Origin of the sequence: Halomonas sp. SIMBA_159, assembly GCF_046536035.1 — a bacterium.
GTDB classification, from domain to species: Bacteria; Pseudomonadota; Gammaproteobacteria; order Pseudomonadales; family Halomonadaceae; genus Vreelandella; species Vreelandella venusta_A.
The window spans coordinates 1-57,671 of record NZ_JAWJBT010000005.1; the positions used below are offsets into that span (position 1 = coordinate 1).

The following is a 57,671-nucleotide window of genomic DNA, read 5'->3' on the forward strand; positions in this document are numbered from 1 at the left end:
TGTTAGGCCTGCCGCCAGCGTTCAATCTGAGCCATGATCAAACTCTTCAGTTTAAAATCATTGTGATCCTTACGTGTTACTCGAAAGCAACAAAAGCGGATCAAACTTGGCTCAAGGTTCAAACGAATTCGAAAGATTCAAAAATCTCTCTTGTGCGCTTGCCTTGATATTTGGTGATTTATCACCCTCATCGGCAAGCGCCCACATGAATTACCTGATCAAATTGTTAAAGAGCTGTTTCGCTGTGCTGGCTCGATGACCTGAACCGTGCTGCCTCAGCGAGGAAGGCATATTCTACGCATTTCCTGGTGTTTGTCAACCGCTGTTTTCAGCGAGTGAAGCGAGCGACTTAAACTATAACAAGACGGCTCTAACTTCCTGACAAACCAGAGGTTTTTCAACCTCATTCACCGCTGGTAACGCTTGGCGTCCCCGGCAGCGGATGCGTACTTTACGGATTCGCGGCCGGGTTGGCAAGAGCTAATATGAAAAAGTTTTCAAAAAGTTCAGGACTTAGGTTTTGCCTTACGCATAACCGCTAGCACCGGGCCTGAGCATACATAAGCAGCAAATAGCAGCAGCAGCATAACGGAGGGCTCTACTGAGATCATGACGAACCCTAGAACAACCGCCAGTAGCACCACAAAAGGTACCGGCTTCTTAAAGTCCAAATCCTTAAAGCTGTAGTAGCGGATATTGCTCACCATTAGGATACCGGCTGCACCTACCACCACTAGCATCAGCAGTTTGAAACCTAACGCATCAGCGTCGAAGCTATGGAATGTCCACACACTAGCGGCTACCAGGGCCGCTGCAGATGGGCTGGGCAGACCGATAAACCACTTTTTATCAACGCTGCCGATCTGCACGTTAAAGCGTGCAAGACGAAGCGCGGCACAGGCAACATAGAGAAACGCGACTACCCACCCGGTTTTACCGATGTCTTGCAAAATCCAGGTAAAGGCAACCAGTGCAGGCGCCATACCAAACGAGATCATATCGGCGAGGCTGTCGTATTCAGCACCAAACTCGCTTTGAGTATTGGTCATCCGGGCAACTCGACCATCCAAGCCGTCTAGCACCATGGCAATGAAAATGGCGACCGCTGCGGAAGTGAACTCACCGTTAATCCCAGCCACAACCGCAAAGAAGCCAGAGAAGAGTGCGGAGGTCGTAAATAGGTTGGGCAAGAGATAGATACCTTTACGACGAATCTTCTTGCCATCCTCAACGGCCTCTTCCACGACTTCCGTTTCGCGCAGAAAAGCGGCCGCCAAGTCTTCATTGCCGACGGGCTCATCACTACTTGATGCTTGCTGAGATGATTCGCCGTGGGTGGAAACATCAGCCGGTGGCGTTTTTTCGTGCTCTTGGTCGCGAGCATCCTGGGTCATAAGTGTCATCCATTTGAAGTGAAGTCACACGAAAAGTGATCTCTTCTCATTCTACACGGTGACGCCCAGGCAGCCAGCCAATTGCCGTAGACAACGAAAAACGCCCCGAGACAGAGCCTCGGGGCGTTAGCAAATCAGTGAATCGATTAGTTCTTGGACTTATCGACCAACTGGTTGGCAGCAATCCACGGCATCATACCGCGCAGCTTGGCGCCTACCAGCTCAATCTCATGCTCAGCGTTCAGACGACGACGCGCTGTCATGGACGGATAATTGGTATTGCCTTCCTGGATGAACATCTTAGCGTATTCACCCGTTTGGATACGCTTGAGTGCGTTGCGCATGGCAGCACGCGACTCATCATTGATGACTTCAGGGCCGGTCACGTACTCGCCATACTCTGCGTTATTAGAGATGGAGTAGTTCATGTTGGCGATGCCGCCTTCGTACATCAGGTCGACAATCAGCTTGAGCTCATGCAGACACTCGAAGTAAGCCATTTCCGGTGCGTAGCCAGCTTCTGTCAGCGTCTCAAAGCCCGCTTTTACCAGCTCAACCGCGCCACCGCACAGTACCGCTTGCTCACCGAACAGATCGGTTTCGGTTTCGTCTTTGAAGGTGGTTTCGATAATACCGCTGCGACCACCGCCAACACCGGCAGCGTAGGAGAGTGCCAGCTCTTTAGCACTGCCAGACGCATCTTGGTGAATCGCGATCAGGTCAGGAATACCGCCGCCTTTGACGAACTCAGAGCGAACGGTATGGCCCGGAGCTTTCGGCGCGATCATGATCACGTCGAGGTCTTTGCGCGGTTCAATCTGGTTGTAGTGAATGTTGAAGCCGTGGGCGAATGCCAGCGTCGCGCCTTCTTTCAGGTTCGGCTCAACTTCCTGCTCGTAGATAGCTTTTTGGTTTTCGTCCGGCGCCAGGATCATCACCACGTCAGCGGTTTTGCACGCTTCCGGTACGCTCGCCACTTTTAAACCAGCCGCTTCTGCTTTCGCTGCGGAAGAGGAGCCTTTACGCAGAGCGACGGTCACGTCGACACCAGACTCTTTCAAGTTGTTGGCATGAGCATGCCCTTGAGAGCCGTAACCAACGATGGTGACTTTCTTGGCTTGGATCAGGGACAGGTCGCAATCTTTATCGTAATAAACGTGCATGGCGAGACTCCAGAAGTCGGTGTTATCAAATTTTTATAGCGTATAAGTCAGCGTTGATGGCCACCTGTGCCGTCTTTTGCAGCACTAGGATTCGGCGTTGAGGTCACTCTACGACAGCACGACCGTTGCGTAAAACGCTATGTTTGCAACATACTATTTCATATTATGAAATTACGCCTAGGATGTCGGCCTTTATGGATTTTCGCCTACTCAAGCACGTGGTCACTTTGGCCGACACACTGCACTTTGGCCGCGCCAGCGAGCTTTGTCACATTAGCCCCTCGACGCTCAGCCGCTCTATTCAGCAGGTGGAAACCGAGCTGGGCACCCGCCTGTTTGAACGCGACAACCGCCACGTGACGCTGACCCCTCAAGGGATCACGTTCCAGCACTACGCCCGAGAGACGCTAGAGCAGTGGGAAACGCAAAAGCGCACTCTGGCCGCTACCACGGCGCAGCTCAGCGGCGAGATCAGCATTTACTGTTCGGTTACGGCCAGCTACAGCTTTCTGTATGAATTATTAAGCGATGTGCGCACACGCCATCCCGGTATTGAATTAAAACTGCATACCGGCGACCCCGCCGACGCAATGTCGAGAGTACTGGAAGGCGCAGACGATATGGCGATTACTCCTCGCCCGCGTATTCCGCCTAGCGCGCTGGCTTTCAAATCCTTAACCCGCTCGCCGCTGCTGTTTATTGCCCCCACTGAGTTTCATGCATGGCTGCCGCCACAGCCAGAGAGCTCTACCGCCGAGCAGTGGCAGCACGTGCCGATGATTTTGTCGGAAGCGGGGCTTTCCAGGGAGTATGCCAATACGTGGTTTAAAGCCATGGGCATTTCGCCACGCATTTACGCCCAGGTGGCAGGCCATGAAGCTATTGTCAGCATGGTGGGGCTAGGCTTTGGTGTGGGCGTGGTGCCCAAAATTGTGCTTGATAACAGCCCATTAGCCGAGCGGGTACAGGTGCTGAACGTTAAGCCTGAACTACCGCATTACGATGTAGGGCTTTGCGTACTCAACCGGCGGCTAAAAAACCCGATGATTGACGCTTTTTGGGCAGCGGTGAATGCGCGCTAACGGACTTAAATAGCGAGGCATCACACATGAAAAAGCCGCCCAACAAGGGGCGGCTTTTCACTGGTGCAACAAACAATGACAGCAGTAACGCGTCGCTTACAGCGACAGCACTTTATCGCCACGGGCAATACCGGACACCCCGGTACGCGCCACTTCCAGAATACCTACTGGCGCCATGGCCTGTAAGAAGGCATCTAGCTTTGAAGCGTCGCCGGTAATCTGCACGGTGTAGAGGCTGGGTGTCACGTCGACGATCTGCGCACGGAAGATATCCACCGTACGCTTCACTTCATCGCGGGCAGCGCCAAGCGCTTTCACTTTCACCAGCATCAGCTCACGTTCAATGTGGTTACCTTCGGTGAGATCCACCAGCTTGACCACATCAATCAGCTTGTTGAGGTGCTTGGTGATCTGCTCAATGACGCGGTCATCGCCGACGGTGGTAACCGTTAGGCGTGACAGTGACGGATCTTCCGTCGGTGCCACGTTCAGCGTTTCGATGTTGAAGTTACGCTGGGAGAACAGCCCGACCACACGTGACAGCGCACCCGGTTCGTTTTCCATCAGAATCGAGATGATATGACGCATCAGGTACGCTCCGTTTTGGACAGCAGCATGTCACGCATAGCACCCAGCGGTACCTGCATCGGATAGACGTGCTCATGGGGGTCGACCTTCACATCCAGGAAGACCAGCTCATGTTTGTTGGCAAAGGCACGCTCTAGCGCCGGCTCCAACTCGTCTAGCGTCTTCACGGTGATCGCGGTGAACCCGTACGCCTCAATCAGCATATGGAAGTCAGGCAGCGACTCCATGTAAGAGTGCGCATGGCGAGATTTGTAGTTCAAATCCTGCCACTGGCGCACCATGCCGAGCGAAGCGTTGTTCAGGTTGACGATTTTGACGCCCACACCGTACTGCTTACAGGTAGAGAGCTCCTGCATCATCATCTGGAAGCTGCCCTCACCGGTGACACACACCACATCGTCTTCCGGGAAGTTTTGTTTGATGCCCATAGCGGCCGGGAAACCGAAGCCCATAGTGCCTAGCCCGCCCGAGGTGATCAGACGATTCGGCTTATCGAACTTGTAGTACTGCGCCGCAAACATTTGATGCTGGCCAACGTCCGTGGTGACGTACGCTTCGCCACGGGTGACTCGGCACAGCGCCTCGATCACTTCTTGTGGCTTGAGTACTTCGCCCGGCTTGGAAGGCTCGTAGAGTTTGCCTTCACGCTCGGCGCGCCAGCCGTCAATTTTTTGCCACCAATCGGTGAGCGCTTCAGGATGCGTGATGGTCTGACCCTGCACCAAGCTAATCATTTCATTAATGACGCTAGAAGCTGGCCCTACAATCGGCACATCGGCGCGCACGGTTTTAGACACCGAGCTTGGGTCCACATCCACGTGAATAATCTTCGCCGTTGGGCAGAACTTCGACGTGTTGTTGGTCACCCGGTCATCAAAGCGCGCGCCAATCGCGATAATCAAGTCGGCGTGATGCATGGCCATATTAGATTCATATGAGCCGTGCATCCCCAGCCAGCCTAAGCACTGACGGTCGCTTTGTGGATACGAGCCAATGCCCATCAGCGTGGTGGTAATCGGGAAGCCCAACTGCTTCACTAAGTCGGTCAAACCTTCGCTGGCTTTGCCTGTCACGACCCCGCCACCGGTATAGAACACCGGGCGCTTGGCCTTTAGCATCATTTCGACAGCTTTTTTAATTTGCCCCGTATGACCACGGGTAACCGGATTGTACGAACGTAGTTTGACCTTTTTCGGATAAACGTATTCGTAACGCTCGGTGGGGGCGGTCATATCCTTAGGAATATCCACCACGACCGGGCCAGGGCGGCCGGTTGAAGCGAGATAGAAGGCTTTTTTCAGCACTTCTGGAATTTCAGAGGGGTGACGAATCGAAAAGCTGTGCTTCACGATCGGACGTGTCACGCCCACAATATCGGTTTCCTGGAAGGCATCATCGCCAATCAGGTGGCTCATGACCTGGCCACATAGCACTACCATGGGAATAGAATCCATGTAGGCAGTGGCGATCCCGGTCACCGCATTGGTGGCACCGGGCCCAGACGTCACCAGCACAACGCCAGGCTTGCCAGAAGCACGGGCATAGCCGTCGGCGGCGTGGGTGGCTGCCTGTTCATGACGCACGAGAATGTGCTTCACCTTGTCTTGGCGGAACAACGCATCGTAAATGTGCAGCGCCGCGCCGCCAGGATAACCATAGATGTACTCAACGCCCTCATCTTGCAAGAAGCGGGCGATCATATCTGCGCCGGAAAGCAGTTCCACTGTGTTTCTCCCCTGGAGGTCTCGAGTGCGAGCCGCAGGACATCCTGCGGTGTCGAGTGCGGCGGTATGCCGCTGCCGGCCCATGCCGGCACCTGATGCCAAACCCTGGCAATATGGCCCGGTTAGGGCCTGCACTCTCATCGGGAACGCCCATTAATGGAAGCATTAATGAACATTTCCCTTACACGGCGGTTTGCCGTGTCGGGGCGTTGGCCAGGTCAGGCGGTTAGCCCAAGCCCGGAAGTCCTTCGGCGGGTAAAGGCATTTGCCTACCCTTCGCGCGGTGATGAGGGGTTGCCCGTTGATTCCGCGCCCGCAAATCAGGAACCCACAAGATTCCATTAGCGCCCTTAGCCTGTCAACCTCCGATCTGGTCAAACGCAACAAAGGTCGCAGTCAGCGCAAAAAAATGCCCTGCCAGCGGTGCTGACAGGGCATTTGCCCTATTTCATTGCGCAATTACTGCCCTGGCGCAACAGGTTAGGCGGGCCAGGGCGATTAGCCAAACACGAGCTTGCCCTCGCTGGCACTAATATGAATCGTATCGCCGGGCGCATACTTGCCCGCCAACAGATCTTGCGCCAACGGGTTTTCAATACGGCTTTGAATCGCCCGTTTCAGTGGCCGCGCACCAAATACGGGGTCGAAGCCCACTACCGCCAGCTGCGCCATGGCATCGTCACTGATCTCCAGACGCAGGTCGTGTTCAGCGAGCCGCCCTTTCAAACGCTCTAACTGAATACCGGCAATGGCCTGAATCTGCTCTTGGCCAAGTGCGTGGAATACGACCACTTCATCAATGCGGTTGATCAATTCCGGGCGGAAGTGATTGCCCACGACCTCCATCACCGCATTTTTCATCAGCTCGTAGTCGTTATCATCCCCGCCCATGCGCTGAATAATGTCTGAGCCCATGTTGGAGGTCATCACAATCACCGTGTTACGGAAGTCGACGGTACGACCCTGGCCATCGGTCAAGCGGCCATCTTCCAGCACCTGCAGCAGGATATTGAACACATCTGGGTGTGCTTTCTCCACCTCATCCAGCAACAGCACCGAGTAGGGCTTGCGGCGCACGGCTTCCGTTAAGTAACCGCCCTCTTCATAGCCCACATAACCGGGAGGGGCGCCGATCAGGCGAGCCACGGAGTGCTTCTCCATAAACTCCGACATATCGATACGCACCATGGCTTCTTCCGTATCAAACAGGAAATTGGCCAGCGACTTACACAGCTCGGTTTTGCCCACCCCGGTCGGGCCGAGGAACAGGAACGAACCATTGGGGCGGTTGGGGTCGGCAAGGCCAGCACGAGAGCGGCGCACCGCGTTAGCCACCGCCTCTACCGCTTCATGCTGGCCAATAACACGCTCATGCAGCGCATCTTCCATGCGTAGCAGCTTGTCCCGCTCGCCTTCTAGCATTTTAGAGACAGGAATGCCGGTCCAGCGGGAAACCACTTCCGCAATCTCTTCTTCCGTGACGTTCGAGCGCAGCAGCTGATGGCTGGCGGTATCCGCTTCACCCTCGCCTGCCTCGCTGATTTTTTTCTCCAGCGCGGGAATTTTGCCGTACTGAATTTCCGACATGCGGCCTAAATCGCCCTGGCGGCGAGCCTGCTCAAGATCAATACGCGCTTGTTCAAGCTCTGCCTTAAACTGCGCCGCGCCTTGGATACTGGCTTTTTCCGCTTTCCAGATCTCATCCAGGTTGGCGTATTCGCGCTCTAAGTCATGAATTTGTTGATTCAGCGCTTCCAAGCGTTTTTTGGTGGCTTCGTCGGTCTCTTTCTTGAGCGCTTCACGCTCCATTTTGAGCTGGATCAAACGGCGATCAAGGCGATCCATCTCTTCAGGCTTGGAATCCAGCTCCATACGAATCCGCGAGGCTGCCTCATCAATGAGGTCGATGGCCTTATCCGGCAACTGGCGGTCGGTGATGTAACGCGTTGAGAGCTTGGCAGCGGCAATAATCGCTGAATCGGTAATATCAACGCCGTGGTGGACCTCGTAACGCTCTTTCAAGCCACGCAGGATTGCGACGGTATCCGCTTCAGAGGGCTCATCCACCAGCACTTTTTGGAAGCGGCGTTCAAGCGCGGCATCTTTTTCAATGTACTTGCGGTACTCATCCAATGTGGTGGCGCCCACACAGTGCAGCTCGCCACGGGCAAGGGCGGGTTTGAGCATATTGCCTGCATCCATCGCGCCTTCGGCCTTACCGGCACCCACCATGGTATGCAGTTCATCAATAAACAGGATTACCCGGCCCTCTTCTTGCGAGAGCTCTTTAAGCACGGCTTTTAGGCGCTCTTCAAACTCACCACGGAACTTGGCACCCGCTAAGAGCGAACCCATGTCCAGAGAAAGCACGCGCTTCTCTTTTAAACCCTCGGGTACTTCGCCGTTGACAATACGCTGGGCCAAGCCTTCGACAATCGCGGTTTTACCCACGCCAGGCTCACCAATTAATACCGGGTTATTTTTAGTGCGGCGCTGCAATACCTGAATGGTACGGCGAATTTCGTCGTCGCGGCCAATCACCGGATCGAGCTTGCCATCCAACGCGCGCTGGGTCAGATCCATGGTGTATTTCGTCAGCGCTTCCCGCTGCTCTTCCGCGTTGGGATCATCTACCTTAGCGCCACCGCGCAGGCTGTTAATCGCCGCCTCTAGGCTTTTTCGGCTCAGCCCCGCTTCCTTCATCACCTTGGTCAGGGCACTGTTCATTTCCAATGCGGCCAGCAGCACTAGCTCGGAGGCAATGAACTGGTCACCGCGCTTTTGCGCTTCACGGTCGGTTAAATTCATCAGCTTGACGAAGTCACGGGAGGGTTGCACCTCGCCATCAAACTGACTCACTTTAGGAAAGTCATCTAACTGGCGCTGCAGGCCATCGCGTAGGCGCGAACTGCTGCCTTCAGCTTTTTCTATCAGCGCTTTAATGCCGGTGTCTTTGGTATCCAGCAGGGCCAATAAGAGATGGGCAGGGTCAAGCTGGTTGTGACCACGACCTACTGCAAGTGACTGTGCTTCCGCCACAGCGGCCTGTAATTTGGCAGTGAATTTATCAAATCGCATGGAGTGCCTCCTGGGGGAGCCGTGCGTTTGGACCCACGGCGCTTCCCGATAACCTGTCGTTGAACGTGCTAAAAACGATTAGCTTGACAAGTTAAATGGCGTCAGATCTGCGCATTTCAAGAGGCGTATCTTATAAGCTGGGCCCCATCATGCCTTTACTTGATCCAGATCACGCTGGCCATGCGACCCGTGCTGCCATTGTCACGGCGATAAGAGTAAAAGCGCGACTCGCAGGCGGTACAGAAATGCCCGCCGCTAATGTTATGAATCCCCAAAGCTTCTAACCGAAAACGCGCCAACCGATACAAATCGGCCATATAGTGGCCAAGCCGGTAAGGGCTATGGTCAAACGCTTCAGCGGTATCGGGGTGCACGGCAACAAACGCACCGTACACCTCGGGCCCCACTTCAAACTGTGCATTAGAAATAGCGGGGCCTAACCACACAAGAATATCGTTAGGGTCGCAGTTCATTGCAGCGACTGTGGCTTCCAGAACGCCGCCTGCCAGCCCCCGCCAGCCCGCATGGGCCACGGCCACTTGTGTGCCCTGGCGATTGCAGAACAGTACCGGCAAACAATCCGCCGTGAGTACCACACAGGCATACTCGTTGCTGTTCGCCACGGCCGCATCGGCATCAGGCGCGTCGCCCTGATACTCCTGCTGCACTCTCGCTCCATGGGTTTGATTGAGCCACAGGAGCGGGCGCTCATCGCCGATCTCTTTTTGCAGCATACGCCTACACAGCGCTACATGGTCGGCATTGTCACCCACGTGAGCCGCAGGATTAAACGCAGCAAAATCGTTTTGGCTTGGCCCTGCTTCCCGCGTGGTGACGAAGGCCCGCACGCTGGCTGGGGCGGGCCAATCCGGTAGCAGCAGTGTGGGCCGAAGATTGATGGCATCGCTCATCGCATGGTCTCGTTATCTTCGCGCAGGTAATCCAACAACATCAGCAGGTCGTCAGGCAGATCTACTTGAAAGGTCAGCGTCTCGCCACTGACGGGATGTACAAAGCTCAGCTTGCGGGCGTGCAGCGCCTGGCGCGGAAACTCACGCAGAATTTCTTTTAACGGGCCGGCAGCCCCCGGCGGCAGCTTGGCACGACCGCTGTAGAGCGGGTCGCCAATCAGCGGGTAGCGCGCATGGGCCATGTGCACACGAATCTGATGGGTACGCCCGGTTTCAAGCGTACAGCGCACGTGCGTATGGGCACGAAAGCGCTCCACCACACGAAAGTGCGTGACCGCAGGTTTACCAGAGACAGTGACGGCTTGGCGCTTACGATCCTTGGGGTGGCGTCCAATCGGTGCGTTAATGGTGCTACCAGCAACGGGCTTGCCCATCACTACCGCATCGTACTGGCGAGACACGCTGCGTGCCTGTAACTGCTCAACTAACGCTGTTTGCGCGGGCAGCGTTTTGGCCACCATCATCAATCCCGTGGTGTCTTTATCTAAGCGATGCACGATACCCGCTCGTGGCACCTCAGCAAGACGCGGGTGGTGATGCAACAGCGCATTAAGCAGCGTGCCGTCGGGGTTGCCGGCGGCGGGGTGGACCACCATACCCGCCGCTTTATTGATGACGATGACGTCTTCATCTTCATAAACAATATCGAGCGCGATGTCCTGCGGCTCAAAGCGCGTGTCTTCTTCAATGGTGGCGTTCAGCACCAGCATTTCGTGGCCATGCAGCTTGGCTTTTGGTTTTAACTGGGTACCATCGACGGTGAGCTCACCGGCGTTGATCCACGCTTTCAAGCGCTCGCGGGAGTACTCACTGAACAACTCCGCCGCCACTTGGTCAAAGCGTGCACCGGCTAATGACGCGGGTACCCGCTGCGTGGCTTCAACTGTACGAGACATGAATTACCTCTCTAAGACGCAAACAGCCCCACCTAGGCATTGCGCAGCAAATAGAACTTGCGATACCAAAGTGTCGCTAAGCCTGCGTTTTACGTCTAGGTGATTTATAGTGGGCTAACTGCGACCTATTCTACCATTTCTACTTATGGCCATCGTCGCTTTTCGGTGATTGAGGCTTGTTTGCAACGAGGATGATGATGCGCGTTTTTTCCGCTGCCCACCGCTTTGGCGCCCTAGCCTTGAGCCTTGCCCTGCTAGCAGGCTGCGCCAGCAATGACACCACCCCGGAAGAAGAGGATGAGTTCGCGGGTGTCCAAGAGCGCGAGCTTTATGAGCTGGCACGCACCGCGCTCGATAGCAACCGCTTCCCGATTGCTATCGAGCGCCTTGAAGCTCTTGATACCCGCTACCCGTTTGGCCCTCACGCCGAACAGGCCCAGCTAGAGCTGGTTTACGCCTATTACGAGAACAGTAATTGGGAAGAAGCGCGCGCGGCGGCCAGCCGCTTTATTCGCCTGCACCCCGACCACCCGCAGGTGGATTACGCCTATTACCTACGCGGGCTTTCCGCCTGGCAAGCGGGGCGCTTCAGCTTGGAGCGTCTGCGTTTGATCGATATTTCCAAGCGTGACTTGGGTGCCTCGCGGGATGCGTATAACGACTTCCGTGAGCTGATCCAGCGCTTCCCGCAAAGCCAGTATGCACCAGACGCTCAGCAGCGCATTGTGTATTTGCGTGAGCTATTAGCACGCCACGAACTTCACGTTGCCGACTACTACCTGCGTCGCGGCGCCTTTCTGGCAGCCGTTGAGCGTGGCCGTTGGGTGATTGAAAACTACCCGGAGTCCAATGCCACCCGCGATGCCCTGGCCATTATGGTCGAAGGCTATCAGGGCCTAGGCATGAGCGACCGTTCCAATGAGGTGCTCGCAGTACTGCGTGAAAATGCGCCAGATCATGAGCAGCTTGATAACGGCCGTTTTAGGCCAAAGCATGGCAGCAGCGACTAACCGTTGAATCAGACGGCTAGCGGCGATCACGCCGAAGCTGTACAGTATTTTGACTCATAAGACCACGCTTCGGCGTGGTTTTTTCGTTCAAGCCTAATAAAAACTTACTTAACAAAAACTTAACAAAGCCCAAAAACACCAATAATCATACATATGTTGTACAAAATTTATATCCGACGCTATTATCCCTCTACCGAACATAATAAAGCGCCTTCACGGCGCCTAAGGAGCTTCCCTGAATGCTGTCCCTTATGAAACGACTTTCTGGAACGAAAATAAGCACCCGCCTTACGACCGGTTTTTCTATCTTGCTGGCACTGCTCGTGCTGCTTACCGTCGCGGGGGTGTTACAGGTCAATCAAATTGACCGTGGCCTGAGTGAGATTAACGATGTGAACGGGGCTAAACAGCGTTTCGCAGTCAATATGCGCGGCAGTGTCCATGACCGCGCTATCGTATTGCGGGATATTGTTATCACCTCTGGCGACGGTAACCTCGCAGCACTGCAAGATGAGATCACCCGCTTACGTAGCGATTACGATACTGCTGTTAGCGAGATGCAGGCGCTCAACCGGCAATACCCGCCAACCTCACAAGAGCAAACACTGCTAGACCGGATCAGCGAACAATCTGCTGTGACCATTGATCTCTCCCAGCAGGTGATTGATGCACGAGATGCTGACGACTACGAACGCGCGCAAACAATTATGCTGCAGCAGGCAGGTCCGGCTTACAGCGAGTGGCTAAGCCGAGTCAACCAATTCATTGATCTGCAAGAGCAAATCAACAATGTCACCACTAATGACGCGCGATCAATTGCCTCTGGCTTCCAAATCCAGATGCTTGGGCTTACGCTGTTTGCTCTGCTGATTGGCGGGCTTATTGCTATCTTCCTATCTCGCCAGCTCTTACGTGAATTAGGGGCAGAACCCTATGAAGTAAAAGCCTTTGCTCAAGCCATCGGCCAAGGCAAACTTGCCACTAAGGGACGCCTTAAAAAAGGCGATACCAACAGCATCATGGCTTACCAGGTGGAAATGGCGAAGCATCTACAAGATATCGTGACGCAAGTGCGTGCTTCAGCGGAAGCGGTTGCTTCCAACAGCGAGCAAATCGCAGAAGGCAATAACGACCTTTCCTCACGCACAGAGCAGCAAGCCAGCGCCTTAGCCGAAACCGCCTCCGCTATGGAAGAGTTAAACAGTACGGTGAAGCAGAACGCGGACAACTCCGAGCAGGCGAGTCAAGAAGCCGCCAGCGCCTCGAAAATCGCTACGCGTGGCGGTGATGCGGTAGACCAAGTCGTAGCCACCATGAACGATCTCAATAAAAGCTCCCAAGAGATCGCGGGCATCATTTCCACCATTGATTCGATTGCCTTCCAAACCAATATCCTGGCGCTGAACGCCTCGGTGGAAGCCGCTCGGGCAGGTGAGCATGGCCGCGGCTTTGCCGTTGTAGCAGAAGAAGTGCGCAAGCTGGCCCAGCGTAGTGCCGACGCCGCGCGAGAAATCAACAATCTGATCAGCAGCAATCTTGAGCGCGTCAACCATGGCAATGAGCGCGCTGAGGAAGCCAGCAAATCCACCGAAGAGATCGTCGAAGCGATCCAGCGCGTGACCACCATCATGCAGGAAATTAGTAACGCCAGTGCCGAACAGAGCGCCGGTGTACAAGAAGTCGGCCAAGCAGTTACTGAAATGGATCAGGCCACGCAACAGAACGCGTCACTCGTGCATGAAAGCGCCACGGCGGCCAATAACCTGCGCCAAAATGCTCATCAGTTGCTGCACGCCATGGAGGCATTCAAGCTACCCAATACGTCGACAACGAGCGCTAACCGCCGCACGCATTCTGCCACCACACTCCAGCGCCCTAAGGCCTCAACAGCGCCTGCGCTGCCCGCCGCTAAATCTAACGCGGCTGAACCTGAATGGGAAAGCTTCTAAATAAAACGTCTCATCTGCCGTTAACTATTTAGATAGGCCGTGGTGTTGAACACCACGGCCCACTGTTTTCCCTTGAGGTTACTATGAAACCTTCGCAAAGCCTGTTCATGGTGTTTCTTTTACCGATCTTGATGGTGATCCTGCCTATACTGCTTCTGCTGGGGCTGGCCACACAGGTATTCAAAGAGCAGTCGCTACAAAATTATCAATTACAATCCAACGATCTGGACACATTGGTTCAGATGGCAACGTTTGACCGCCAGTTGGGAGATCTGCACCAGCGTATGACTGAGGTATTCAGCCGCGCTGAAGCGACCGACCTAGGTGCTATGCAGCGCTACTCTGAATACGGTCTGATCAACCAAGAGCTGTCGCGCATTGGTGAAAGTATTGATCAGTTAGCTGCCTCCCCGCTTATTTTTGATTTAAGCCAAGAGAGCGCCGATACGCTGCAGCGGGCATTTCGCCAATATCGACGCTTCGTCAGTATGGCAAATGAGGCCGCGACGCTAAATCAAGGCGATCCGGGTTTTTTCCTTCAAGAAGCCCAGCGCCACTTCACGACGTTTAACCTGTTCTCTCAGCAGATTTTTGAGGCGCTCACGCAGCGTGCCAGCGACCGCCACCGTGAGTCTTACGCCGACCTTACCCAATCGCGCAACTCCACCCTATGGATGGGGCTTGGGCTGTTGGCGCTGCTGATTAGCGCGGCGTTTCTTGCCGCCTGGCGTATCAACCAGCGATTAATGACGGTAGGAGACGCCATTTTAGCGCTTTCTGATAGCCGCCAAGAGTTGCCCGACATGCAGGCGGTGGAGCATTTAAGCCAGCAGCATAGTGGCCCACTTCAGCGCATTGCGCTGTCGCTGCTCTCTTTTCGCGATACCGAGCAGCAGCGTCGCGACGCTGAGCAACAGATTCATCAGTTAGCCTACTACGATACGCTGACCGACTTGCCTAACTGGCGATTAATGAAGGAGCACTTACAGCACTCGCTGGAAACCAACAGCCAAACAGACACCTTTGGGGCGCTAATTTACATAGATGTAGATGAGTTCAAGCGTATCAATGATGGCATCGGCCACCGGGCAGGCGACGACCTACTCAAACAGATGGCAACTCGGCTGAAAGCGCTGGAGCAGCAAGGCTGTACGATTGGTCGTTTAAGCGGCGATGAGTTCGTGCTGATTATTGACGGGCTGGACAACGATAAACTGAAGGCCGCCGAGAAAGCGGAGTTCTTTGCCCAACAGGTAAATCATACCTTAACGCAATCGTACTGCCTCAATGGCCACCATCAATACCTCAACGTCAGCCAAGGGCTGGTGCTGTTCAAAGGTGTCGATGACAGCGTCGATAATCTTTTCCAGTACGCCAACTCTGCCGTTCACATCGCAAAGCGGGATGGGCAAAATAACATCCGCTTTTATGATCCAGCCGTACAAGCACAGCTTGAAAGCCGCACAGAGCTTGAGCGAGATCTGCGCTTAGCCATTGAGAAAGAAGAGTTTGTCCTGGTGTACCAAATGCAGGTGGATAGCCAGGGGCGCGCCATTGGGGCAGAAGCGCTGATCCGCTGGCAGCATGCCACCCGCGGGTTTGTCTCTCCGGGCATGTTTATACCGCTTGCAGAGGAGACGGGGTTGATTGTGCCTATTGGCACCTGGGTACTGCATGCTGCCTGTGAACAGCTGGTCATGTGGCAAACAGCAGAGCACACCAAAGACTTGGTACTGGCCGTCAATGTCAGTGCGAAACAGTTCCAACAACCGAACTTCGTTGAAGAGGTGGCCAACGCCCTGGAGCTAAGCGGTGCTTCGCCCCATAAGCTGAAGCTTGAGTTAACCGAAAGCACGGTGATCGGCAAAGTGGAAGATACGATCGCCCGGATGCATCAGTTGAAGGCGCTGGGGATCAGTTTTGCGATGGACGACTTTGGAACCGGCTACTCATCGCTGCAGTACCTAAAGCGCCTGCCGTTGGATCAGATCAAAATTGATCAATCCTTTGTGCGTGACCTTCACCAGGATGAGGATGATATGGCCATCGTCGAAACGATCATCGCCATGGGGCGCTCACTGGGCCTTAACGTGATTGCCGAAGGGGTGGAAACCATGGAGCACTGGCGCTACCTAAACGATCACCAGTGCCACGCTTATCAGGGTTACTACTTCTGCAAGCCGGTGGCAGCGGAAGAGATGGCCAAACACTGTCTGGCCCCTCCTCCGATACTGACTTAAGCCGATGAGCGCTTGAGCCATTAGTCCCCAGGCTGCCAACCGTTCACGATGGGGTAGCGACGGTCCCGCCCGAAACCACGCGGCGTGACCCGCACCCCAACGGGGGCTTGGCGGCGCTTGTATTCACAGCGATCCACCAGTTTGACCACCTTGTAGACATCCTCTTCATCAAAGCCAGCGGCAATAATCGCCTCAGCACTCATATCCCCTTCAATGTAGCTAACCAAAATGGCATCCAGCACATCGTAGTCGGGGAGTGAGTCGCTATCCTGCTGATCGGGAGCAAGCTCTGCACTAGGCGGGCGCTCAATGACTCGCTCAGGAATCGCCGGAGACTGGGTATTGCGCCAGCGGGCTAAGCGATACACCCAGGTTTTATACACATCCTTAATAGCGTTGTAGCCGCCCACCATGTCGCCATACAGGGTGGCGTAGCCCACCGCCATTTCGCTCTTGTTACCGGTGGTCAGTACCATTAGGCCTTTCTTGTTAGAAATGGCCATCAGCAGCACACCACGGCAGCGCGACTGCAGGTTCTCCTCGGTAGTGTCACGCTCGGTGCCGGCAAAGCTTTCCGCCAAGGTGCCCATAAAGGCTTCTACCATCGGCTCGATGGGCATCACCTCATAGTGCACACCCAGCAGGTTCGCCTGCTCGGCGGCATCCTGTTTAGAGATATCCGCCGTGTAGTGGTAAGGCATCATCACTGCTTGCACCCGCTGCGGCCCTAACGCATCCACCGCAATCGCGAGCGAGAGCGCAGAGTCGATCCCGCCGGAAAGCCCCAACACCACGCCCTTGAACCCACTTTTATTGACGTAATCGCGCAGGCCGGTCACCAGCGCACAGTAGAGGCTCTCTTCTGGCTCTACATCGGGCTCGATTTCCCCCGCTTGAGGCTCCCAGGTATCCGCGCTGGTTTGCAGCAGTTGCACAGGCATTAAGCCCGCCTGCCAATAGGGAGCGAGTACTTTTAGCTCGCCGCTCGCGTCGACACAGCTGGAGCCACCGTCAAACACCAGCTCATCCTGGCCGCCGATGGTGTTGACGTAAATAATCGGCCGCTGCACATCTTGGGCACGCAGCTCTAAAAGACGCAGCCGCTCGGCGGGCTTATCCTGATGGTAAGGAGAGGCATTCAGGCTAATCAGCACTTCTGCACCTGCTTCTCGGGCCGCTTTTACCGGTGCCCCTTCCCACAGGTCTTCACAAATCAGCAGGCCAAGCTTGGCACCTTTATGTTCGTACACCAGCGGCTCAGTGCCCGGCGTAAAGTAGCGCTGCTCGTCAAACACTTGGTAGTTGGGCAGCGCCTGCTTGGCGTATTCCGCCTCCCACTGGCCGTTGTAGAGCACGCCTGCCAGGTTGTAGCACTTGCCTTCACGCACGCCGGGATAGCCAATAATCACCAGCACATCGCGGGAGATCTTTTCCGCCATTTTAGCCCGCGCTTCCCGCAGGCGAGTTTCCATGGAGGGGCGCAGCAGCAGATCTTCAGGTGGGTAGCCGGATAAAAAAAGTTCAGGAAAGACAACAATATCCGCCCCATGCTCAATCCTCGCTTCACGTACGGCCTCAATGGCACGTGCCGCATTGCCGGGGATATCTCCCACCAGAGGGTCGAGTTGGGCCATTACCAGCGTTAAGTCTTGCATGGGCGTTAAAATCTCTTGAGAATCTTTGGAATACGGTGGCATCTACATCATAGATGCATTGTCCCGCAAGGCGTGCCCAGTGGCAAAGGCCAAGCAGCCACTTACATCTTGCAACCGCGTTTTCCCACTTGGGGAGCAATTGAGGATGAATCTATTGATCATTCGGCTGATTATTTTCGCCGTGCTGTTTTACGCAGGCCTGAAGCTTTACGGTATTTATCGCCAGCGTAAGCTGACCCACCAACAACAGACACCTCCTCGCCATGAGGGTGGAAAGATGGTGCGCTGCCGCTGGTGTGATGTGCATGTGCCAGAGAGCGAAGCACTGCGCGACGCGGAACAGTGGTTCTGCTGTAGCGCGCACCGCGACCGTTTTCTACAGGAGCAAGAAGACAACCGTAATCGCTAAGGCACGTCCTCTTAGTGTTTACGCCAAGCGTGTGGCCGTTGGCTGGTAAGGCATCGGATCTATCAGCGGCTTACGTCCCAATAACAGATCCGCCAGCAAGTGCGTTGATGCAGGTGCCAACACTAAACCGTTACGGTAGTGGCCTGCATTGACAAACACATTGGGAAAATCGGCCAGCGCACCAATAAACGGTATGCCTTCCGGCGAGCCAGGGCGTAGCCCCGCCCAATGATAAGCAACAGGGCAATCTGCCAGCGCGGGGATAATATTTTCCGCACTCCGCTTGAGCGAGGCCAAAGCCTCTGTATCGGTGGTTTTATCAAACCCAGCCTCTTCCAGAGTCGATCCTACCAGCAGCAGTCCGTCGCTTCGCGGAATCACATAGCGGCCATCCTTCAGCACCACGCGCCTTACCAGGCCTAGCGGTGCTTGGTAAGCAATCATCTGGCCTTTCACAGGACGCACCGGCAGACGCACGCTTAACCCCTCTAACAGCTGGGCGGCCCAGGCGCCACCGCACACCACCAACTGCTCTGCAAACTGGTCTCCGTGGTTAGTAGCCACGCCCACCACATGACCCTGGCGCTGAATAAACCCCTGCACGCTGCACTGCTCTAACAGGGTGACACTGGGCATAGCAGCCAAGCGCGCCCGCAATGCTTGGCCCAAGCGGGGGTTGCGCACGCTGCCTAAAGTAGGCATCCAGAGCGCGCTGCCTTCAGGGGCGGCAGCCTCAGGCTCTTTGTGATGCACAAAGGCGGCGTCTACCCGCTCCAGCGGCTTACCCAGCTGCCGAGCCCAGCTTAGGGCGGCGTCATCGTCCTCAACATTTAAGTAGAGCAACCCTTTTTGACGATATTCAGGGTCGATACCGGTCTCTTCCAATAGGCGCAGAGCAAGGGTCGGATACGCGCCCTCCGACCAGCGGGAAAGTTGAGAGACCGGCTCTCCATAACGCCACGGATAAAGCGGGGACACAATGCCACCACCTGCCCAAGACGCCTCTTTCCCGCATATCCCACGCTCGATCAGCGTCACCTGCTGTCCAGCATCCGCTAGCTGTAGTGCCGTCATCATGCCGATCACGCCACCACCAATAATTAAGAGATTGCTCACAACGTTTGTCCGTTTTGGCTTACATAAAAAGCGACCAGCGCCCCTTAGGATAAATATCGAGCATAACGTTCGCCGACAGGGGGTCAAGCGATGGAGAGCTACCACAACTGGAATAGGCACCGCCCGATTTCTCAGCGAGGCTTTACACTCATTGAGATGTTGGTCGCGATGCTGTTAATAACCGTCATAATAGCGTGGCTGACACCCCGATTTCAGGCACTTGGTCACCATAGCGTACTCAATAGCGAGGTGAGCCGACTACGTTCTGCCTTTGCCTTAGCTAGGCATACGGCCATCTCACAACGCACGAAAGTGACCGTTTGCCCGGCTAGCCCTAACCTTACGGCTTGCTCCACCACATGGGGAGACGCACTGCTAGTCATCAAAGGAGGCGCGGAGGGGGGCATTCAACCAGAAGAGATTGTGCGCGTGTTTCCTGGGCAGTCGGCGGCTTACACCACCTATAGCCGTGGGTGGCAACGGATCAGCTATAACGTGCTAGGCCATACCAGTGGCTATAACGGCAGCTTCGATATATGCGCCACACAAGAAGAGGGAAAGCGGCTAGTGCTCAGCCAGTTAGGAAGGCTACGCGTGGATAGCGCCCCTGTCGGCTGCTGACGCCGCCGACAGGGACTCAAAGTGGCGGTAGATTAAGCAATACCATCCAGATAGCGCTCGGCATCCAGCGCCGCCATGCAGCCGCTGCCTGCTGAGGTGATCGCCTGGCGATAGATATGGTCCATCACATCGCCACAGGCAAAGACACCCGGCACGCTAGTGGCCGTGGCATTGCCTTCAATGCCTGATTTCACTTTGATATAGCCGCCGTTCATTTCCAACTGGCCCTCAAAGATACCGGTATTAGGGCTATGGCCGATGGCAATAAACAGCCCCGGCGCGTGAATCTCTTTGGACGCGCCGTCTTTGGTAGATTTCACCCGCACGCCGGTCACACCGGTGTTATCGCCCAGCACTTCCTCTACTTCGTAGAACCACTCCAAAGCAATCTTGCCCGCTTCGGCTTTCTCGAAAAGTTTATCTTGCAGGATTTTTTCCGCGCGCAGGGTATCGCGGCGGTGTACCAGCGTCACCTTCGAGGCGATATTGGAGAGATACAGCGCCTCTTCCACGGCGGTGTTACCGCCACCAACCACAATCACTTCCTGGTTGCGGTAGAAAAAGCCATCGCAAGTGGCGCAGGCAGAAACACCCTGGCCCATAAACTGCTGCTCGGTGGGCAGCCCTAAATAGCGTGCGCTGGCACCGGTCGCAATGATCAGTGCATCGCAAGTATAGGTACCGCTATCGCCTTTTAAGGTGTACGGTTTTTCACCTAAGCTGACTTCATTGATATGATCGAACAGCACCTCGGTATTAAACCGCTCAGCGTGCTGCTTCATGCGCTCCATCAGATCAGGCCCCTGGACGCCTTCGGCATCGCCAGGCCAGTTATCCACGTCGGTTGTGGTTGTCAATTGGCCACCTGCCTGCATACCGGTAATCAGCAGCGGCTTTAAGTTAGCCCGTGCTGCATACACCGCTGCGGTATACCCTGCAGGGCCGGAACCAAGAATAATCAAACGTTCATGACGCGTTTCCATGACACCACCTTTGTCACAATTGAGCAGATAACGTTGCAAGAGAGTCTGCCTGAAATGGCGTCAAGTACAAGCTATTACAAGGGGTAGCCTACGCTATTAGGCGAAGATGGCTTGAAAGGCCCGGGTGAAACACCCATGTGCTATTAATAAGCCATACTGTTAAGCCATACGATGAGACAGCCATACCAAGATAAGCAGTGACCGTCGCGTAACGCCAAGCAATCAGAGGAGAATGGAATGAGCAAGATACCTAACACGCTTCATACCTTAACGGCAGGAAGCCAAGAGTATCACTACTACAGCCTGCCCACGGCGGCTGAGACGCTAGGCAACATTGACCGACTGCCCAAGACACTCAAAATCCTGCTCGAAAACCAGCTGCGCTTCGCAGACGACGAAAGCGTTGAGCAAGAAGATATGCAGGCGCTGGTCGACTGGCAAAAAGAGGGTAAATCCAGCCGTGAAATCGGCTACCGCCCTGCTCGCGTTTTGATGCAAGATTTTACCGGCGTGCCTGGCGTGGTGGACCTCGCTTCCATGCGCGCTGCAGTGGAAAAGCTGGGCGAAGACCCGGCCCGCATTAACCCGCTCTCCCCGGTGGACTTGGTGATTGACCACTCAGTAATGGTCGATAAATTCGGTAACGCGGCGGCATTCCAAGAAAACGTCGATATTGAAATGCAGCGTAACGGCGAGCGCTACGAGTTCCTACGCTGGGGCCAGAAAGCCTTTGATAACTTTAGTGTTGTGCCGCCCGGCACCGGTATTTGCCACCAGGTGAACCTAGAATATCTAGGCCGCACGGTATGGACCAAAGAGGAAGATGGCAAGACCTTTGCCTACCCCGACACACTCGTGGGCACTGACTCCCACACCACCATGATTAACGGCCTGGGCGTACTGGGCTGGGGCGTAGGCGGCATTGAAGCGGAAGCCGCCATGCTGGGTCAGCCGGTCTCCATGCTGATTCCTGAAGTCATTGGCTTCAAGCTGACCGGCAAGCTGCAGGAAGGCATTACCGCCACCGACCTGGTACTCACCGTGACCGAAATGCTGCGCAAAAAAGGCGTGGTCGGTAAATTTGTTGAGTTTTATGGCGACGGCCTGAAAGACCTTCCGCTGGCAGACCGCGCCACCATTGCCAACATGGCCCCCGAATACGGCGCTACCTGTGGTTTCTTCCCAGTAGATGAGGAAACGCTCAATTACTTGCGCTTAACAGGTCGCGAAGATAGCCAGGTTGCCCTTGTCGAAGCGTACAGCAAGGCGCAGGGCCTGTGGCGTGAGCCGGGTGACGAACCCGTCTTCACGGACACGCTTAGCCTGGATATGAGCAAGGTAGAAGCTAGCCTAGCCGGCCCTAAACGCCCGCAGGACCGCGTAGCCCTTCAAGATATGGCGAGCGCTTTTAGCAGCTTCATGAAAGAAGATGGCAAGGCGCTGCCCACTACCGAGAAAGGCAAGCTGACCTCCGAAGGCGGCCAAACCGCCGTGGGTATTGAGCGCAGCTACGAGCATGATTTCAAACACAGCGATAGCCAAACGGTCACCATGGGCGAGCAGGACTTTAGCCTAGACCCTGGTGCGGTGGTTATCGCAGCGATCACCTCGTGCACCAACACCTCGAACCCCAGCGTAATGATGGCGGCTGGCCTGCTGGCCCGCAACGCCCGCAAGAAAGGGTTAACGACCAAACCCTGGGTGAAAACATCGCTGGCCCCCGGCTCGAAAGTCGTCACTGATTACCTGGCTGCCGCCAACCTAAACGATGACCTAGACGCCCTTGGCTTTAACCTTGTGGGCTACGGCTGCACTACCTGCATCGGTAACTCTGGCCCGCTGCCGGAAGAGATTGAAAAAGCCGTCAACAGTGGCGACCTCACCGTCGCATCGGTACTTTCAGGCAACCGCAACTTTGAAGGCCGCGTGCATCCGCTGGTCAAAACCAACTGGCTGGCCTCGCCGCCCCTGGTGGTCGCTTATGCGCTGGCAGGCAACGTACAGCGTAATTTAACCACCGACCCGCTTGGCCATGATCATGAGGGCAACCCAGTTTATTTAAAGGATATTTGGCCTTCTCAAGCGGATATCGCCAGTGCCGTTGAGAAAGTGAATACTGACATGTTCCGCAAGGAGTACGGCGCGGTCTTTGAAGGCGATGATACCTGGAAGGCCATCAAGGTACCGGAAGGCAAGGTCTACGAGTGGCCAGAGTCGACCTATATTCAGCACCCGCCCTTCTTTGAAGGCATGCAGCGGGAACCGGACGCCATCGAAGATGTGAAGAACGCACGCGTGCTAGCGATGCTCGGCGACTCCGTCACCACCGACCACATTTCACCCGCAGGCTCTATCAAACCGGATAGCCCCGCCGGGCGCTACCTGCAAGAGCACGGCGTGAAACCGGTCGACTTCAATTCCTACGGTTCACGTCGGGGTAACCATGAAGTGATGATGCGCGGCACCTTCGCCAACGTGCGCATCAAAAACGAGATGCTCGACGGCGTCGTTGGTGGTGAAACCCGTCACGTGCCAAGCGGCGAGCAGATGGCCATCTACGATGCTGCCATGAAATACAAAGAGGAAAGCACGCCGCTGGTGGTGATTGCGGGTAAAGAGTACGGTACTGGCTCCTCGCGGGATTGGGCGGCCAAAGGCACCCGTTTGCTGGGCGTGCGCGCAGTGATTGCCGAATCCTTCGAGCGTATTCACCGCTCGAATCTGATTGGCATGGGCGTGGTGCCGCTACAGTTCCCGGAAGGCGAAAGCCGTGAAAGCTTAGGGTTAACGGGGGATGAGGAGATCTCGATTGCTGGTTTAAGCGACCTAAGCCCCGGCGGTACCGTGCAAGTCGTGATCAAAAATAACGACGGCGAACGTACCGTTGATGCCAAGTGCCGAATCGATACCGTCAATGAGCTGGCTTACTACCGCCACGGTGGTATCCTTCACTACGTGCTGCGCAAAATGATCGGCGCAGCCTAAAGGGACGACCTATTCATAGGTACAACCTACCAATGCTTGCATAGCCCCCACTTTGGTGGGGGCTTTTTTTTGCTTGCATCAACCGTGATTAAAAAGCCCGACGGCGGTAGAAGCGATACTCCGGCGACCAGCAGGCAGACTCGATACGCTCACGCAGCACGGTGCCGCTGGTTTTTAACGCGACGCCGTTTTGCTGCGCTTGTGCAGCCACCTCAAAGGCAATCGATTTGCTGATATCACGAATCCGCGACAGCGGCGGCAGCAGTGCGCCTTTGCCTTCCTTCACCAACGGCGCTTCACGCGCCAGCGCCCGCGAGGCGCTCATCAGCATCTCATCGGTGACGCGGTTAGCATTGGCTGCAATCACACCTAAACCGATGCCGGGGAAGATATAGGCATTGTTGCACTGGGCAATTGGATACGTACGGCCGTTATAGACCACCGGTGCGAACGGGCTGCCGGTAGCTACCAGCGCTTGGCCATCTGTCCAGCGAATCACGTCTTCTGGCACCGCTTCTGCCTGGGAGGTCGGGTTGGAGAGCGGCATAATCACCGGATGCTCGCAGCCTGCGTGCATGGTGCGCACCACCTGCTCAGTGAAGATGCCACGCTGGCCACATACACCAATCAGAATCGTTGGCTTAATGTTAGCAATGGTCTCTTCAAGGCCCTGGCCGTTCCACTCAGCGACCAGCGCTGGATCATGGGCTAAACGGCGCTGGAAATCACGCTGCCACGCCTGATCCGTGGTCATTAGCCCTTCACGGTCAACGATAAAGATACGTGCACGCGCCTCAGTTTCAGTAAGGCCCTCGGCCTCCATCGCCACAACGACCTGCTCGGCAATACCGCAGCCCGCAGAACCACCGCCCACAAACACCACACGCTGCTGGGCAATCGTCTCTTCACGGGCTTGGCAGGCGGCCATTAGCGTGCCTACCACGACCGAGGCCGTGCCCTGCACGTCATCGTTGAAACAGCAAAGTTCATCACGATAGCGTTCCAACAGCGGTACTGCGTTGGCCTGGGCAAAATCCTCAAACTGCAGCAGCACGTTGGGCCAACGGCGCTTCACAGCGCAGATAAACTCCGCCATAAAGGCGTCGTACTCTTCTTGGCCAACCCGCTCATGGCGCCAGCCCATGTACATGGGGTCATCTAGCAATGCCTGATTATTGGTCCCTACGTCGATCATAATAGGCAGCGTATATGCCGGGCTAATCCCGCCGCAGGCGGTATAGAGCGCCAGCTTCCCGATAGGAATGCCCATCCCGCCAATGCCCTGGTCACCCAGGCCCAAAATACGCTCGCCATCGGTGACAACAATCACTTTGACGTTATCTTTGGTGGCGCTACGCAGGATGTCGTCCATATGCTCGCGATCGGGGTAGCTAATGAACAGCCCCCGGTGATTGCGGTAAATATTGGAGAACTCCTGGCACGCCTGACCAACCGTGGGCGTGTAGATAATCGGCAACATCTCTTCCAAATGCTCTGATACCAGCCGGAAATAGAGCGTTTCGTTATCGTCTTGAATAGCACGCAGGTGAATATGGCGCTCTAAGTCGCTATGACACTGCTGATACTGGCGATAAACCCGTTCCAACTGGTCATCAATTGTTTCTACCTTTTGCGGCAATAGCCCTATCAGGTTAAACGCCAGCCGCTCCTCCTGAGTAAACGCGCTGCCTTTGTTCAATAGCGGCATTTCAAGCAAAGAAGGACCGGCGTAAGGAATGTATAAGGGGCGTTTACTCATCGTAGACATAGGCACTCTCTTTTTATGTCAATTGCTGTTGCAATGCAGCAACGCTGGGCGTTGGCGGCGTTTGGCGTAATGTAACATGCTAGTACGACAAAGGTGGAAGAGACATAAATAATGGGCATAAAAAAAACGCCTCAGCATTTGCCAAGGCGTTTTTAAGAAGCCGTTTAAGTAAGCCTTTTAGCAGCTTTTTGCGACTGGCTTGCGCCCTTCTTCACCTTCAAAGAAGAAAGGCCGCAGCTTAACGCCCGCCATGTTGCCAGCAAATGCAGCCACCATCCATACCCAACCGTGCAGGCTGCCTGACGCAATACCACTGAAATAAGCGCCGATGTTACAACCAAAGGCTAAGCGCGCGCCGTAACCGAGCATGATGCCGCCAATCACCGCCGCTAATACCGATTTCAGCGGGATGCGGAAGTTAGGTGCAAAACGTCCTGCTAAGCTCGACGCAGCTAACGCACCCAGCATAATGCCAACGTTCATCACCGTGGTAATGTCGCTCCACACGCTGGCTTCCAGCGCTGCGGCGTTGCCAGGCGCTTGCCAGTAGCCCCATTGGCTCACATCGCCACCCACCAGCTCAAAGCTTTTAGCACCCCACAGCGCAAACGCCGAGGTAATCCCCCACGGGCGGCCTGCCAATGCCAGCGTGGCAAAGTTCAGCAGTGCCAGCGCCACCGCACCGGCTACCAGCGGCCATGGGCCCGACAACCAGCGCTCGGTGCCCGGTTTATCAATCATTGGAGCCTGCTCTAAATGACCATGGCGGCGCTTCTCCATAATCACCGTAAACGCAGCAATCGCGGCAAACAGCACCAAGCTAATGCCGATGCCTCCACTCACACCCGCCACATTGACCAGCGATACCGGCTGGAAAGCAGGCAGGCTTTGCCACCAAGTAAAGTGTGCGGTGCCAATGACCGAACCCACAATAAAGAACACCAGCGTAATCAGCATGCGTGCATTGCCGCCGCCCGCTGTAAACAGCGTGCCAGAGGCACAGCCGCCGCCTAGCTGCATGCCCACACCAAAGATAAACGCCCCCACCAACACAGAAATACCAATAGGAGCAACAAAGCCATACACCGCCGTACCGAACAGGCTACCCGCGCCCAACGCCGGAAAAAATAGCACCACCGCAATCGCCAACATCACCATTTGCGCCCGCAGTCCGCGCCCACGGCGTTCGGTAATAAAGACCCGCCACGCCGCCGTAAAGCCAAACGCCGCATGGTAAAGCACCATGCCCAGCAAGCCGCCCACGATCATCAGCAAGCCAATGTTGGCACTAAACAACACACCAATGATGAGCGAACTCAGCACAATGGCCGATGTCGCTAGAAGAGGCACACGATAGTTGATCGGTGCCGCCGTTGAGGTTGTTGCCATAATTCACCTTTAAGAAACGCCAAAAGCGCCTAATACAGAAGGCGCTTGGCTGAGTTAGACATGCGTGCTTAGAAGAAAGCGCTTGAGCAAGAGCGCCACACAGCAACCCTTATACAGTACTTATAAGCCTAACGTCGGACGTAGAATGCTGGAAATGCTTTATTTAGCAGTTCTTATGCTTTTAACGAATATCAAACAAACCGCCCAAGGCCAACAGCGGAGCGAAGACGATCCATCGTAACAGCTGCCTCTTCACGGGCGCGCTCTGCCCCCTTCTGAAGTACCGCTTCAATGTGAGCAGGGTCTTCCATCAGTGCGTTGTATCGCTCACGGGGAGCACTCAGATGCGCATTGAGATACTCAAATACGCGATTCTTTGCTTCCCCCCAGCCAATCCCTTCCGCGTATTGCTGACGCATATTCGCCGTTTCAGAGTCACTCGCGAAGGCTGAGAAAATCTGGAACAGAGTACAGGTGTCAGGGTCTTTGGGCTCACCAGGTTCCAGCGAGTTAGTTTTGATTTTACGCACCAGCTTCTGCAGCTTTTTGTCACTCACAAACAGCGGGATCGTATTGTTGTAGCTCTTGGACATCTTGCGGCCATCCAAGCCTTTCAACACTTCGACCTTTTCATTAACCACGGCTTCTGGCTGAGTGAAATACTGCCCTTTGAACAGGTGATTAAAACGGCCGGCAATGTCGCGCGCCATTTCGATATGTTGAATCTGGTCGCGGCCCACCGGTACTTTATTGGCGTTGAACATCAATATATCGGCGGCCATCAGCACAGGGTAACCAAACAGCCCCATGGTGATGCCTTTATCTGGGTCTTGATCACCTGCTTCTTCGTTCTCAGCCACAGCGGCTTTGTAGGCGTGGGCGCGGTTCATCAGCCCTTTAGCGCATACGCAGGAGAGCATCCACATGAGCTCCGGAATCTCAAGAATATCCGACTGGCGGTAGAAGATAGCGTTGTCGGTATCCAGGCCAAGCGCCAGCCACGTTGCAGCGATCTCCAAACGAGAGGCTTGCACACGCTTGGGGTCTTGGCACTTGATCAGCGCGTGGTAGTCGGCAAGGAAATAGAACGACTGAACGTTCGGGTCTTGGCTTGCCTCAATGGCAGGCTTAATAGCACCGACATAGTTACCAAGGTGCGGAGTTCCGGTGGTGGTAATCCCGGTCAGCACACGGGTTTTGGCTGTCTGACTCATGATCTGGATCCAACTGAATAAAGGTCAAAAACGATACGCTATTGTACGCTTATTGCCAAACCACTGCTGTTTTAGTTGCTAATTCAGTTTCTGGCTCAGCGCCTAACCCAGTATCTACCTCAGCCACTTCTTCTCGCTTTACAAGCAGTGGCCAGCTTTGTGCGATAACCGTTGCATCACTCCCAAGTATCGCGCCCAGCGCCATCAACCAAGGTTCACTTTGGAACATAACAGGAAGATAAAAACAGGCATTTTGAGGGCAGTGGTGACCAACTTGCGTTGCCTTTGGATGGTCAGCGTAGTCATTAAAGCTGACCGCTTGAGGGGCATCAATCGTGGGCGCTCCCTCCCAATTGAGTGCGTCGAATTTCGCTAACCCGGCAGAGGCGGCCATTTCCGCGCGCATTTGCGCCTGAGTAGCAGCACGAAAATTGCCCGCCAAACGCTCATCTACCAGTGCCGTTTGCATGCCCATCATCGCCATCACTAAAGCACTGGCTAACAACACCATCACAATGACTAATGCCGCGCCCTGCTGCTTTCTCAATGACTGCTTTCTCAATAACTGCCTTCTCAACGCTTCGCCCTCCGTGGCTAATGGTGTTATGGGGAAAACAGCGCTGCCCGGTGAGTGACATAAAAGCCAAGATCACGCCCACCGGGACCTAATGGCAGGGTGACGAGGCTTTCTGCTCCGTCAGATGCGTTACTCCCAATCGGCTCATTGCGCACACAGGCTGGCGAGTCAGGAATCGAAAAATTGACTAACGGCTGGGCGCGCGACATATCCTGAAGGGTGCAGCGGCATATCTCTTCCACGCTTTCACAACGCAGGTGATAAAACGCCTCTCCCGCATCATCATAGGGGCCATGCTGGCGAAGCGTCTGAGTAATCGTAGACACCGCAAAAATCAGCGCTTCCTGCTGCCGGCTTAGTGCATCTACATGGCGCGTGGTTTGCAGCGTGCCGAGAAATAGCTGGCCTGCGCCGATCACGATGAGCAGTCCCATCGCCATGGCGACCATCATTTCGGTTAAGGTAAAGCCTCGCTGCCTCTCCATTGGCATTGAACGTCCCTCTCACAGCTTTAAAGCGGCAATAAAAACGGATATTCGATTGAGATGCCGCTCTCTTCATGGGGTGTATCAAGATGTACCACTACCGCAAACTGACACCCTGACCGAGTCATCACACTCTTTGCAGCATTGCCATTGGGTATGAGCGGATGCTCTGCGCTCGAAAACCAATCTTCTCGCCATTCACTCTCAATCGAGCCAAGCGGGATATCCTGGCAGCGTTCAGCCTGCTGTACCGCTGCCCAAATCCGCTCTTGCGCATCTAAGGCAGCGACGCTGACAAGGGACTGCTGGTAGCCGTTATTAGCGCTTTGAATCGCTTTAAACTGCATCGCGGCCACGCTAATGACGCCTAACGATAGAATTACGAGCGCCACTAGTGCCTCAACCAGTGAAAAGCCTTGCTGACGACCTATCATTACCAGCACGCCACCGGCGTGCGTTCACCGCGGGCGTTAAATTGAATACCGCTAACGCATCCATCGGTTTGGGTAGTGGTCGCTGTCAGAATAAAGCCACCGTCATTACTATCCCCCGCCGCTGCAGTGATCGCGTAATTGCCATCAGGCGACGTCGTGGTAATAGCACAGCCGGTATAATTGTATTGACGGGAGTAGCAGCGCTCCATTTCGGAAGCGGCTTGTAGCAAGCCCGCGTGCGCATCGGTGCGCAGCGAGCGTTCTACATAGCGGGTATAGCTGGGGTAGGCGATGCCAGCGACGATACCAATAATGGCAACGGCAATCAGCATTTCAATCAGCGTAAACCCTTGCTGGCGAGTCTCCTGCGCACCAGCAAGGTGTAATGAGTGGTCAGGCACCGAGTCTGCTCCTATATCGGTTAAACCATACTTCGAGTATGTCGGAAACCGATACGCATTGCATCACTCACTTACATCTATTCACTCACGCTATTTCACTGGTACTCGTTTCAGCACATTCATGAAAGCCATGATTCTTTACTCACTCACAATCACCCGCTCGCGCAGCTCTTTTGGCATCGAGAACGTAATATTTTCTTCCCGTCCCTGTAGCTCGATAGGCGCTTCTGCCCCTAGTGCCTGCAGCTGATCAATGACGCCTTTTACCAGCACTTCGGGGGCACTTGCGCCGGCGGTCACGCCGATGCGGCTAACGCCTGTTAACCAGGAGGACTCAATTTGCTCAGCGTTATCGATCAAATATGCAGGGGTCCCCATACGCTCAGAGAGCTCACGTAGACGGTTGGAGTTCGAGCTGTTGGGGCTGCCAACCACCAGCACCAAGTCGCTATCTGCTGCCAGCTCGCGCACCGCATCCTGGCGGTTTTGGGTGGCGTAGCAAATATCGTCTTTGCGCGGCCCCTGAATCTCAGGGAATTTCTCTCGCAGCGCGTCGATTACCTTAGCGGTGTCATCCATGGAGAGCGTGGTCTGGGTCACAAATGCAAGCGCCGTGGGGTCGTTCACCACCAAGTTAGCAACATCTTGTTCATCTTCCACCAGATAAATCTTACCGCCGTGGGAGGTGTCGTAGCGCCCCATGGTGCCTTCTACTTCTGGGTGGCCTTCGTGGCCAATAAGAATGCACTCTTGCCCACGCTTTGCGTAGCGAAGCACTTCCATATGCACTTTGGTGACCAGCGGGCAGGTGGCATCGAACACTTTCAGGCCACGCTGCTCGGCATCTTGCTGCACCGCACGGGAAACGCCGTGGGCAGAGAAGATGACGATTACATCGTCGGGCACTTCGTGGAGCTCTTCTACGAAGACCGCACCGCGTTCACGCAGAGTTTCCACCACAAAGCGGTTGTGCACCACTTCATGGCGAACGTAGATGGGCGGGCCGAAGACATCCAGCGCGCGGTTGACGATATCAATTGCGCGGTCAACACCCGCACAAAACCCGCGCGGGTTGGCTAGCTTGATCTGTACGGGCTGAGATGACTCTGATGACTGCATAAAAGCGCCTTGATGCAACCTGCATCGCTCAGGAAATTAGTGTGTGGTAACCGGCGTGACGTTGAGTACTTCAACCTCAAACGTCAATGTACGCCCTGCCAGCGGATGGTTGAAATCAACTTCTACGCGGTCACCGTCAATGGTTTTGACCACGCCCGGCAATTCCGTTCCCGCTTTGTCGGCAAACGACATCACCATACCGATTTCAGGTGCTTCATCGCCAAAGTCTGCCCGCTTCAATGTCTGAATATTCTGCGAGTTGTGCTGGCCAAACGCATGCTCAGGGGTAATGTGAAACGTCCCATTTTGGCCCGCTGCCATGCCTTTAATGGGGTGTTCAAACCCCGGTGGCAGGTTGCCGTCGCCATACTGAAACGTGGCCGGAGCTTTCTCTTTGGTGGAATCAACCACCGTGCCATCTTCCAGCTTCAGCGTGAAGTGCAGGGTAATTTCCATACCGTCGTCAATTAGGTAATCCATGGTGCCTCACTCATTGGCATGTTAAGAAGAGGGTGACTGCGCGGCTTTTTTACGCCGCCGCTCGCCCATAATCGACTCCCAAATTAAGCCCACAGCCCCCAGGGTAATGCCGATATCCGCCACGTTAAAGGCAGGGTAGTACCAGCCTGCCGCATGGAAGGAGAGAAAATCCACCACGTAGCCATGAATTAAGCGGTCATATAGGTTACCCAGCGCCCCACCGATAATCAGCGGCAAGGCGATAGCGAGCAGCTTCTCATCCGCACGCACCCGAGATAACCATATGGTGAGGCCGATACTGGCACCAATAGCAATCGCCGCAAAGAACCAGCGTTGCCAGCCGGGGTGGTCAGCCAGAAAGCTAAACGCCGCGCCGGTGTTGTGCAGCAGCGTCAGGTTGAAAAACGGCAATACCTCAACCGGCTGTGCATAACTTAAATAGTGGCTGGCAACGTATTTTGTCGTGAGATCTAGCACGATGACGGCGACAGCAAGCCATAACCAGCGCAGTGGCCGCCGCATGGGCGGCCACTGAGGTGCTTTAGAAGCAGGAGAAGAGTTAGGCATAGTAACGAATCTCACCGCTGCCTTCGGGTAAGTTGCTCACACAGCGGCCGCACAGGTCGGGGTGCTCGGCAACGCTGCCCACATCCGCCCGATGGTGCCAGCAGCGCTCGCACTTGGCATGTTCACTGGCACTCACCGCAACCTTCAAGCCTTCAAGCTCGGTGCTTTCGGCATTGGCGGCATCCGCCAGCGGCGCTAGGTGCACTTCGCTGGTGAGCATCACGAAGCGCAGCTCGTCACCGAGCTTCGCCAGCGTCGCGTGCAGCTCGTCATTGACGAACAGCGTCACTTCCGCTGCCAAGCTACCCTTGATCACTTTGGCGTTACGGGCATCTTCCAGGCATTTGTTCACCGAGTGCTTCACTTCCAGCACCTGCTCCCAGAACGCGCGGCCCATATCAGCGCCCTCATCCAGCGTGGAAAGACCGGTATAGTAGGTCTCCAGCAGCACGCTATCGCCACGCTCGCCGGGGATATGTTCAAAGATCTCCTCGGCGGTGAATGACAGAATTGGCGCCACCCAGCGACTCAGTGCTTCCACCACGTGATAAAGCGCGGTTTGCGCGCTGCGGCGGGCCAGCGAGTCGGTTTGGGTGGTGTACTGACGATCCTTGATCACGTCCAGGTAGAAGCCGCCCAGCTCCCGTGCGCAGAAGCCGTGTACCTGCTGGTACACATCCAGGAAGCGGTACTCCTCGTAGGCGGTCTCGATGCGGTCTTGAAGCTGTGCGGCGCGATCCACGACCCACTGGTCCAGCGCTAGCATGTCTCCAAACGCCACTTGGTCCCGCTTGGGGTCAAAACCGTTCAGGTTGGAAAGCAGGAAGCGCGCGGTGTTGCGGATACGACGGTACACATCCGCAGTGCGCTTGAGGATTTCATCCGAGACGGCCATTTCACCGGAGTAGTCGGTAGACGCTACCCACAGGCGCAGAATATCGGCACCCAGCTTATCCATCACGCTTTGCGGAGCAACCACGTTACCGATGGACTTGGACATCTTGCGGCCCTGGGCATCCACCGTGAAGCCGTGAGTCAGCAGTTGGCGATACGGGGCATGGTCATCAATCGCCGCGCCGGTGAGCAGCGATGAGTGGAACCAACCGCGGTGCTGATCAGAACCTTCCAGGTACAAGTCAGCGCGCGGGCCGCTTTCATGGCCGTGGGGGTGCGAGCCGCGCAGCACGTGGCGGTGGGTCGTGCCCGAGTCGAACCACACGTCCAGCGTGTCGGTGACTTTTTCGTAATCCGCAGCCTCCGCGCCAAGCAGCTCGGAAGGTTCGAGCTTGAACCATGCCTCAATGCCCTCTTGCTCCACGCGCTTGGCGGCTTCTTCCATCAGCGACACAGTGTTGGGGTGCAGCTCACCGGTTTGCTTATGCAGGAAGAACGGAATCGGCACGCCCCAGTTACGCTGGCGGGAGATGCACCAGTCCGGGCGGTTGGCAATCATGCTGTGCAGGCGCGCTTGCCCCCAGGCAGGAGTGAATTCCGTCGCTTCGATACCGGCTAACGCCCGCTCGCGCAGGGTTTTGCCATCTTTACCCTGAATATCCATACCGACGAACCACTGGGCCGTGGCGCGATAGATCACCGGCGTTTTGTGGCGCCAGCAATGCATGTAGCTGTGCTTAATAGGCGTATGTGCCATCAGTGCGTTTACGTCACGCAGCTTCTCGATGATGTTCGGGTTAGCTTTCCAGATCATCTGACCGCCGAAGAACGGCAGGTCATCCGCGTAAACGCCGTTGCCCTGCACCGGGTTCAGCATGTCGTCAAAGCTCATGCCGTGCTCGCGGCAGGTGACAAAGTCATCCATACCGTAAGAAGGGGCCGAGTGAACGATACCGGTACTGCCGACCTCAGACTCCACGTAATCCGCCAGATAAACCGGCGAGAGGCGGTCGTAGAACGGGTGGCGGAAATTGATCAGATCCAGGTTTTTGCCCTGAGTCGTCGCTACCACCTCGCCTTGTAAACCAAAGCGCTCTAAGCAGCTCTCGACCAGCTCTTCGGCTAACAGCAACAGGCGCTCGCCGGTATCCACCAGCGCGTAGGTAAAGTCCGGGTGAACGTTCAGCGCCTGGTTGGCGGGGATGGTCCACGGTGTGGTGGTCCAGATCACCACGGCGGCGGGCTTTGATAGCTCGCTTAAGCCAAACGCTGCCGCCAGCTTGTCGGCGTCTTCCACGGGGAAGGCAACGTCGATGGCATCGGATTTTTTATCGGCGTACTCGACTTCCGCCTCGGCCAGCGCCGAGCCGCAGTCGAAACACCAGTTAACTGGCTTCAGGCCTTTAAAGACGTAGCCCGCCTCGACCATATCCGCCAGAGCGCGGATCTCGCCCGCTTCGTTGGCGTAATCCATGGAGCGGTACGGGTGATCCCAGTCACCGATGATGCCCAGGCGCACAAAGTCCACCAGTTGGGTTTCGATCTGAGCACCGGCGTACTCACGGCACAGCTCACGGGCTTTATCCGCCGGAAGGTGCTTGCCATGGGTGGTCTCGACCTTGTGCTCAATGGGCAGGCCGTGGCAGTCCCAACCCGGCACGTAGGGCGCATCAAAGCCCGCCAGGTTTTTGGACTTAACGATAATATCTTTAAGAATTTTATTAACGGCGTGACCGATATGGATACTGCCGTTGGCGTAGGGAGGGCCATCGTGCAGTACAAACAGCGGCGCACCCGCACGGGCTTCTCGCAGGCGCTGGTACAGGTTCATATCCTGCCACTGGGAAACACGCCCTGGCTCTTGCTTCGGCAGCATGCCGCGCATGGGAAAGTCGGTTTCTGGCAGGTTTAGCGTGTGCTTATAGTCCATAGTCCGGTCAGCCGTCGTTAGTATCGGCGGCGTCATCCGCCGAAGTGAAATCAGAAGAAGCGGTCTCACGCCCAAGCGGGGCCGAGGCCAGCGGAAGAGAGGTCGTTAGATCAGCGTCGGCGGTCGCAAAGTAGCGGCGCGCCTTGGCTTGGTCCTGGTGAATCTGTGCTTTTAGCGCGTCAAAATCGTCAAACTTCACTTCCCCCCGCAGCCGTGCGCAGGGGTAAACCGTTAGCCGCTGGCCATACAGATCGCCAGAAAAATCCAGCAGGTGCACTTCTAGCGTAGGGCGTTTAGAACCCACCGTAGGCCGAAACCCAACGTTCGCTACGGCGGGGTGGCGCTCGCCATCCGCCAGTTCGGCCACCACGGCAAATACCCCCCGTAGCGTAAGCGGCTGGGGCAATAGCGGTAGGTTCGCGGTCGGTACGCCAATGGTGCGCCCCAACTGCTGGTCGCGCACCACGCGGCCATGCAACGAATAAGGCCTGCCCAGCAGGCGGGCGGCCACCTGAAAGTTACCGCTGGCCAACAGCGTACGCACTCGGGTGCTCGATACCCGCTCATCATCGACCTTGAAGGTGCGGGTGTGCTCTACGCCAAAGCCATGAGTGCGCCCCACGGCTTCTAACAAACTAAAATCGCCACGACGATCACAGCCAAAGCGGAAGTCGTCGCCCACCACTAGATGCTTAACGCCCAGCCCATCAATCAGCACCTGATCGATAAACTCCCGCCCGGTGAGGCTGCGCAAAGCATCGTTAAACGGCAGGCAAAGCACTTGCTCGGCACCGTGGTCGCGCAGCAGGCGAACTTTTTCCCGCAGGCGCGTTAAGCGCGGCGGTGCCTGGTCACCAGCAAAAAACTCGCGGGGCTGAGGCTCAAACACCACCACGGTCAGCGGTACGTTCAGGCGCGCAGCGTGCTCGCGGCACTGCTGTAGAATCGCCTGATGGCCGCGATGCACGCCATCGAAATTACCAATGGTCGCCACGCAGCCACGATGGGACGCTGTCAGATTGTGCAGACCTCGAATGACGTGCATGGCACCTCTTTTTTAAAAGCTTGTTTTAAAAGCGTTTTCCGTTTTAAGGCCGCTAGCCGTTTTCAAAGCATTTGATTATAACGAACGCGCTGGTCTGGTGCAGAAGAAGATAGTGGCGCTGACGCGCCTGCCCCTTCCCTAGCCGTTCATTTTAAAGTGACGAAGCCGCAGGCCAAGCGCCGTTAACCAGATAAAATAGAGCCCGCCTCCGAGCACTACGAGCCCGGCCACCCAGCGGACGCGCTGCCATAGCCCAAACTCTAACCACACCTGCCAATCAGGTGAGACTAACATAAGCGCCACGCTCATCAGCACGCTGCCGCCGACTAACTGCACCGCGTAACGCCCCCAACCCGGCTGAAACACCAGCACCTGCTGGCGGTAAAGCAGATACCCCAGCAGCCCCGCGTTTAAAAATGCAGAGAGCGCAGTGGCCAACGCCAAGCCCGCGTGGGCCAGCGGCCAAATCAGTAGCAGGTTGAACACCATATTCGCGACCATGGCGATAATGCCAACCTTCACCGGTGTTTTGGTGTCCTGGCGGGCGAAGAAGCCAGGCGCTAGCACTTTGATCAGCATAAAGGCCACCAGACCGAAGGCATAGGCGCGCAGGCTCATGGCCGCCATCTGAATATCGTTATCGGTCATCGCCCCGTAGTGGAACAGGGTAATCAAAAACGGCTCCGCCAGTACCGCCAGCGCTAGGGCTGCAGGCACGCCCAATAGCAGCACCACACGAATCGCCCAATCCAACATAGCGGAGAAGTGCTCGGTGGACTGCTCCGTATGACGTTTGGAGAGCGCAGGCAAAATAATGGTGCCAATCGCCACACCAAACACGCCAAGCGGCAGCTCTACCAAACGGTCAGAGTAGTAAAGCCATGAGACGCTGCCCGCGGCCAACAGCGATGCCAGCACCGTATCCAACAGCAGGTTGATCTGCGATACCGAGACCCCAAACAAAGCTGGCACCATCAGCTTTAAAATGCGCTTCACGCCATCGTGGGCAAAGTTAGGCCACGGCGTCGGCAGCAGCCCCAAACGCAGCAAAAATGGCACTTGAAAGGCAAGCTGAGCGGCCCCGGCGATCAGTACGCCCCAGGCCAGCGCCATGGCAGGCTCTTCCATTAGCGGCATTAACAACAGCGCCGCGCCGATCAGCGAAATATTCAGCAGCACCGGTGTAAATGCGGGCACTGCAAAGCGGTTCCAAGTGTTTAGCACACTGCCGGAGAAGGCGGTTAACGAGATCAGCAGTAGGTAGGGAAAGGTGAGCCGCAGCATATCAGCGGTCAGTGCCAGCTTTTCAGGGTCGCGGCCAAATCCAGGAGCAAACAGCCATACCAGCCAGGGTGCGCCCAGCATCGCCAACGCGGTGATTAACGCCAGCAGCGCGGTTAAGCTCCCCGCCACCGCATTCAGCAGTTCACGAATCTCCTGCTTGGTGCGCTGGGTGGAGTACTCAGAGAGCACCGGCACAAATGCCTGGTTAAACGCCCCTTCTGCAAATAAACGGCGCAGAAAATTAGGAATTTTAAACGCCACAAAGAAGGCGTCTGAGCCGTTGCCCGCGCCCAGAAACGTTGCCACGACCACATCGCGCACCAATCCCATCACCCGGGAGAGCATTGTCATCGCGCTGACCACCAACCCCGAACGCATGAGCCCGCGGCGTGGCGGCGGCATATTGGCATGCTGTGGTGTATCGGCGCTCATCAGGTTATTCCCTACAGGCTAAATAGAGATGCACATATCGCCCGGCAGGCGACGTTCAGGCACAAAAAAACCGGCCGCAGCCGGTTTTTTTTATGGCGCCTGCCGACTTACGCCGCCAGAGCCTTAATGCGCTTGTTCAAGCGGCTTTTCAGACGTGCTGCTTTCTTTTTAGAAAGAACGTCTTTGTCAGCGATGCGGTCAACGACCGGCTGCATGACCTTGAACTCTTCCATTGCTTTGCCATGGTCACCAGTGTTGATCGCTTTGATCACACGCTTGATGTAGGTGCGGACCATGCTGCGCTGGCTGGCTTTCAGGACGCGACGAGTCTCGGCCTGGCGGGCGCGCTTGCGTGCTTGCTTGCTGTTCGCCACAGGTATCTCCTTGGAGAATAAGGGCTGCCTATAAACGGCAACGAATTTACTATGTGTTTGTCGGCTGGCATTTGCCAAATCACGACATTTCCTTAACAACCAATTGATTTAGCAGCGTTTCTAGCTCTGCCAAATAGTGTAACGAGCAGTCTTATGGCTGCCCGTTCACGGGTCTTGTCTGAGAGGATGGCGTAGTCTATCACGCGTAGAGCGGGCTTGCTAGCCGTTGTCAATGCTTTTCAAGCGCGCAACGCTAGGGCAATGACTGCCCCTGAGGTGCCAGAATCTTGCGTAAAAAGCGCCGCGTGCGTTCATCCTGCGGATTAGTGAACAGCTGCTCGGGGGGTGCCTGCTCTACAATCTGGCCTTCATCCATAAACACCACGCGATCGGCCACGTCTCTTGCGAACTGCATCTCGTGGGTCACCACAATCATCGTTTGCTGCTCGGCAGCCAACTGCTTCATGAGGCCAAGCACTTCTTCTACCCACTGCGGGTCAAGGGACGAGGTCGGCTCATCAAACAAAATGACATCAGCATTCGCCGCCATGGCACGACCAATGCCTACCCGCTGCTGCTGGCCGCCGGAAAGCGATGCGGGATAGGCATCCGCTTTATCCGCCAAGCCAATGCGCTCCAGAATCTCCCTTGCCCGGGCATGGGCCTGCGCCTTGGGCAACTTGTCCACCACGATCATGCCTTCGCTAATGTTCTCCAGCGCCGTTTTGTTAGCGAACAGGCCGTAGTTCTGAAACACAAAGGCAGTGCGGCGGCGCAGCGCCAAAATATCCGCCCGGCTGGCCTTACGCGCATCAACGCGCAAATCGCCGACGGTGATATGCCCTGCCTCTGGGCGCTCTAGAAAATTGATACAGCGCAGCAAGGTCGACTTACCGGTGCCCGATGGGCCAATAATGACGATGATTTCGCCCTGTTCTAGGTGTAAATTGACATTGGTAAAGACCGGCTGCTGACCAAACTGCTTACTGACAGACTCAAGCGTAATCATCGCTGGTACGCCTTATTCAGGTACGTTTCTAAGCGGCGCTGGCCCCAAGAGAGCGCTTCCACCACCACCCAGTAGATAATCGCCACTAGCAAGAAAGCTTCTAAGTATAAAAAGCTACCTGACGCCTCTTTTTGGGTCGCGCCCATCAACTCCGTCACGCCCAACGTGAAGGCCAGCGAGGTCGCTTTAATCATATCGATGAAGTAGTTCATCAACGTCGGCGTAGCGACGCGAGTAGCTTGAGGCAGAATAATCCGACGCATCAGCTGTGATTGAGTCATGCCAATCGAGAGCGCCGCTTCGGTTTGGCTACGATCAATCCCCACAATTGCCGCACGAATGGATTCCGCCATATACGCCGAAAAGTGCAGAGTAAGTCCCAACACCGCAGCGGTGACGCCATTAATGGAGATCAGCGCATTAATCAGTTGAGGCAGGCCGTAGTAAAACAGAAACAGCTGAACGAGCAGCGGCGTGCCGCGAAAAAACGAGATAAACAGCAGCGCTGCGCCGTTCAATACGGGGATTTTCAAAACCCGCACAACCGCCAACAGACAGGCAATGATCAGTGCCAACACCATGGCGATGCTCGCCATCTGCAGCGTCAGCGGTAAATAACTGAGCAGGACCGGCAACAGGCCCCACATATACTCCACATTTAGCATCGTCGTATCGCTTATAAGCAAAACGGCCGTGGCAATGCCACGGCCGCCATCATCAGGAGTTAGCCGTGCTTATGGCTGACTTATGGCTGCGTGATGTCAGTATCGAACCATTTCTGAGATATTTCACCCAAGGTGCCGTTTTCACGTAGTTCCACCAGCGCGGTATCGACACGATCACGCTGCGCTCGCCCTTCTTCATCGTCACGGAACGGTAGCGCGTTTTCGATGGTAGTAAACGGCTGCCCCGCCAACGCGAGCGGCAAACCGCGCTCGCTGATCACTTGGCTGGCACTCACTCGGTCCATCACGAACGCATCAACACGACCCAGGGCCACATCCTGCTCAACGTTGGATTCGTAGGTGCGGATATCGATCTCGTCGGCATTTGGCTGCTCGCGCAGGAGCTGCTCGTAGTTAGACCCTAAGTTCACTGCCACGCTTTTACCGGACAAATCCTCAACGCCGTTGATGGTGTCGTTACCTGCACGCACGACCACTTGGGCACCGTCGTACACATAAGGCGCGGTAAAGGCATATTTGGCTTTGCGCTCATCGGTAATGGTAATTTGGTTGGCAATGGTATCAATGCGGCCAGATTCCAACATGCCTGCCAAGCCCGAGAAGCTGGCGGTCACGAACTCAATCTCGTCGCCGGTGATCTCCCCGATGGCATTCATCACATCGACTTCGAAGCCTTTCAGCTCATCCTGCTCAACATAAGTGAACGGAAAGTAACCACCGGACATGCCTACCCGCAGTGTGTCGGCCTGGGCAGCCACGGAGACTAACCCTGCAACGCCTATGGAAAGAGCAACGACAGTTTTTTTCAAACGGTTTAGATTCACCATATTTTTCCTCTTTGGGTATCGATACACCCAGACTGGAGACGGAGGCGCTGGCATAGGCATTTCTTCAGCCACCACCAGCGCAATGCCGACAAGATACCAGCAAAAAAGAAATAATAAACCGTCTTCTTATTATTTTTGGGAACTAGAACGCACGCACCGTTACTGTCTTTATTGACTATGCTCCGTTACCGCACTTTCTAGCTGCGCATAAGCATGACGCAACCACACCTTCATGCGCTGACGTTCAGCAATATTCATCAAACGGCGGTCGTTGGCCACCGCCCAGAAACTGCTGTTATTGAAGTCGATTTTTTGCGTGAGCTTGGCATGCAAGCGAGGTAGCTCTATGAGAGTAGCCCCTTGCACACGGGCCTGCTGATACGCCTCTGACTGCGTAAAGCGCTCAAAGCTTTCGCCACGCCCAAGGTTCTGAACGACCACGACATCCACCGGCTGCGACGCGTAACGGGTTAACACCTGAGACAGGAGCGCGACTGAATCTGCGCCATCGTCCATCACGTGCCACCATACGACCTGCATGCCCAACTCATCGAGCAGGCCAAACACATCGGTTTCCTCAATCCACCGATTGATGGGCTGGGCGGACTGCGCGGCCAAGTCGATAATTAAATCGCGATCAGGATGCTCTTCCACGGCCGAAAGCATGCCGTCCAGGCTATCGTCATCGCCTACCACCACCGGAGAGGCATACTCCTGATAAAAACGTGAAAACGTGCCGTGGGAGGCATCGCAATCAAACCCCAAAAATGGCCGTTCGTGATCAATGTAGTACTGCGCTAACACCCGCGCCGTCATCGACTTGCCTACACCGCCCTTCTCACCACCAATAAAGTGAACCTTACCCATCCTTGTTTCTCCGCCGTCGGGCCCGATGCCCTTTTGGAATTTAGCAGGAAAGGAAGGCTAGCGGGATACGCCGCACCAACGATAAGGGTTTAGGGCTACGTATGAGAGGAGGCTTTCAGCATGCCTAAGGTATGTACCCGCTGCTGTTTTACAGCGCTATCGAGAATAATCATCAGCTGATCATAATCATCTGCCTGGGTTTGATCCAAACCGTGGTGTACTACTTTATCGATAAGTGCTTGGGTGTCTCGAATCAATGCCTCAAGTTTCAATATCACGGTTTCGTGATCTTTGGCAGTCATGGTGATTTCAGAGACCATGCAAAAGCGCTCCTAATATCAGACTCAGGCTCGTAATGAATTCTCGTGTTCCGCCTTGACGATAAACGACTTATGCCACAAACCACCGGTTTCGAATACTCAAAGCTAGCGCTCAAACAGGACTGCTAGCGATACCTATACGCCGCAACACCATGCCCCAGCCATCGCAATGAAGGCGTGGCGGGCTAAAGGGCTTCGTTTATTCTCAACCAACAGCCCACCACAAAGGTCTGCACAATAGCTTATTGCGGCTCCCTCACATACCGCTCCCAGAGCGACACCACATCCTTTCTTAAAACATTTTTAGACACCATGAACACCCCTGCAGTATCTACTCTATCTACGACTTCTAAGAACGGGAGCACTACGTGATAATTTGAACGATTCCAGAAATCGTGAATAAAAATTCGAGCATCTCGCGGTTGGTCTACATGATCCAAAATATGCAAGATAGCTGACATAGTACACGCCACTCGAAAACGCCCGTCCACAAGTATCAAATCAAATGAATGAGCATGCTTAGCAATGGCCTGACTATACGCTGAAAACCGATCAGACATATGCATTGAGGTGGGGAACCCCCACTCTTTCGTTGGGCCAATGTCGACGGCTTCAACCTGACACTGCTGGCCTAACGTCCCTTTTAGCGCGCTAACCCATTTAGCGTCACTCTCCACGCCATATACTGTCAGTCCTTCCTTTACCGCCCAAACGGTGGAGCCACCTGAGCCAAACTCAAAATACCTTTTAGCCTTCTTCAAACTGCTTAAAAAAAGTTGGCGCTCTAGCTCAGACATAAATGGGGCGTCAGGCAGGTCGAACACGCCAGCACTCGTTTCACTCGAATCGACAGAGGGCTTTTTGGCCTCGACATGTTGACTCGCTTCAACCTGTGGTGGTGCGCCTCGCTCATTATCGTCTTTTTCGATATTTTCAGAGAGAATACGCTCGGATAGCAGGTAACTATGCGCAAGCTCGTTATCGATTCCATCAAGCACTTGATAAGTAAAGTCACGAATTCCATACACGGTATGCAATATAAAGGCGAGCTTCATTCGCTGAGCTGCTGACATAGCACTCAAACGCACGTCACTAGGAATAAAGAGAGCCTCTACGGTGACAAGCTCGGAGCTTTGCTTTTTGAGCAAGTTATCTCTCATAGGAAAGTGAGAACGATGGCCCATTTTGTTAAAACTGTAAAAGCGGAAACCATGACGTACCGCCCAATGCGAGACCTCATCCAATGAAGCTTGGCGCTCGTGGGTTCGCTGAAAAGCCGTCTTTATTTCTAATACCAGCGCGTTTTGTAGGGCGCTGTAACCATTCTCAAGTATAGCAACCGTATCACTAAGCTCATCAACAACTAACCAATCCAGGCTTTGCAAGCCCTCGATATTATTTAAAGCAATTGTGGGTATCGGCAATTCAGCCAATACTTTAGCAGACTGACCAAGAGCCACAGGAAGCTGCTCAGGCGACAAGGGTTTTAGCACGCTACTCATTTCATTATCTAAGCATGCATAGAGTGTCCTAGCCGCTCCATCGCCTAATGCAGCATGAGGAACTAACTGAATATACTCATGCCCTTTATAGCGCTCTGGCTCTTGTATTAAGCTACGCGGATCAAATGCAATTAGCGCAAAGGCCTTCGTGCGAAGCAACGTAGACAAGCCTCGGTCACGAAGTACTTTACTACTATTGTCAATAGTAACAACTTGGCCTTCAATATCCCATGCAAAGCCATCTTTAAGTGGATCGCGCTCAGGCTGAGACACCTCTACTTCGACGGGTACTCCCTCGCCTTTGAACCAGGCCTCTCCACTTTTCTCGAAGGTTAATGTTTCCGGTGCTTTATCTTCACAATAGCGTTGCCAAATACTACGCAGCGCCTTCATCAGGTGAAAACCAAATCGGCGTCCATCACAAACGGGCGACTGTAACAAGATACTTCTAAGGTGATTACGAATAGTCGACAGGCTATCCGTATCGCCAGCTAACTCAATGACCCGATGTCTATACTCATCCCAGCTGTGCGTCACGAGCTCAGGCATACCAACGTTCACCAAGTGCGTGGCGCTGTGTCGGCCAGCAAATGTTGGTCCAGGGAGCGTCACAACCGGTGTTCCCATAAACAGTGATTCGCAGGTCGTCAAACCACCCGAGTAGGGCCAGGAATCCAATGCAATATCAACACGATTATAAGCTTCCAGCAGCCCCTTATGAGAGGCAGGGCCTTCGATAATCAAACGCTCCTTATCAACCCCCTGCTGCGCCATAAAGTCAATAATACGCTGACAAAAACTCTCACTTGTATAAGGCCGCCCTTTTAAGAAGAGTCGAGAGTTCGGCAATTGATGCATTAGTGTTGCCCACTCACGCAAAGTAGCCTGATTAATCTTAGTGGGATTATTGAAACACCCTAGAGTGACATAGCCATTCATTTTGGCTGGCAGCGGCCCTACGGAGGGAGCATAAGTGGGTGGAGAGAAAACAATGTAGTCATCTGGCAAGCGAATGAGCTTTTCAACGTAGAAGGCATCTTCTTCATCTCCGACCGGCGTTTCAACAAGATCACTTATCAAGTAATCCATTGCTTTTATGCCCGTCGTATTGATAAGCCCGCCTACCCATTTCACATGTAAAGGGGCTGGCTGCATGGCTACTGCCTGAGAGCGGCTTCCAGCATTATGCCCGGACAGATCGATTAAAATATCAATCTTATCTTCACGCACTTTTGCGGCAAATTGCTCACCCTTCAAGTGCTTTATAGGCTGCCATTGGTCTGCTACTTGCTGAATACGTTTGGTAAGATGATCCACTTCTCCATGCGAGGCATAGAGATAAATTTCGACTTCCTGCTTACTTAAATTTTCTAACGCACGAATGATCATCGTGCCGACAGGGTGGTTACGAAACCCATCTGAAAAAAGGCCGATACGCAAACGCTTGTTGGGATCAAGACTATCGGGAACAGGTCGTTGAGGCGGAACTTTAGGCGCATAGCGGTCTTGCCACTCGCAGCAAACCCTAAATATCTCCTCACGCGACCACGCCGGATCATAATGTATGTAGGTAAGCCGATTAGAGTAAGGCACCGGGTTATTTCCCGCCAACTCAATTGCCTTATTGAAATAACTGTCTAATCCTTCAAAGTCACCAACGTCGCGACGAATATTAGCGGTATCATTCAACAAGCTGTAACTGTTCGGATTTTTCTTAAGCAGCCGCTCCATTAAAACAATCGCTTCATCAAAACGAGCCAGGGTACTTAGCGTGATAGCTTTATTGCGAAGCACAGGCTCGTCACCCGGCGCTATCAATTCAGCTCGTTCAAAGAATGCTAGGGCTTTTTCTTTGTGCCCTTTTTCTTGTTCAATCATGCCACTAAGTAGAAGTGCTTGAACATTATTTTCGTCTAAGTCTAGCGACTTCGACAGATAGGTTTCGGCCGACGCTATATCACCTAGCTTATGACAAGAAAATGCCATTGTACTTAATGTACCAGCATCATTGGGCGTGAGTACCCGTGCTTTCTCCAAAGCCTCTAATGCCGCTTCGTACTTTCCAGTGTTAGTCAGCATAGTGCCAAAATGCTTCCAACGATTTGCATCGCTGGGGTTTGCCTCGGCTAGTTTTCTAGCAGATACAAGATCATTGCCTGCTGGCTTGGAAGGCGTACGAAACGCTGGTTTTTTTTTCGACATTATTGTCTGCCTCGGCAAAATCACTTAAAGCTGAAATTTTTAATCTGGGTTTATTTTCTAGCAGAATCGCCAGCCCTGCTGCTGGAATAGCGTTCAATTAACCATTTTGTTCTTTTATTTGCAAAAAAACAGGCCCCATATGGGGCCTGATGTGGTGCAGCCGGAAATACTAGCGCATTATCCGAGAAGAGATAGAACGTTCTGTGGCAGCTGGTTAGCCTGTGCCAGCACCGATGTGCCCGCCTGCTGCAGGATCTGGGCGCGTGTCATGTTAGCCACTTCTACAGCGTAGTCAGCATCTTCGATGCGCGAACGTGCTGCCGCTAGGTTCGTTTCATTGGTGCTCAAGTTGGTGATGGCATCTTCGAAACGGTTTTGTACGGCACCCAACTCGGAGCGTAGACTATCTACCTGATTCAAGGCTGCGTCTAGAGAAGCAAGCGGGTCAGCGTTTAGCTTGTCACCAAGCGTGACAACACCGGTACTTTCATCTACTGTTGCAGCAAAGTAAACATCTTGGCCGTCAACTGAGCCTTTAACAACGTACCCACCGTCTTCATCGGTGAATACTTCTGGACTTGTACCAACTGCATCTGCACTAAGACCACTAGTATCGATTGCAACAGACGGCGTCGGATCGGTCACTTCGTCCAGATCTGATGACAGTGCATCCGCATTAGTAAAGTCTGCAGCGCTTGATGCCGCAGTCGATGAGTCATAGCTAACTTGACCATAAGTGCTAGAATCAGCATCAAAGTCCACAGTTGCCGTGTAGTAAGCAGTGCCCACCTGAACATAGAACGAGCCAGCAGCGTTAACGGAGAGACTTGGGGAAGCCGCAGCATTGGAATCTGTAGCGTTGACGTCTGCTGGGTCTATAGTACGACCACCACCGATAGAAATACCGTCTGTAGCGGCAGTTACATCGCCACCTGTCGCGCCTGAAGCAGTGCTCGAGTCGTAGGTGAATGCGCCAGATGTGCTGTTGTAATTCAGCGTGTATAGCTCATCAGAAGCAGTTGGGCTTGCACTGAAAGAGGCATAAGTAACGTCAGGGTTAGTGTTACTAGCGAAGTAATAGACCGACTGACCACCCGCCGCATCTTCAAAGGAGACATCTTCGATATTCAAAGACGCAGGTACTGTTTCAGTGACCGGACTAGCAGACAAACCGCTGGTATTCAGCGATTTGTTAGTTAAATCGAAGTTACCAAGGTTAAGTGTTGTCGAGTTGATTTCTTTGAGGTTGACGGTAATTTGCTCGCCATCGTTCGCACCGACTTGGATCTGAAGGCCTTGGTCAGAAGCTAGAACGCTAACTCCGTTGAAGCTAGTTTCGCTGGAAATACGGTCAATTTCAGCCAGACGCTGCGTCACTTCGTCCTGGATGGACTGGAGGTCATTTGCTGTGTTTGTACCGTTTTGTGCCTGCACAGACAGCTCACGAATACGCTGTAAGTTGTCGTTAACTTGGTTTAGCGAGCCCTCAGCGGTTTGTGCCAACGAAATACCGTCATTAGCATTACGCTGCGCCTGTGCAAGACCAGTAATCTGAGAAGTCATACGGTTGGCAATAGCTTGGCCAGCCGCATCATCTTTAGCACTATTGATGCGCAGGCCAGAGCTCAAACGCTCCATTGAGGTTTGCAGAGCATTCTGCGACTCGCGCAGGTTCTGCTGACCGATCATCGAGGTGATGTTGGTATTGATCACTGACATGGTGATTCTCCTTGCGTGTGAACTGGCCGTCAGGCCTGCTTTTCGGCGACATGGTGCGCCGTTATATTAATTAACGGCTATACGAGGAGAATCTTTAGAGAGGCTGACAAAAAATCGTGTAATTTTTGGTAACTGGGTGGTAACTTTTGACACTCGGTGAAATCGGTCGCGAGCTAAAGCTGCCTCCCACCACAGTCGTCACCATCACCTATTTTGGCTGGTTTGCACCTGCTCTTGCCATCTTCACCTTGGCTCAGAAGTGAAAAAGCCCCCTTGTGAAGGGAGCTTGCGGCGATTGGTAGCGGCTATTTCTTACGACCTAGCTGATAATCCAACGCTTCGAATTGCTGGGTGAGATAGCTGCTCATGCTGTTCATTTGCGCAATCATAGCGTCCAGCTGGCTGAATTGAGCCCGATAGCGACTAATAGTCCTCTCGATGGTCACCTCCATACGCTCAAAACGCTCATCCAGGCTTTTTACGCGACTTTCAGCACCATTGATAGCGAGCTTCACCAAGCCATTGTTACCAAGCATTTGCTCTACGGTGGACATAAGTTTTCCTGCCAGCCCATTACCTGTCGCATCACCTGCAAAAAAGTCGCTCAGCGCCTGAGATTTGTTCGCTACCAAGTCGCTCAATTTGGCATCATCCACTTCTAACGTGCCATCACGCTGGAGCGTGATACCCAACTGGCTCAAGGTAGATAACTCCCCCCCCTCTACACTGCTTGTCAATACGCTACGTATACGGCTTTCGATAGTGCGCAAGGTATTATCCCCCACTAACTCACCGGGAGCCTCAGAATCACCACTAAAACTGGAGAGCTTGCCAATAGTACCTTTTAACTCATTGAACGCTTTGACGAAGCCAGTAGCTGCTTCACGCCGTTTTAACGTATCTCTTTCTACATTGATGGTACTGTTAGCCGTTTCGCCATCGGCGATGCTCAGCTCTGCCAGGTTCAGCGTCACTCCTTGAATGGCGCCTTCGATTTGGTTCTTGGCACTGCTGATAGCAATACCGTTGACTGTGAGTGCGGCGTCCTCACCTGCCCGCTTGGTAGCGGCATCTTCCGCAAAAGGACCTGCTACCGTTGCCGTCGGATCTTGACTGGTATCGACAAAGCTAAAGCTGGCAATAGAGGCATTCGCACCGGTATTTTTAGAGCTGAGCGCCAACCGATAGCCTTGTCCATCGTTGATGATGGTGGCGTTGACGCCCGCGTCTTTGTCGGCGTTGATGGCATCGCGTATCGCGGAAAGGCTGCTGCCGGGGGCGATATCGATATCGACGGAGTCGGCATCGCCAAACGCCAGCCGTAGCGTCGTTGCGCCCTGGAGGTCTAGCGCGGCGTCTTGGTCAGTCACCCGGGTCGAGGCCAGCGTGCCGGAGGTGGCTAACTGCGATACCTCTACTCGATAGCTACCGGGCAACGCGCTGGCAGAAGTAGTGGCTTTAATGGCATCGCCACGAACGCTGGCTGAAAGGCTCTGATAGAGTTTAGGGTCGTTCAGCGTCGCTAGCGCATCTTTAAAACTGTTCAGCGATGTCTGCAATTGCCCATAAGCTGAAATTTTGGCCTGCTGCTGCTCTTTTTGGCGGGTAATCGGCGCAAGCTTTCCCTGCTCCGCTTCTTTTAGCTGATCCAGTAAACCCGTCAGATCCAGGCCCGAACCAACGCCTAGGGAGGTTATTGTCGCCATGCAGATGTTCCTCGGTGCAAAAGGCTAAACCCACGACCATTTTGACATTGCGCCAGCGGTGGCGTTGCGGCCAAATTTAATAGTACTTCTATCGACGAAACAACGCTTAACTTTAGACCTTTTTCACCGTTTAACGACAAGTGAGTCATTACACGAATAAAAACGCCTGCTTAGCGCAGGCGTTGTGATCACACTCATAGACCTATGATGTTCATTCACGGCCTAGTTGAGCGTCTAGCGCATCAAACTGCTGAGTAAGGTAGTCGCTCGTTTGGTTCATTTGGGCAATCATGCTATCCAACTGACCGAACTGGGTGCGGTATCGGGAAATCGTTTGTTCGATGGATTGCTCCATGCGCGTGTAGCGCTCCCCAAGAGACTCGACGCGGTTCTCGGCGCCGGAGATCGCCCCCGACACCGTGCCATTACTACCTAACAACTGTTCGATGGTTTGGTTGACCTGGCCTGCCATGCCTTCGTTATCGGCAGCGCCTGCAAAAAAAGCGGAAAGCGCATCCTGGTTATTGGCGATGGCACCGTCCAATTTGTCGCCATCGACCTCTAAGGTGCCATCACGCTGTAGTGAAATACCGATATCCGCCAGCGTGGAGAGCTGGCCTTCAACACCGCCACCCAGCACGCTGCGCAAACGCGACTCCACAGTGCGTACCGCATTGTCTCCCAACAGCTCACCAGCAGCGCCTGTTTCCGCATTATAATTTGTAAGCTCACCTATGACATTTTTAAGATCATTATAGGAATTTACAAAATCGGTAATGGCTTCACGAACTGCAAGAGTATCCTGCTCTACCTTGACGGTGCTGTCCCCCTCGGCTTCTAGATTGAGCGTCACGCCTTGTATCGCGCCTTCAACTTGGTTGGTAGCGCTGGTAATCGCGATCCCGTTGACGTTCAGGGACGCATTGGTACCTGCTTGCAGCGTGTTATCGATGTCAGCAGCGAAAGGCGCAGTATCAGAAAAACTGAAATTCGTGATGGAGGCTTCGGCACCGGTTTCGCTCGAACTCAGGGCTAGTCGGTAGTCAGCGCCATCAAACACGATTGTCGCATTAACGCCGGACTCTTCATTTGCATTAATGGCATCCCGCATGTCTTCAAGCGTGCTATTTGCCGCAAGGGTCACGTCTTGCGTGCTGCCATCACCAAAGGTGAACGTTAGCGTCTGCTCAGTGGTGGTAAGCGCTTCATCGGCTGCGGTTACCCCTACCGATGCTAAGGTACCGCGAGTCGCCAGCGTATCCACCGTAACGTTATAGCTGCCGGGCTGCGCTTCGCCGTTCGCCGTTGCTGAGAGCGCCTCGCCTCCAACGTTGGTAGAAAGACTTTCGTAAAGCGAGCTGTCGTTGAGTGCATCCGCCGCATCTTGAAAGGCAGATAGGGCTGTTTGCAGTTGGCCATAGGAAGAGATTTTGGTTTGCTGGGTTTCCAGTTGCCGTTCGATGGGGGCCAGCTTGCCACGCTCAGCGTCTTGCAGCTGATCGAGCAAGCCGTTGAGATCAAGCCCAGAACCAATACCCAATGAAGAAATGGAAGCCATACATTACTGTCCTTTTTTGAAAAAGCCGCCTGCCGTGCTGACGCCCCTTATTCAATACGATTTAATCATTAGGTTACCTATCGGCAAGCGTTGCCCTAACTTTAGGGTGAATAACCCTCACACATGGAAACCTTACTACTTACTGTATGAGTAACATAATGCTTTTAAGAAAGTATAGACAGCCTACATGGCGATTGCGTGACGGCGACAAAGGCACCTAATATAGACCTTGGTCTAACCCACCACCTGCTTTACAATGCACTGCAGCACACCCATTTTGCTGTGACTGTAGGAGCATTCCCCTATGCCCGCCGAAACGTTATCCCCCGCCTCTACTGCTTCCTTCCACGTACAACGCAGCCTGCGCCATTGTTTGTCTAGCGTGGCGGAATTGATGTACGAGAGTGGACACGTGCTTGAAACTCTTACCCTGGCGCAGCGTGGTTTATCGCGTCAAGAGTTGGCGTCATTGAGCCATCAGCATTCACGCTGGTCGCTTTGCCAGCGAGTATTAGAAGAGAGTGATGCGGCTACATTTAACGAGTATGGCCGCTTTGTCCTAACCCCATTAGGCCGCGAACTGATGTTCGACATGTTTGGCCAGGGGGCAGCAGATTGCGCCTAACGCGGGAGTGAGGCACGTATAAAAAACGCCCGCTGGGGGAGCGGGCGTTTTGAAGCGCTAATATCGCATCACGCAATGCGTGTCATTCATGGTGCAACTTAACGCAGGCCTAACAGCGAAAGAATAAACAGAACAACAACGATCAGACCTACGATGTAGATAATGTTACGCATAACGGCACTCCTTGCTTTAGCGTTTCATGGAAATCAAAGGGTTGCTTCCCTTCAATAATCTCTCCTAGCGTAGCAGGCTTTTTCTCAGTTTGCGTAATGGCGTTGATGGACACCGCCAGGGAACCTTCATTTCTCACGCCTATCAGAATCTTACCCATCTTCCTCCCTGGTGCCGTAATGAAAACGACTGCCCTCGTGATGACCTGTGTGATTAGCGGTGTGATGAGTTCCTTTGTGGCTGTCGCAACGACAGCGTCAGAGCCCTCTCCAAATGCGCTGCAAGCCCTCAATCAACAGGCTCAAGCGCTGGATCGCGTTCATACCGTCGTGGTGGCTTATGAGGGCAATATCATCCATGAGCATCACCAAGGCGGCCCTGGGGTGGCCACACCTGCCAACGTTAAGTCGTTATCAAAAACGGTGTTGGCTGCGATTACCGGTGCCGCTATTGAGGCGGGCATTGTGGAATCCGTTGATCAACCTCTGGTAGCACTGCTAGATAGCGTGCCGAGCGGTGCCGACCCACAGGTGAACGACATCACAGTGGCGCACTTACTGGCACAACAAGCGGGGTTAGAGCGTACTTCGGGCAGCAACTACGGCGCTTGGGTGGCCAGCGCTCATTGGGTAAACGATGCGCTTACTCGCCCGTTCGTTGACCGCCCAGGCGGGCGCATGCTCTATTCCACCGGCACCAGCCATTTGCTCTCGGCGGCGCTGACTCAGGCCAGCGGTGAAAGCACCCTTGCACTTGCCCAGCGCTTGTTAGGCGAACCGCTCGGTATTGCGATTCCCCCGTGGCCGCAGGACCCTCAAGGGGTCTACTTTGGCGGTAACGATATGCAGCTTTCCCCTCGCGCGCTCATTGCGATTGGGGAGCTGTACCGCAACGACGGCGTGGCCAATGGCCAGCGCGTGCTGCCTGAAGGCTGGGTAGAGGATTCATGGACGCCCAGAGGCCAATCACCCTGGACAGGGGATGGCTACGGCTTTGGCTGGTTTATCACGACGTTAGCGGATGAACACGTTGCTTACGGGAGAGGATACGGCGGGCAGGCGCTTTATGTGATTCCCGAGCGGGAGATGACGGTGGTGATTACCTCAGACCCAACTCCGCCATCGCCCGGTGGCCAGTTCCAGCAGCAGCTTAACGCGCTGGTGGCCGATTTATTGGCAGAGGAGTAACGACGCGTGCCACTCCTCCTGTTAATCACTACTTGTTAATGACTACTTGTTAATGACTACTCCCCTTTATGCGCCAAACTCATCAAGTAGAGCGCGGCGGCCAGCGCCAGCACCGAGAGCGCTAAATAAATCGCCTCTAGCGGTGTGCTGAAGCGAATATCCACGACGGCTCGGAAGAATTCGATAATCACGGCTAAAATCACCACACGGGCGATTTTGTCTTTCAACTGATCGAGTGAAGCAACATTGAAGGGGTGCGTAGGATAGCGCACCTCGGCCTGATCAATGCGGGAGACAAACAGCCGGTATATCCCTAGCCCAAAGATCAGCAGCACGATGGCGATCAGATAGATATCCACCGCAATAATGATATCGGGCACCAGGGTGTCGTGGATGTTATGGGTGTCATCCACCAAGTAGTAGTGCAGTACATCGCCCACCACTTTAAGAATATCCAGCGTGCCGACGATAAACAGCATCAGCGAGCCTAATAAGCTCGGCACCACCGCCAGCATGACCAAAAAGCGCGAGTTCCACAGTGCGGTTTCAATACGCCGCTCCCAGACCGACTGCTGGTGAGGAGGTTTTGGGGGTGGCGGCGAATGGGGTGAGTTGCTCATCGTAGGCACTTAGCTCCTTCTTACTTTACGTCGAATAGCGAAAGTGCCTAGTAAAGCATTAGATGAGATTCATCACTACTACCGTGAAGGTCACGCCGGTAAGCAAAAACCCCAGCGCCAGCATCAGGCCATCTCTGGCCACCAGCCCCAGCCCAAACAGCGTGAGCGCAAGCCCGGCACCGTTAGCGCTGAACGGAATAAATTCCATGGGCGGCATTGCTAAGGCTACGAGCAGGCAGGCAATGGCCGTGATCCGGATGCCGATATAGCCCGTCATCCAAGCCAAACGCACACCCAGTAAGCTATCTACCCATTTGGCGGGCTTTTTCATGTAGTGCAGCGCTTTATCAAACTTCTGTCGTGATAAAGAACGATTAAGTAGCCATTTAGGCAGCCAGAAGGTTTCTCGGCCTACCAACAGCTGCGAAGAGGTCAGCAGTACCAGGATGGCCATGAGCGTTGGCATACCGGGAATATCGCCAATAATCGGCGCCAGCGTAATCAAGCCTGCCAAGAGCAGCAGTGGCCCAAACGAACGCCGCCCCACTGCATGTACCACGTCATCCACGCTGACCTGCTCTTTTTCCTGCTCCATCTGCTCCATGGTGTGGATCAGTTCGGTTAAGTTCGTCGCATCCTGCGTGTTACTCATGGGCGTTTCGGCGCTCCTTTGCCGTGGGTCTCGTGATGGAAAGAGGGTTCTTCCGGTGACTGGTTAAGCTTGCTGCGAATAAAGTCGCTATGGCTGACATGCAGCAGATCTGCCAGCCGACGAATCCGATGCTCTTCGAGAGGATCCAGCTTGCCGTCGGCCCAAGCCAGCTGCCACATTAAATTGACCAGTTCCAGACGCTGCTCGTAGCCGTAGTGCTGTTTGATCAGGCTGACGAACTGATAGTGATCCACCGCGTCATCGACCTCCGCCTCTGCCAGGGCCATTAACTCGCTGACATCTTGCTCGTTGAGCCGATAGCGCGCCATCAGCATTTGCTTTAGCGCTGCGCGCTCTTCATCACTGTTGTCGTAATCGGCGCGCATCACTTCACACAGCAGCGCTGCCGACGCTAGCTCTAGGGTGAGCGTTTGGTTATCACGCTGTTCAGGCGCGGATAGCACATGTTGGAAGAAAGAGTGAATGGCATCCAGCACGGCGGTCTCCTCATATCAGTGGCTAACCTAGGACTACACGACGCCTTAAGAGTGCCGCCCTAGGCCTCGCCGTTTACTCTTTCCGCTTGGCGAGCTGCTCTTTGAGCTGTTTAGGCACTTGCTTAATAATCAACCGATCCTGAGTTTCGTCATACTCAATGCTGGAACCCAGCAGGTGTGAATCAAAGCTGATCGAGACGCCGCCAGAGCGCCCGGTGAAGCGACGAAACTGGTTGATAGTGCGTTTGTCCGGCGGGATTTCCGGCGAAAGGCCGTAGTCGGCGTTGCGAATATGGTCGTAAAACGCCTTGGGCTGCTTCTCATCCACAAGCCCGGAGAGCTCTTCCAGCGTCATGGGTTCGCCACGGCGCAGCTGCTCGTTGGCGTAATCAACCAGAGTATCGGTTTTTTCCCGGCTGGCGTCGTCGTCTAAATCCTCTTTTTCGACGTAGTCGCTAAACGCTTTCAGCAAGGTGCGGGTTTCGGCAGGGGCATCGATGCCCTCCTCCATGCCCAGCAGCACCGCTACGCCATCGGCGAGCTTTTTACCGCCCCGATCTTTCAGAAACGAGACGTACTGGGTACTTTCCCCACCGCTCTGCCACTGGGTCAGGTTGATGCGGGCTGCCAGGGTGAGTTGGCTCGTGTTCAGTTGGGCGGCAGGCACCGCTTGGTGTGCGTCGTTAAAGCCGATACCTTCCCGCTGGTGAATGAGGGCCATCAGCAGCGTTTCCGTATCGCCCTGTTGTAGATGAGCGATGACCAAGTAACCGCCAACGGAGAGCTGCCCCTGCAGCGTTTGGGCCAGTCGCTCGGCAATGGCATTCGCCAGTTGGGCAAAGGTTTGCTCGTCGGCTTGATACGCCGTGAGCCACGCCACCAGCGGCCCGGCCTGCTCGCCCTGCTCGGCAAAGCGCCCCCAGCCCTTCGCTTTGGTGTTGTAGGTATCGTTTAGCGCATTCACTAGGCTTGCCATCACCGCGTCATCGCCGGCAGCGGCCTCGGCAGGCGGGGCCGTCACACTTAAGCGTTCGCCATCGAGAGATGGCTCAAGGCGGTAAACAGTACTTTGCAGTAGCGGCATAAACAGACATTACCTTTATAAAACGTCGAAGAGGTCACTTCAGCATCAGGGCTTTAAGCGGTAACCGGTGCGGAAAATCCACGCAATGGTGGCAAGGCTTGCCGCCAAAAACAGCAAAATCATAGCCACGCTAGCGCCCAAGCTGACATCGCTAATGCCGTAGAAGCTCCAGCGGAAACCGCTGACGAGATACACCACCGGATTCGCCAAGGTCACGCTCTGCCAAAACGGAGGCAGCATATCGATGGAGTAGAAGCTGCCGCCCAGGAACGTGAGCGGGGTAATCACCAGCAGCGGTACCAGCTGCAGCTTGTCGAAGCCATCCGCCCAGATGCCGATGATAAAGCCCAGCAGGCTAAAAGTGACGGCGGTCAGCACCAGAAACGTCAGCATCCAGAACGGGTGGGCGATCTCAAGCGGCACAAAGAAGCTGGACGTGCCGAGGATGATTAGCCCCAGCAGTATCGATTTCGAGGCCGCCGCCCCTACGTAGCCCACGACAATCTCCAAATAGGAGATCGGTGCCGACAAAATCTCATAGATGCTGCCGGAGAATTTGGGAAAAAAGATGCCAAACGAGGCGTTCGAGACGCTCTGGGTCAGCAGCATCAGCATAATCAAACCAGGAACAATAAACGCGCCGTAGCTCACCCCGCCAATTTCGGTGATCCGCGATCCAATCGCCGCGCCAAACACCACAAAGTAGAGCGAAGTTGAGATCACCGGTGAGACAACGCTCTGCAGCAGCGTGCGGCGAGTGCGGGCCATCTCCGCCATGTAAATCGCACGAACGGGATAGAGGTTCATGAGCGCTCCTTCACCAGGTCAACGAAGATATCTTCCAGCGAGCTCTGCCGGGTGTGTAGATCTTTAAAGCTGATACCCGCCTGCTCTAGCTGCGTTAACAGAGTAGAGATTCCTCGCCCCTCCTCTTCCTGACGGCCATCGTAGGTGTACACCAGCTCATAGCCGTCGGCGGTCAAGCTGAGCTCTTCCTGCGCCAGCGCAGGCGGCAATTCTGCCAGCGGGCTGTGGAGCTGCAGGATGAGCTGCTTGCTGCCCAGCTTTTTCATTAGCGCGGCTTTCTCTTCCACCAGCACGATCTCGCCGCGATTGATGACGCCAATGCGGTCGGCCATCTCTTCGGCTTCTTCAATGTAGTGGGTGGTGAGAATGATCGTCACACCATCGTCCCGCAGCCCGCGTACCACGTTCCACATATCCCGCCGCAGCTCGACATCCACCCCGGCGGTCGGCTCATCCAAAAACAGAATGCGTGGCTCGTGGGAGAGCGCCTTGGCAATCAGCACCCGCCGCTTCATGCCGCCGGAGAGGGTCATCAGGCGGTTGTGGCGTTTATCCCACAACGAGAGCGACTTGAGCACTTTTTCGATATGGGCGGGGTTGGGGGACTTACCAAACAGGCCACGGCTAAAGCTCACCGTGTTCCAGACCGTTTCGAACGCTTCATTGGTGAGCTCTTGCGGCACAAGACCAATCCGCTCGCGGGCTTGGCGGTAATCGCGCACGCTATCGAAGCCGTCGACAATGACATGGCCTTCGCTGGGATTAACCAGGCCACATACCACGCTAATGAGCGTAGTTTTACCCGCCCCGTTAGGGCCGAGCAGTGCAAAAATTTCGCCGCGCTGGATGGTTAAATCCACACGGGTGAGCGCCTGAAAGCCACCTTCGTAGGTTTTATTCAGGCCATCGATAGTAATGATGGGGTCGTTCAAGGCGTGCTGCTCCTTAAAGCTTGGCCATCATTGGCCAAAAAGGATTTATCCGCACCCGGTTGACATGCCGTGCTGGCAAACAACTCGGGCCTCTTGACGCTCAGTTGCGCCGGAGAAACGTCCCAACAATATTCGCTTGACCTCGCCGTGCGGCATGTACCGCGTAATGTCGGGGTCATCAAGCCTTGCCAGGACATTCCGCGCAGCATTGACATCCGCCTGGATCACGTCCCCGTTTGCACGGTAAAACTTGTCGCCACGGCGCTCACCTTCCAGGCGTCCCGTGATCGAGTCCATTTGCGACGTATAGGCGGCGTTCACGATGTCGTGACGGGTGCCACGCTGCTGCGATACTTCGTCGAGCGCCTGGGCCAGCACCCCCTTGGCCCAGTGGCTCATGCGGCGGTTGTAATCCCGCCACTGTACCTTGCCCGCGATGGGCT

Annotated in this window: 50 protein-coding genes (1 of these 50 running past the window's edge); 9 read left to right on the forward strand and 41 right to left on the reverse strand. The window is 54.7% G+C overall.

The annotated features are described in order from the left end of the window. Positions 1-506 precede the first annotated feature (506 nt). Both pssA and ilvC read right to left on the reverse strand, forming a co-directional pair. Positions 507-1,394, reverse strand: a complete 888-nt coding sequence (pssA, locus tag R0J87_RS04310; RefSeq protein WP_498884569.1) for a CDP-diacylglycerol--serine O-phosphatidyltransferase — start codon at positions 1,392-1,394, stop codon at positions 507-509. A gap of 146 nt (positions 1,395-1,540) precedes the next feature. Continuing rightward, entirely contained in the window at positions 1,541-2,557 is a 1,017-nt protein-coding gene (gene ilvC / locus R0J87_RS04315; protein WP_404464065.1) for a ketol-acid reductoisomerase, read from the reverse strand. Positions 2,558-2,751: 194 nt separating this feature from the next. Here ilvC and ilvY point away from each other — a divergent pair, with 194 nt between their 5' ends. Further along, positions 2,752-3,639 carry an HTH-type transcriptional activator IlvY gene (ilvY, locus tag R0J87_RS04320; RefSeq protein WP_404343579.1) on the forward strand — a complete coding sequence of 296 codons (888 nt, stop codon included), beginning with the start codon at positions 2,752-2,754 and terminating at the stop codon, positions 3,637-3,639. Positions 3,640-3,735: 96 nt separating this feature from the next. Here the strand turns inward: ilvY and ilvN are convergent, their stop codons facing one another. The 5 genes from ilvN to rluD form a co-directional block, all read right to left on the reverse strand. Further along, on the reverse strand, positions 3,736-4,227 hold the full coding sequence (ilvN, locus tag R0J87_RS04325) for an acetolactate synthase small subunit (protein ID WP_030074339.1): 492 nt from the start codon (positions 4,225-4,227) through the stop codon (positions 3,736-3,738). Next, positions 4,227-5,951, reverse strand: coding sequence for an acetolactate synthase 3 large subunit (locus R0J87_RS04330; RefSeq protein WP_404343581.1), 1,725 nt, complete (start codon positions 5,949-5,951; stop codon positions 4,227-4,229). The genes ilvN and R0J87_RS04330 overlap by 1 nt, the downstream gene beginning before the upstream one ends. Positions 5,952-6,449: 498 nt before the next feature. After that, positions 6,450-9,029: an ATP-dependent chaperone ClpB gene (gene clpB, locus R0J87_RS04335; RefSeq protein ID WP_498884570.1), complete on the reverse strand. Its 2,580-nt coding sequence runs from the start codon at positions 9,027-9,029 to the stop codon at positions 6,450-6,452. Between the two features lie 155 nt (positions 9,030-9,184). Then, complete coding sequence (gene pgeF / locus R0J87_RS04340; RefSeq protein WP_498884572.1) at positions 9,185-9,940, reverse strand: peptidoglycan editing factor PgeF; 756 nt, start codon at positions 9,938-9,940, stop codon at positions 9,185-9,187. After that, positions 9,937-10,896 carry a 23S rRNA pseudouridine(1911/1915/1917) synthase RluD gene (gene rluD, locus R0J87_RS04345; RefSeq protein ID WP_404343587.1) on the reverse strand — a complete coding sequence of 320 codons (960 nt, stop codon included), beginning with the start codon at positions 10,894-10,896 and terminating at the stop codon, positions 9,937-9,939. Before rluD ends, pgeF begins: the two co-directional genes overlap by 4 nt. Positions 10,897-11,093: 197 nt before the next feature. Here rluD and R0J87_RS04350 point away from each other — a divergent pair, with 197 nt between their 5' ends. From R0J87_RS04350 to R0J87_RS04360, 3 genes are all read left to right on the forward strand, one after another. Then, positions 11,094-11,906: an outer membrane protein assembly factor BamD gene (locus tag R0J87_RS04350; RefSeq protein ID WP_404343589.1), complete on the forward strand. Its 813-nt coding sequence runs from the start codon at positions 11,094-11,096 to the stop codon at positions 11,904-11,906. 239 nt (positions 11,907-12,145) lie between these two features. Continuing rightward, complete coding sequence (locus R0J87_RS04355; RefSeq protein WP_498884574.1) at positions 12,146-13,855, forward strand: methyl-accepting chemotaxis protein; 1,710 nt, start codon at positions 12,146-12,148, stop codon at positions 13,853-13,855. Positions 13,856-13,938: 83 nt separating this feature from the next. Next, positions 13,939-16,095 (forward strand): putative bifunctional diguanylate cyclase/phosphodiesterase, encoded by a 2,157-nt coding sequence (locus R0J87_RS04360; protein WP_498884576.1) that lies wholly within the window; start codon positions 13,939-13,941, stop codon positions 16,093-16,095. A 20-nt stretch (positions 16,096-16,115) separates the two neighbouring features. Here R0J87_RS04360 and R0J87_RS04365 read toward each other — a convergent pair whose 3' ends face one another. After that, entirely contained in the window at positions 16,116-17,750 is a 1,635-nt protein-coding gene (locus tag R0J87_RS04365) for an NAD+ synthase (RefSeq protein WP_404346095.1), read from the reverse strand. A gap of 145 nt (positions 17,751-17,895) precedes the next feature. Here R0J87_RS04365 and R0J87_RS04370 point away from each other — a divergent pair, with 145 nt between their 5' ends. After that, entirely contained in the window at positions 17,896-18,159 is a 264-nt protein-coding gene (locus R0J87_RS04370; protein WP_404343595.1) for a PP0621 family protein, read from the forward strand. A gap of 18 nt (positions 18,160-18,177) precedes the next feature. On the opposite strand, the gene thiO is transcribed toward R0J87_RS04370, so the two are convergent. After that, the gene (gene thiO, locus R0J87_RS04375; protein ID WP_498884772.1) at positions 18,178-19,326 is read right to left on the reverse strand and encodes a glycine oxidase ThiO; all 1,149 of its coding nucleotides are present in this window, start codon (positions 19,324-19,326) and stop codon (positions 18,178-18,180) included. Between the two features lie 39 nt (positions 19,327-19,365). On the opposite strand from thiO, the gene R0J87_RS04380 reads away from it, so the two are divergent. After that, positions 19,366-19,896: a GspH/FimT family pseudopilin gene (locus R0J87_RS04380; RefSeq protein WP_404464077.1), complete on the forward strand. Its 531-nt coding sequence runs from the start codon at positions 19,366-19,368 to the stop codon at positions 19,894-19,896. Positions 19,897-19,928: 32 nt separating this feature from the next. On the opposite strand, the gene trxB is transcribed toward R0J87_RS04380, so the two are convergent. After that, a complete protein-coding gene (trxB, locus tag R0J87_RS04385; protein WP_498884578.1) occupies positions 19,929-20,879 on the reverse strand; it encodes a thioredoxin-disulfide reductase in 951 nt (316 codons plus the stop codon). Positions 20,880-21,116: 237 nt separating this feature from the next. Here trxB and acnA point away from each other — a divergent pair, with 237 nt between their 5' ends. Then, entirely contained in the window at positions 21,117-23,864 is a 2,748-nt protein-coding gene (gene acnA, locus R0J87_RS04390; RefSeq protein ID WP_498884580.1) for an aconitate hydratase AcnA, read from the forward strand. A gap of 88 nt (positions 23,865-23,952) precedes the next feature. On the opposite strand, the gene R0J87_RS04395 is transcribed toward acnA, so the two are convergent. The 23 genes from R0J87_RS04395 to fliD (R0J87_RS04505) all read right to left on the reverse strand — a co-directional run bounded on the left by R0J87_RS04395 (position 23,953) and on the right by fliD (R0J87_RS04505) (position 50,653). Further along, positions 23,953-25,632, reverse strand: coding sequence for an NAD-dependent malic enzyme (locus R0J87_RS04395; RefSeq protein ID WP_404343605.1), 1,680 nt, complete (start codon positions 25,630-25,632; stop codon positions 23,953-23,955). Between the two features lie 177 nt (positions 25,633-25,809). After that, the gene (locus R0J87_RS04400) at positions 25,810-27,021 is read right to left on the reverse strand and encodes a YeeE/YedE family protein (protein ID WP_498884582.1); all 1,212 of its coding nucleotides are present in this window, start codon (positions 27,019-27,021) and stop codon (positions 25,810-25,812) included. A 191-nt stretch (positions 27,022-27,212) separates the two neighbouring features. Then, the gene (locus R0J87_RS04405; protein ID WP_498884584.1) at positions 27,213-28,235 is read right to left on the reverse strand and encodes a tryptophan--tRNA ligase; all 1,023 of its coding nucleotides are present in this window, start codon (positions 28,233-28,235) and stop codon (positions 27,213-27,215) included. Positions 28,236-28,284: 49 nt separating this feature from the next. Beyond that, positions 28,285-28,782: a pilus assembly PilX family protein gene (locus tag R0J87_RS04410; protein WP_498884585.1), complete on the reverse strand. Its 498-nt coding sequence runs from the start codon at positions 28,780-28,782 to the stop codon at positions 28,285-28,287. A 56-nt stretch (positions 28,783-28,838) separates the two neighbouring features. Further along, positions 28,839-29,303, reverse strand: a complete 465-nt coding sequence (locus R0J87_RS04415) for a PilW family protein (protein ID WP_498884586.1) — start codon at positions 29,301-29,303, stop codon at positions 28,839-28,841. Positions 29,304-29,323: 20 nt separating this feature from the next. Continuing rightward, on the reverse strand, positions 29,324-29,731 hold the full coding sequence (locus tag R0J87_RS04420; protein WP_404464120.1) for a type IV pilus modification PilV family protein: 408 nt from the start codon (positions 29,729-29,731) through the stop codon (positions 29,324-29,326). Continuing rightward, positions 29,731-30,132, reverse strand: coding sequence for a type IV pilin protein (locus R0J87_RS04425; RefSeq protein WP_404464121.1), 402 nt, complete (start codon positions 30,130-30,132; stop codon positions 29,731-29,733). Before R0J87_RS04425 ends, R0J87_RS04420 begins: the two co-directional genes overlap by 1 nt. A 138-nt stretch (positions 30,133-30,270) precedes the next feature. After that, complete coding sequence (gene ispH, locus R0J87_RS04430) at positions 30,271-31,251, reverse strand: 4-hydroxy-3-methylbut-2-enyl diphosphate reductase (protein ID WP_498884587.1); 981 nt, start codon at positions 31,249-31,251, stop codon at positions 30,271-30,273. Positions 31,252-31,287: 36 nt separating this feature from the next. Next, positions 31,288-31,731, reverse strand: coding sequence for an FKBP-type peptidyl-prolyl cis-trans isomerase (gene fkpB, locus R0J87_RS04435; RefSeq protein ID WP_404343621.1), 444 nt, complete (start codon positions 31,729-31,731; stop codon positions 31,288-31,290). Positions 31,732-31,752: 21 nt separating this feature from the next. After that, positions 31,753-32,298, reverse strand: a complete 546-nt coding sequence (lspA, locus tag R0J87_RS04440; protein ID WP_404343623.1) for a signal peptidase II — start codon at positions 32,296-32,298, stop codon at positions 31,753-31,755. Beyond that, the gene (ileS, locus tag R0J87_RS04445) at positions 32,291-35,122 is read right to left on the reverse strand and encodes an isoleucine--tRNA ligase (RefSeq protein WP_498884589.1); all 2,832 of its coding nucleotides are present in this window, start codon (positions 35,120-35,122) and stop codon (positions 32,291-32,293) included. The genes lspA and ileS overlap by 8 nt, the downstream gene beginning before the upstream one ends. Positions 35,123-35,129: 7 nt before the next feature. Then, entirely contained in the window at positions 35,130-36,167 is a 1,038-nt protein-coding gene (gene ribF / locus R0J87_RS04450) for a bifunctional riboflavin kinase/FAD synthetase (RefSeq protein WP_404343627.1), read from the reverse strand. Positions 36,168-36,305: 138 nt separating this feature from the next. Beyond that, entirely contained in the window at positions 36,306-37,883 is a 1,578-nt protein-coding gene (gene murJ / locus R0J87_RS04455; protein ID WP_498884590.1) for a murein biosynthesis integral membrane protein MurJ, read from the reverse strand. A gap of 107 nt (positions 37,884-37,990) precedes the next feature. Then, the gene (rpsT, locus tag R0J87_RS04460) at positions 37,991-38,257 is read right to left on the reverse strand and encodes a 30S ribosomal protein S20 (RefSeq protein ID WP_009097974.1); all 267 of its coding nucleotides are present in this window, start codon (positions 38,255-38,257) and stop codon (positions 37,991-37,993) included. A gap of 253 nt (positions 38,258-38,510) precedes the next feature. Then, positions 38,511-39,266 (reverse strand): amino acid ABC transporter ATP-binding protein, encoded by a 756-nt coding sequence (locus R0J87_RS04465; protein WP_498884591.1) that lies wholly within the window; start codon positions 39,264-39,266, stop codon positions 38,511-38,513. Further along, positions 39,263-39,931 carry an amino acid ABC transporter permease gene (locus R0J87_RS04470; protein ID WP_498884592.1) on the reverse strand — a complete coding sequence of 223 codons (669 nt, stop codon included), beginning with the start codon at positions 39,929-39,931 and terminating at the stop codon, positions 39,263-39,265. Before R0J87_RS04470 ends, R0J87_RS04465 begins: the two co-directional genes overlap by 4 nt. A gap of 80 nt (positions 39,932-40,011) precedes the next feature. Next, positions 40,012-40,779 carry an amino acid ABC transporter substrate-binding protein gene (locus R0J87_RS04475; protein ID WP_498884593.1) on the reverse strand — a complete coding sequence of 256 codons (768 nt, stop codon included), beginning with the start codon at positions 40,777-40,779 and terminating at the stop codon, positions 40,012-40,014. 168 nt (positions 40,780-40,947) lie between these two features. After that, a complete protein-coding gene (locus tag R0J87_RS04480) occupies positions 40,948-41,646 on the reverse strand; it encodes a P-loop NTPase family protein (RefSeq protein ID WP_498884595.1) in 699 nt (232 codons plus the stop codon). A gap of 95 nt (positions 41,647-41,741) precedes the next feature. Beyond that, positions 41,742-41,966 carry a hypothetical protein gene (locus R0J87_RS04485; protein WP_498884597.1) on the reverse strand — a complete coding sequence of 75 codons (225 nt, stop codon included), beginning with the start codon at positions 41,964-41,966 and terminating at the stop codon, positions 41,742-41,744. Positions 41,967-42,208: 242 nt separating this feature from the next. After that, the gene (locus R0J87_RS04490; RefSeq protein ID WP_498884598.1) at positions 42,209-45,670 is read right to left on the reverse strand and encodes an O-linked N-acetylglucosamine transferase, SPINDLY family protein; all 3,462 of its coding nucleotides are present in this window, start codon (positions 45,668-45,670) and stop codon (positions 42,209-42,211) included. Between the two features lie 177 nt (positions 45,671-45,847). Further along, complete coding sequence (locus tag R0J87_RS04495) at positions 45,848-47,389, reverse strand: flagellin N-terminal helical domain-containing protein (RefSeq protein WP_498884600.1); 1,542 nt, start codon at positions 47,387-47,389, stop codon at positions 45,848-45,850. Between the two features lie 305 nt (positions 47,390-47,694). Beyond that, positions 47,695-49,095 (reverse strand): flagellar filament capping protein FliD, encoded by a 1,401-nt coding sequence (fliD, locus tag R0J87_RS04500; protein ID WP_498884602.1) that lies wholly within the window; start codon positions 49,093-49,095, stop codon positions 47,695-47,697. Between the two features lie 211 nt (positions 49,096-49,306). Continuing rightward, complete coding sequence (gene fliD, locus R0J87_RS04505; RefSeq protein ID WP_498884603.1) at positions 49,307-50,653, reverse strand: flagellar filament capping protein FliD; 1,347 nt, start codon at positions 50,651-50,653, stop codon at positions 49,307-49,309. Between the two features lie 304 nt (positions 50,654-50,957). On the opposite strand from fliD (R0J87_RS04505), the gene R0J87_RS04510 reads away from it, so the two are divergent. Next, a complete protein-coding gene (locus R0J87_RS04510) occupies positions 50,958-51,278 on the forward strand; it encodes a hypothetical protein (RefSeq protein WP_498884604.1) in 321 nt (106 codons plus the stop codon). A 148-nt stretch (positions 51,279-51,426) separates the two neighbouring features. Here the strand turns inward: R0J87_RS04510 and R0J87_RS04515 are convergent, their stop codons facing one another. After that, positions 51,427-51,609, reverse strand: a complete 183-nt coding sequence (locus R0J87_RS04515) for a hypothetical protein (protein ID WP_498884605.1) — start codon at positions 51,607-51,609, stop codon at positions 51,427-51,429. A gap of 19 nt (positions 51,610-51,628) precedes the next feature. On the opposite strand from R0J87_RS04515, the gene R0J87_RS04520 reads away from it, so the two are divergent. Then, a complete protein-coding gene (locus R0J87_RS04520; RefSeq protein WP_498884606.1) occupies positions 51,629-52,636 on the forward strand; it encodes a serine hydrolase domain-containing protein in 1,008 nt (335 codons plus the stop codon). A 56-nt stretch (positions 52,637-52,692) separates the two neighbouring features. On the opposite strand, the gene R0J87_RS04525 is transcribed toward R0J87_RS04520, so the two are convergent. From R0J87_RS04525 to R0J87_RS04555, 7 genes are all read right to left on the reverse strand, one after another. Next, the gene (locus R0J87_RS04525; protein ID WP_498884608.1) at positions 52,693-53,256 is read right to left on the reverse strand and encodes a YqhA family protein; all 564 of its coding nucleotides are present in this window, start codon (positions 53,254-53,256) and stop codon (positions 52,693-52,695) included. A gap of 58 nt (positions 53,257-53,314) precedes the next feature. Continuing rightward, positions 53,315-53,908, reverse strand: coding sequence for an exopolysaccharide biosynthesis protein (locus R0J87_RS04530; protein WP_498884610.1), 594 nt, complete (start codon positions 53,906-53,908; stop codon positions 53,315-53,317). Further along, positions 53,905-54,405: a tellurite resistance TerB family protein gene (locus R0J87_RS04535; RefSeq protein WP_498884611.1), complete on the reverse strand. Its 501-nt coding sequence runs from the start codon at positions 54,403-54,405 to the stop codon at positions 53,905-53,907. Before R0J87_RS04535 ends, R0J87_RS04530 begins: the two co-directional genes overlap by 4 nt. A 73-nt stretch (positions 54,406-54,478) precedes the next feature. Further along, positions 54,479-55,489 carry a nucleoid-associated protein gene (locus R0J87_RS04540; RefSeq protein WP_498884613.1) on the reverse strand — a complete coding sequence of 337 codons (1,011 nt, stop codon included), beginning with the start codon at positions 55,487-55,489 and terminating at the stop codon, positions 54,479-54,481. Between the two features lie 45 nt (positions 55,490-55,534). Further along, the gene (locus R0J87_RS04545) at positions 55,535-56,296 is read right to left on the reverse strand and encodes an ABC transporter permease (RefSeq protein ID WP_054641238.1); all 762 of its coding nucleotides are present in this window, start codon (positions 56,294-56,296) and stop codon (positions 55,535-55,537) included. Then, a complete protein-coding gene (locus R0J87_RS04550; RefSeq protein WP_498884614.1) occupies positions 56,293-57,228 on the reverse strand; it encodes an ABC transporter ATP-binding protein in 936 nt (311 codons plus the stop codon). The genes R0J87_RS04545 and R0J87_RS04550 overlap by 4 nt, the downstream gene beginning before the upstream one ends. 45 nt (positions 57,229-57,273) lie before the next feature. Continuing rightward, positions 57,274-57,671: the 3' end of a nuclease/transposase family protein gene (locus R0J87_RS04555; RefSeq protein WP_498884615.1), read on the reverse strand. Its footprint extends 976 nt past the window's final position; only the last 398 of its 1,374 coding nucleotides appear in the window; the start codon falls outside the window, past its right edge — the gene reads right to left on this strand; the stop codon is at positions 57,274-57,276.

Coding starts and splice junctions, on each gene's coding strand:
- pssA (WP_498884569.1), bottom strand. CDS start 1,394: ATGACCCAGGATGCTCGCGACCAAGAGCACGAAAAAACGCCACCGGCT.
- ilvC (WP_404464065.1), bottom strand. CDS start 2,557: ATGCACGTTTATTACGATAAAGATTGCGACCTGTCCCTGATCCAAGCC.
- ilvY (WP_404343579.1), top strand. CDS start 2,752: ATGGATTTTCGCCTACTCAAGCACGTGGTCACTTTGGCCGACACACTG.
- ilvN (WP_030074339.1), bottom strand. CDS start 4,227: ATGCGTCATATCATCTCGATTCTGATGGAAAACGAACCGGGTGCGCTG.
- clpB (WP_498884570.1), bottom strand. CDS start 9,029: ATGCGATTTGATAAATTCACTGCCAAATTACAGGCCGCTGTGGCGGAA.
- pgeF (WP_498884572.1), bottom strand. CDS start 9,940: ATGAGCGATGCCATCAATCTTCGGCCCACACTGCTGCTACCGGATTGG.
- rluD (WP_404343587.1), bottom strand. CDS start 10,896: ATGTCTCGTACAGTTGAAGCCACGCAGCGGGTACCCGCGTCATTAGCC.
- R0J87_RS04350 (WP_404343589.1), top strand. CDS start 11,094: ATGCGCGTTTTTTCCGCTGCCCACCGCTTTGGCGCCCTAGCCTTGAGC.
- R0J87_RS04355 (WP_498884574.1), top strand. CDS start 12,146: ATGCTGTCCCTTATGAAACGACTTTCTGGAACGAAAATAAGCACCCGC.
- R0J87_RS04360 (WP_498884576.1), top strand. CDS start 13,939: ATGAAACCTTCGCAAAGCCTGTTCATGGTGTTTCTTTTACCGATCTTG.
- R0J87_RS04365 (WP_404346095.1), bottom strand. CDS start 17,750: ATGCAAGACTTAACGCTGGTAATGGCCCAACTCGACCCTCTGGTGGGA.
- R0J87_RS04370 (WP_404343595.1), top strand. CDS start 17,896: ATGAATCTATTGATCATTCGGCTGATTATTTTCGCCGTGCTGTTTTAC.
- R0J87_RS04380 (WP_404464077.1), top strand. CDS start 19,366: ATGGAGAGCTACCACAACTGGAATAGGCACCGCCCGATTTCTCAGCGA.
- trxB (WP_498884578.1), bottom strand. CDS start 20,879: ATGGAAACGCGTCATGAACGTTTGATTATTCTTGGTTCCGGCCCTGCA.
- acnA (WP_498884580.1), top strand. CDS start 21,117: ATGAGCAAGATACCTAACACGCTTCATACCTTAACGGCAGGAAGCCAA.
- R0J87_RS04395 (WP_404343605.1), bottom strand. CDS start 25,632: ATGTCTACGATGAGTAAACGCCCCTTATACATTCCTTACGCCGGTCCT.
- R0J87_RS04400 (WP_498884582.1), bottom strand. CDS start 27,021: ATGGCAACAACCTCAACGGCGGCACCGATCAACTATCGTGTGCCTCTT.
- R0J87_RS04405 (WP_498884584.1), bottom strand. CDS start 28,235: ATGAGTCAGACAGCCAAAACCCGTGTGCTGACCGGGATTACCACCACC.
- R0J87_RS04415 (WP_498884586.1), bottom strand. CDS start 29,303: ATGCCAATGGAGAGGCAGCGAGGCTTTACCTTAACCGAAATGATGGTC.
- R0J87_RS04420 (WP_404464120.1), bottom strand. CDS start 29,731: ATGATAGGTCGTCAGCAAGGCTTTTCACTGGTTGAGGCACTAGTGGCG.
- ispH (WP_498884587.1), bottom strand. CDS start 31,251: ATGCAGTCATCAGAGTCATCTCAGCCCGTACAGATCAAGCTAGCCAAC.
- fkpB (WP_404343621.1), bottom strand. CDS start 31,731: ATGGATTACCTAATTGACGACGGTATGGAAATTACCCTGCACTTCACG.
- lspA (WP_404343623.1), bottom strand. CDS start 32,298: ATGCCTAACTCTTCTCCTGCTTCTAAAGCACCTCAGTGGCCGCCCATG.
- ileS (WP_498884589.1), bottom strand. CDS start 35,122: ATGGACTATAAGCACACGCTAAACCTGCCAGAAACCGACTTTCCCATG.
- ribF (WP_404343627.1), bottom strand. CDS start 36,167: ATGCACGTCATTCGAGGTCTGCACAATCTGACAGCGTCCCATCGTGGC.
- murJ (WP_498884590.1), bottom strand. CDS start 37,883: ATGAGCGCCGATACACCACAGCATGCCAATATGCCGCCGCCACGCCGC.
- R0J87_RS04465 (WP_498884591.1), bottom strand. CDS start 39,266: ATGATTACGCTTGAGTCTGTCAGTAAGCAGTTTGGTCAGCAGCCGGTC.
- R0J87_RS04470 (WP_498884592.1), bottom strand. CDS start 39,931: ATGCTAAATGTGGAGTATATGTGGGGCCTGTTGCCGGTCCTGCTCAGT.
- R0J87_RS04475 (WP_498884593.1), bottom strand. CDS start 40,779: ATGGTGAATCTAAACCGTTTGAAAAAAACTGTCGTTGCTCTTTCCATA.
- R0J87_RS04480 (WP_498884595.1), bottom strand. CDS start 41,646: ATGGGTAAGGTTCACTTTATTGGTGGTGAGAAGGGCGGTGTAGGCAAG.
- R0J87_RS04485 (WP_498884597.1), bottom strand. CDS start 41,966: ATGGTCTCTGAAATCACCATGACTGCCAAAGATCACGAAACCGTGATA.
- R0J87_RS04490 (WP_498884598.1), bottom strand. CDS start 45,670: ATGTCGAAAAAAAAACCAGCGTTTCGTACGCCTTCCAAGCCAGCAGGC.
- R0J87_RS04495 (WP_498884600.1), bottom strand. CDS start 47,389: ATGTCAGTGATCAATACCAACATCACCTCGATGATCGGTCAGCAGAAC.
- fliD (WP_498884602.1), bottom strand. CDS start 49,095: ATGGCGACAATAACCTCCCTAGGCGTTGGTTCGGGCCTGGATCTGACG.
- fliD (WP_498884603.1), bottom strand. CDS start 50,653: ATGGCTTCCATTTCTTCATTGGGTATTGGTTCTGGGCTTGATCTCAAC.
- R0J87_RS04510 (WP_498884604.1), top strand. CDS start 50,958: ATGCCCGCCGAAACGTTATCCCCCGCCTCTACTGCTTCCTTCCACGTA.
- R0J87_RS04515 (WP_498884605.1), bottom strand. CDS start 51,609: ATGGGTAAGATTCTGATAGGCGTGAGAAATGAAGGTTCCCTGGCGGTG.
- R0J87_RS04520 (WP_498884606.1), top strand. CDS start 51,629: ATGAAAACGACTGCCCTCGTGATGACCTGTGTGATTAGCGGTGTGATG.
- R0J87_RS04525 (WP_498884608.1), bottom strand. CDS start 53,256: ATGAGCAACTCACCCCATTCGCCGCCACCCCCAAAACCTCCTCACCAG.
- R0J87_RS04530 (WP_498884610.1), bottom strand. CDS start 53,908: ATGAGTAACACGCAGGATGCGACGAACTTAACCGAACTGATCCACACC.
- R0J87_RS04540 (WP_498884613.1), bottom strand. CDS start 55,489: ATGCCGCTACTGCAAAGTACTGTTTACCGCCTTGAGCCATCTCTCGAT.
- R0J87_RS04545 (WP_054641238.1), bottom strand. CDS start 56,296: ATGAACCTCTATCCCGTTCGTGCGATTTACATGGCGGAGATGGCCCGC.